Here is a 56,933-nt window from a genome sequence, read left to right as displayed (position 1 = left end):
GTACGGAGGTCAGAGCAATGAGCGAGGCGCGTTGGACAGATACCCACACTCCAACCTTGGTGACCTTGGACCCTCGCGGCCTTGCTGTGCGGACCGTTGCCTATTGTCGGCACCCGGATAGCGAGACTCGGGAGACGCGCATCACGCGCCAGACCTTTGATATCGCCGGGCGGTTGATAGCGGCGTGGGATCCGCGCTTGTGGGGCGTAGCGCCCCAACCCAACCTGGTCACGACCTACGGCTTGCAGGGAAAACCACTGCTGGTTGACAGCGTTGATGCCGGTTGGCAGCTGGGTTTGTTGGGGGAGGCCGCAGAGCCGCTGTCGAGTTGGGACAGTCGTGGCAGTCAGCGTCACACCCAATACGATGAGCTTCAGCGTCCGTGCGCTGTCACGGAACAGTTGGCGGGGGAGCCGCCACAGGTCGTCGAGCGGTTGTCTTATGGTGATGCAAGCGACGGCCTTGCCATCCACAACCAGTGTGGTCAGCGGGTGCGGCATGACCATCCGGCCGGGAGTCGGCGAATGGTTGAATACGGGGTGAGGGGTTTGGCGCTGACGGAGCACACGCGTTTTCTCCTCGGCCTGGATCTGCCGGATTGGCCACCCGATGTACCGGGGCGTGAAGTCTGGCTGGAAGACGAAGGTTTTGAAACCACTCAACAGTACGCGCCCTCTGGGGAAATGCTCAGCCAAACCGATGCCAGGGGCAACCTCAGGCTGTTCGCGTATACGCGAGCGGGTGAGTTAAAAGAGTCGCGCCTGAGACTGGCGGTTTCTATGCAAGAGCCGAAGCGGTTAATCAGCGAGATTCGCTACAACGCGATGGCTCAGGTTGAAAGTGAAACCGCTGGCAACGGCGTGAAAACCACTGCCGATTATGCGGCTGACGATGGCCGTTTAAGAGGTTTGCTGTCGCTGGCCCCCGACGGAAAACCCCTTCAAGACCTGAGCTATCTTTACGACCCGGTCGGCAACATTCGCAGTGTCGAAGACAAATCCCGACTCACTCGTCACTTCAACAATCAGCGGGTCGAACCGGTCAACCATTACCGCTATGACAGCCTGTACCAACTGGTCGAGGCAACGGGGCAAGAAGTCAGTCAGCCCAGTCATGGCCCGGCATTGCCGAGCTGGCAACAAACGCCGCTGGACCCCAATCAGTTACGTCACTACACCCAGGCGTTCGACTATGACGCGGCGGGCAACTTGCGGACCCGTCATCACAGCGGTGCCGAGACGTTCGAGATGTTTACCTCGGCCAGCAGCAACCGCAGCGTCGCCGACAAGGAAGGCCTTGCCGAGGGTTTTGATGCCAATGGCAATCAGCAGGCGCTGCAACGCGGGCAGCGGATGAGTTGGGATGTGCGTAATCAGTTGCGTGAAGTCACGTTGGTCAGCCGAGAGGACGGCCCTGACGATACCGAGCGCTACCTCTACGACAGCCCCGGCCATCGGTTGCGAAAAGTCCGCCTTACTCAGGCTGCCAGCCGCACGTTGCGCAGTGAAGTGCGCTACCTGCCGGGGCTTGAAGTGCATCGCGATACCGCCACCGGTGAAGAACGACATGTCATTAGCCTTGAAGCCGGACGTAGCCGTGTGCGGGTGTTGCATTGGGTCACGAAACCACCCAAAGGCGTTCTCAATGATCAACTTCGCTACAGCCTGAGCGATCACTTGGGGTCCGGTACGGTGGAACAGGATGAATTCGGTGGATTGTTGAGTCGGGAGGGTTATTACGCATTTGGCGGCACGGCGTGGTGGGTGGGACCGGGTGCTACTGAAGCCAAGTACAAGACGATTCGTTATTCGGGTAAGGAAAGGGATGCGACGGGACTTTATTACTATGGGTATCGGTATTACGCACCATGGTTGCAAAGGTGGGTGAGTCCGGATCCTGCGGGGATGGTTGATGGTACTAATGTGTTCATGATGCTGTTCAATAATCCAGTTAATTGGGTAGATGCGGCAGGGCAGAATGCAGTGCCTGCGATTGCACATTTTTTTTGGGGTGGGAAGGATATCAACCCCATGTATTTAAGCAATGTACTGACGTTTAAAATGCGTAACCCAGATTATTCAATGAATGTATGGACTGACAGGCCATCCCATATCCTGAGTACGTTGTCTGCAATGGAGAGCGGCGATGACCCGGCACATCGTGCGCTCGCACGCCGATATGGGCAGGAATTGCTGATAAGTAAGCCTGATGAGTTGTTTCAGGGGCTCGCGAAAATTTTCCCGGGCGCACATAAAATAGAGGCATTGTTTCACCGTGAACTTAATGGACCTTACCGAAATCTTGCGGCAGCGAGTGATATATTGAGAATGACCGCGATGTACGTACATGGTGGCTTATACATGGATGTTGATGTTGCTGTTTTCTCTGAGATCAAAGCTCTGCAGGCTCCAGAAGGCTTCTTGGCCTACGTTATGGGGGGGCGATATGTCGCAAACTCAATGATCGCTGCAATGCCTCAATCATCATTTGGAATCGAATTTCTAGAAAACATGATGGCTTACTACAAAAAGCACGATGAAGAAAGTTGGGCTAAAAAGAGAAGTCACCCGTTCTGGCGTAGTGAGGATACGCTTTATTGGACTGGACCAGGTTTGATACAAGATTCTGTTCGGAGTTTAAGGTTGTTTCTCCCTGAGCAGTTGTTTTCACACCGGGTGCCTTCAGAACGAGTGGGGGAGCTTATTGATGATAGAAGGGGGGAGGCTGGACTTTTTGATCGGGGTATTCGTTCTGGGGTTGCCGCGATGAGCGACTGGCCGAAAATTAGGCCGGGGCGCAGAGCCTCAGTTGCATAGTGAGTCCCAACCTGTCTTACCCGACAGGTTGGGACATGCGTACCGTCAGAAGTGGAACTTCACCAGCAAACTCGCGGTGTTCTGATCGGTGTCGAAGTACTGGCTGTCCTTGATCCCGTACTTGTTCTTCCAGTAGTCGTATTCGATACCCACGTACAACTGCTTCTCACCGAAACTCAGGGCTTTACCCAAGTCGTATTTGATCTGCGGGTTGATGTGCAGGTTGGCGTGGTACTCGCCTTTGGAGTTCTTGTCGTTGTCGACGACCCAGTCGATGAAACCATCGATGAGGATGTCCGATTTGCCCACCGGAATGGTGTAGGCCCAGGCCGGTGTGATCTGCCAGACGTTGTCGCCGGCACGCGAACCTTCGGTCTGACGGTTGTAGAAGTTCAACTGGAAGTAGTCGAAACCGGGAATCGCCAGGTCGAAGCCCGGGCCCGATCAGGTACGACTCGGTGTCGCCTTCACCGAACTCGTAGGTCATGGCCAGCAGGACGTCCTTGATCGGGCCGAACTCCAGTTTCTGATCGAAGATCTTGCCGAACGAAAGACGCGGACTGATTTCACCGTAGTAAGTGTTCGGGCCGACATTGCCGTCCTTCTTGCCGTTGTAGAAGATCTTGTCGACGAACAGAAAGTTGTCCCCGTACTTCCACGCGTCGGCATGTTCGAAGGTAACGGTCTGCTGGATTTGCGGGTTGACTTCGAAGTTCTGGCCGTACAGGTAAGTCAGGCTGTTGTTCTGCCACAGCAGCAGGTCGCCAGCTATCGCCTGGCCCCCGGCCAGCAAGGTTCCCGCCAGCATCAGGCTATTCACGGTGCGTTTCATTCGGTTGCTCCCAAAAGTCAGTAATTCCACGTTTTTTAAATCGGCGCTCTGGTGTGGCGCCTTAATTCGATGCTGCAAAAGTTATCCTTTCGGTCAGCTTTCTTGCTGTTGGCAAGTGCTGAGCCAAGGCTTTAAAAAGCCAAAAAACTCCCGATCGGCTGTCCGCAAACAGTCGATGGAGAGTGATGTCGGGTTGCCTTGGAACTGCCCAGCGCCGGGATAAGTTGGCTTGCTGGTCAGGAATTAAATCCGGGCTTTTTTTTAGACCCGTTTCAGGCGGCCGCGCAGAATACTGGCTACCGCCCCATGGCTCAAGCGCCCCGTAACAGAGCGCTGAAAACAATACCGGGGCACGGTTGCGGGCCATTTTAGAAGTGCACCTTGACCAGCAGGCTGGCGGTGTTCTGATGGGTGTCCAGGCTGGCGTTGCTCTGGATGCCGTACTTGTTCTTCCAGTAACTGTATTCGGCGCCGATGTAGACCTGTTTCTCACGGCCGCTCAACGCCTTGCCCAGGTCGTACTTGATTTGCGGATTGAAGTGCAGGTTGGCGTGGTAGGTACCGCGTGAGTTCTGGTCATTGTCGACGACCCAGTCGAGGTAGCCGTCGATCAGCAGGTTTGAGCGGCCAACGGGAATGCTGTAGGACCAGGACGGTGTGATCTGCCAGACACCGTCGCCGGGTCGCGGGCCTTCGGTCTGACGGCGGTAGACGTTCAAGGTGAAATAGTTGAAACCCGGAACCGCGAGGTCGAAGCCCGGCCCGATCAGGTAGGCCTCGCTTTCACCTTCGCCGTACTCGTAGGTCATCGCCAGCAGCACGTCCTTGATCGGGCCGTATTCGAATGTGCGATCCAGGATCTTGCCGAACGACAGTCGCGGGCTGAATTCGCCGTAAAAACTGTGGGGGCCTTTGTTGCGGTCTTCCTGGCCGTTGTAGAAGATCTTGTCGACGAACAGAAAGGTATCGCCGTACTTCCATTTGTCGGCGTGTTCGAAGGTCACTGTTTGCTGGATCGAGGGGTTGATCGCAAAGTTCTTGCCGTACAGGTAGCTCAGGCTGTTGGTTTGCCACAGCAGCAAGTCGCCCGCCAGTGCCTGGCTGGCCGCTAACATCCCGCCGCTGAACAGCAGGTTGGTTTGTGTCCGAATCATCTGTTGCTCCCTCTTGTTTTTATTGTGTGAGGCGCAGGCAGCCGCACCTGTGGGAGCGACGGTGCGGCGATCCCACAAGGTTTGTGCTGTTCTGAGTTAATGCGGGTGAGCGTGGCAGTCGTTGATGGCGGCGCGTTCGGTGCCGCCTAGGATGTTGAACAACAGGTTCAGCGAGAGCGCGCTGAGGGTCGCCATGGCGATGCCGCTGTGGGTGATCGGGCTCATCCACAACGGCAGGTGGGCGAAGAATTCCGGGCGAACCACCGGGATCAGGCCCATGCCGATACTCACCGCCACCAACAATTGGTTGCGACGGTCGGCGATGTCGGCTTCCTGAAGGATCTTGATCCCGGTGGCCGCGACCATGCCGAACATCGCAATCGCCGCGCCACCGAGGACCGCCGGTGGAATCGAGGCCACCAGAAACGCCGCTTTGGGCAGCAGGCTCAGCACCACCAGCAAGCCGCCGGCGACAATGGTCACCGAACGGCAGCGCACGCCGGTCATCTGTACCAGGCCGATGTTCTGGGCGAAGGAGGAGTGGGTGAAGGTGTTGAAGAACCCGGCGAAGAACGATGCGCCGGCATCGCACAGCAAGCCGCGACGCAGCATGCGTGGGCAGACGTCCTGGCCGGTGATCTTGCCCAGTGCGAGAAACATCCCGGTGGACTCGACAAAAATGATCACCACCACCAGACACATCGACAGGATCGGCGCCAGATGGAATTGCGGCATGCCGAAGTGCAGGGGCGTGACAATTTGCAGCCAGGGTGCCTGGGCCATGCCGCTGAGGTCGACCATGCCCAGCATGCCGCAAAGCGCGTAGCCCAGGCACATGCCGATCAGCACCGAAATGTTGACCCAGAACCCACGCATGAAACGATGAATCAGCAGGATGGTGCCCAGCACCAGCGCGGCGATGAGCAGGTAGATCGGCGAGCCGAACTGGGCGGCGCCGGCACCGCCACCGGCCCAGTTCACGGCGACAGGAAACAGCGATAAACCGATCGAGGTGATGACGGTGCCAGTCACCAGTGGCGGGAAGAAGCGCACCACTCTGGACATGAATGGCGCGATGATCATGCCGAAGAACCCGGCAGCGATGGTCGCGCCGAAGATCCCTTGCAGGCCGATACCGGGCATGCCGGCCATGGCCACCATGCTGCCGACGGCGGCGAAACTTGCGCCCATCATCACTGGCATGCGGATGCCCATGGGGCCGATGCCCAGTGACTGGACGATGGTGGCGATGCCGGCTACCAGCAGGTCGGCGTTGATCAGAAAGGCGATTTCTTCACGACTCAGGCCCGCGGCCTGCCCGATGATCAGCGGCACCGCGATGGCCCCGCCGTACATCAACAGCACATGTTGCAGACCGACCAGGATCAGTTGCAAAAGGGGCAGTCGTTGAATGGCGGGTGCGTCGGGGATGCGCGCTTCGGATGACTCGGACATGCAACACCTCGGATCTTTTTTATTCTTGTGATTGAACAGCTATCGGGTTGCTCACAGCTGTCCTTTGCATCATTCATATTTGTGGCGAGGGAGCTTGCTCCCGCTGGGTCGCGAAGCGGCCCCTCTTTTTGAAGAACAGAGGACTGCTGCGCAGTCCAGCGGGAGCAAGCTCCCTCGCCACAAAGGTCCGCTTGATACAGGCCTTTGTGTTGCTTTGCTTAATTGGTGCGGGCTCCCTGAACAATCCAGGCGCCGATGAGGTCACGTTCCTGCTGGGTCATCTGGGTAATGTTGCCCAGCGGCATGATCTGGCTGGCGACAGCCTGAGCCTGAATGCGCGGGGCGTTTTGGCGGATCTGTTCCGGGGTGTCGAACATCACGCCGGCCGGTGCTGCACTGAACAGCGGGCTCGTTGGCTTGGCCGAGTGGCAAACCGCGCAACGTTCCTGAATCACGCTGTGCACTTTGTCGAAGTCCGGGCCGGCATTCGACGCTTGGGCCGGTGCCGTTGCAGGGGCTGTCACTGGAGCCGTTTCGGCCGGTTTGGCGCCGCCGCCCAGAGCGGTTTCCGGCAACGGTTGGTACTCGATTTTTGCCGGTGCCTTGGCCACTTCCGGGCTGTTCATCGGCGCAGGGCCGGTGACGTAAGCCAGGCTGATCATGCCCACTGCGGCGACGGGCAAGGTCCAGGCGAACTTGTGGCTGTCGTGGCGGGTGTTGAAGTAGTGACGCACCAACACCGCCAGCACCGCGATCCCGGCCAGGATCAGCCAGTTGTATTGGCTGCCGTACGTGCTCGGGAAGTGGTTGCTGATCATGATGAACAGCACTGGCAAGGTGAAGTAGTTGTTGTGCCGTGAACGCAACAAGCCTTTGGCCGGCAACGCCGGATCGGGCGTGCGGTTCTCGGCAATCGCCGCCACCAGTGCCCGTTGGGCCGGCATGATGATGCGGAACACGTTACCCACCATGATGGTGCCGATGATCGCGCCGACATGCAGGTAAGCCCCGCGACCGCTGAACACTTTGCTGAAACCGTACGCGGCACCGATGATCAGCACGAACAGGATTGCGCCTAGCAGGGCAGGGCGTTTGCCCAGCGCCGAGTCGCAGAGGAAGGAGTAGATGAACCAGCCGATGAACAACGAACCCAGACCAATGGCCACGCCTTCCGGTCCGCTCAGGGTGCTGCCGGGTGCCAACAGGTACAGCGTCGGGTTGGAGTAGAACACCACGCACAGCAGCGCGACCCCCGACAGCCAGGTGAAGTACGCCTCCCATTTGAACCAGTGCAGGTTATCCGGCATGGTCGGTGGGGCCAGTTTGTACTTTTCCAGGTGGTAGATCCCGCCACCGTGAATCGCCCAGAGGTCGCCGGCCAGGCCGTTTTTCGGGTTGACCCGATTGAGGTTGTTTTCCAGCCAGACAAAGTAGAACGACGCGCCGATCCAGGCCACGCCAGTGATCATATGAACCCAGCGCACGCTCAGGTTCAGCCATTCCAACAGATGTGCTTCCACAGTCTTTACCTCTCGCCCGTCACGCGTGTTATCGCGTGATGGACCTTCTCTTATTGGTGGGGGGCGAGGATCAACCGCTCATCCTCTTTGAAAAAATGCTCATCGCAGTTATTGCCTGTGCCACTGCGATCAACCACCAGGAAGTCATCCCGCTTTTCGATCGTCAGCACCGGGTGGTGCCAAACGCCGCGATGGTAATTAATGCCCTGCCTGCCGTTAGTGACGAAGGCGCGGACCAAGCCTGATACCGGTGCATCGCCAAGTGGCGCGACCACGATCAGAAAGGGGTTGCCGAGCAGCGGAATGAAAGCCTGGCTGCCCAGCGGATGGCGCTCCAGCATGCAGACGGTCAGCGGCATGTCCTGCGCGTCGGCGCGGAAGATACTGATGATCGCTTTATCCTCTGGCGTGGCGGTTTCAACCGTCGCCAGTTTGTGAAAGCGCAGGGTCGAACCGTTGTTGATCATGAAGTGATCGCTGCCGTCGGTTTCAATCACGTCACCGAAAGGGGCGAAGGCTTCTTTGGTCAGCGGTTCAATCGTCAATGTGCGCATGCTGGTCTTCTTATCCAAATTCTGTGTTGTTGGTTCTGCAGTTGTGGCGAGGGAGCTTGCTCCCTCGCCACAGGATCACCTCTTACTTGGCTACTTTGCCCAATACGCGCAAACGGCTCACGCCACCGTCCGGGAACACGTTCAGGCGGATGTGGGTGATCGGACCCAGCGCCTTGATCTGCTCGGCGAAGGTGTGTTCGGCGTGCATTTCCAGCTTCTGGCTTGGCAGCAGTTCGCGCCAGAACAGCGACTGGGTTTCGATCTGGCTGTCGGTGCCGCCCTTGACGAACGCGCCCTGGATCGAGCAGGTGTCCGGGTAGTTGCCCTTGAAGTGCAGGGTGTCGACGATGATTTTTTCGATCTCGCCCGCATGGCCCAGCGCGACGATCACCCAGTCATTGCCTGGCGTGCGGCGCCGGGCGGTTTCCCAGCCATCGCCCATGTTGATGCCGCGGCCCGGGTTGAGGATGTTGCTCATGCGGCCGAAGTGTTCGTCGGAACAGGCCAGGGCGCGACCGCCGTTCAGGGCAGCGGCCAGGTCAACCTGTTCGTTGTCACCCACCGCCGACCAGTCGCGGAACGGAATGCCGTACACCCGCAGACGGGCCACGCCGCCGTCCGGGTAGATATTGAAACGCAGGTGGCTGAACGCCTGGTCGTTGTTGATTTCGTGGTAGTGATGGCTGTTGCCTTGCAGCTCGACGGCCGACAGCACTTCAACCCACTGGGTGGTTTCGGTCGGCTCGCCTTCAGCCAGGAAACAGGCTTCGAGGGAGGCCGATGGCGGGAAGTTGCCGGTGAAGAATGAAGTGTCGATGTCTACGCCTTTGATCGAACCTGGTACGCCCAGGCGGATCACGGCGCTGTCGTAGCCTTCGAAGCGCTTGCGGCGCGACTCCCAGCCGTCCATCCACTTGCCGTTGTCATCGAACACGCCCTCCTTCCACACGGCCGGGGTCGGTTGGAACAGACGGTTGGCGTCTGCGAACCAGTCATCGGTGATCGAGATGATTTTGGTGCCCAGGCGGGCATCGGCCAGGTTGACGAACTTCTCGAAAGGTACGGCGTAAGCTTTCATTCTTCTTGTCTGCCTTTAATTAAGTGGCTTGGGATGCTTGCAGTGCCCTGGGCGATTCCTGCGTTAAGTGGCGCCCGGGCTTTTTACAAGAGCTGCTCGCTATAGGGTCAGTAATCGGAACAACGCGATCTTGTTGATCTCTGCCAGCGCGCATTTGAATTCGGTGTCCACCGAGTTGTGAATGCGCGTTTCGAACGCCGCAAGGATCTGATGCCGGTTGCTGCCTTTTACCGCCATGATGAAGGGGAACTTGAACGTGGCTTTGTAGGCATCGTTCAGTTCCGTGAAGCGCACGAACTCATCGCTCGTGCATTGGTGAATACCGGCGCCAGCCTGTTCATGAGTGCTGGCTTCGGTCAGTTGGCCCTGGATGGCAGCACGGCCAGCCAGGTCCGGGTGAGCAACGATCAGTTCAAGCTGGCTGGCGTGATCGGCGCTGAGCAGGATGTCGCTCATGCGCTGGTGCAGGGTTTCGATCTCGTCGATCGCCGCGTCCTGGCCCAGGTCGAAAGCCTTCTCGGCGACCCATGGCGAATGTTCGTAGATGTCGGCGAAGGCCTCGACGAATTCGTCACGGCTCAGGGTCGACGGCTTCAGGGTTTGGAAGGCAGTCATTGTGCAGCCCCTTGGTACGGGTGGGTTTGGTGCCAGTGCCGGGCGATGTCGACCCGGCGGGTGAACCAGACGTGTTCGTGGCTTTTCGCGTATTCGATAAAACGCTTCAACGCGGCCAGTCGCGCGGGGCGACCGATCAGGCGGCAATGCAAACCGATGGAGAGCATTTTTGGCGCGTCGGCGCCTTCAGCGTAGAGCACGTCGAACGCGTCCTTGAGGTACTGATAGAAATCGTCGCCCTTGTTGAAACCCTGAACCTGGGTGAAGCGCATGTCGTTGGTGTCCAGGGTGTACGGGATTACCAGGTGCGGCTTGCCGGTCGGGTTGTTCGGTTCCCAGTAGGGCAGGTCATCGTCGTAGGTGTCGCAGTCATAGAGGAAACCGCCTTCTTCCATCACCAGCCGGCGAGTGTTCGGCCCGGTGCGGCCGGTGTACCAGCCCAGCGGGCGTTCGCCGGTGATTTCGGTGAGGATGCGGATGGCTTCGAGCATGTGCTCGCGCTCTTGCGCTTCGTCCATGTACTGGTAGTCGATCCAGCGGTAACCGTGGCTGCAAATCTCGTGGCCGGCATCGACCATGGCGCGGATCACGTCCGGGTGGCGCTGGGCGGCCATGGCCACGGCGAAGACGGTCAGCGGAATGTCGAATGCCTTGAACAGTTTGAGGACCCGCCAGACGCCGGCACGGCTGCCATACTCGTACAGCGACTCCATGCTCATGTTGCGCTCGCCTTGCAGCGGTTGCGCCGAGACCATTTCCGAGAGGAAGGCTTCGGATTCTTGATCGCCATGAAGGATGTTGCGCTCGCCGCCTTCCTCGTAATTGAGCACGAAAGACAAGGCGATGCGGGCGTTGCCCGGCCAGTGCGGGTGAGGAGGGTTGGAGCCGTAACCGATCAGGTCGCGTGGGTAGTCAGCGCTCACTGCAGTCTTCCTTCTTATTCGAGGTTGCTTATTCGCGATAAGGGGTGTGTGGCGGCCTGACGATGAGGTGGCAGGCTGGCGTCACAGCGATGGGCTGATTGTATACAACTTTATATTCATTTTGTAAGCCTGATTTTTTGTCTTTTTCATCGACTGTTACCGGCTCGTTGGTTCAACGTTAATGTGCAAGAAACCTGCCTGATCGGTCAGCTAATGGATGGAAGATCTTTATTACTTGGGGCTCTGCCGAAGATTTGCGTAATCACCCGGTCTAGCGGGGGGAGGAAAATAGGTTGTTTTTATTGTGTACAATTTTAATTGAAAGTGTCTTAATCATTCGCTCGCCGCTGCCTTTCGTGCTCCGAAAAGGCGCGGTCTCCTTTTAAACTGACTCCGGGAGGCGCGAGGCCTGGCTGCCGTGAAGGCAGGCAGGCACGCAGAATCAATGGGACGTTTGACTACACACGTTTTGGACGCTGCACACGGTTGCCCGGGCAGCTCGATCAAGGTCGAGCTGTACCGCGTTGAAGGTTCTCAGCTGGAACTGGTTGCCAGCGCATTGACCAACAGCGACGGCCGTTGCGATGCGCCGTTGCTGCAAGGCGATGACTACCGTTCCGGGGTTTATCAATTGCAGTTTCAGGCTGGCGATTACTACCGCGCTCGCGGTGTGCAACTGCCGCAGCCGGCCTTTCTCGATGTAGTGGTGTTGCGGTTCGGCATCTCGGCCGAGCAGGATCACTACCATGTGCCGTTACTGATTTCGCCCTACAGCTATTCGACCTACAGAGGAAGTTAGGACTCCCCCAAGCTATCTTTCTCAGAAGCGACTGCGCATATAGCTTCTTTGGTCTTTCGCCCGCTTACACTGCGGGCTTTTTTTCGTCTTGAGAAATGGGGTGTCTGTGCCGACGCCATCGCGAGCAGGCTTGCTCCCACAGGAGATTTGTGATCGACACAAAAACAATGTGGGAGCGAGCTTGCTCGCGATGCTTTTGGCTTTTAGCGGCTCAACAATGATACGGCACCCGCCCCCCCGAACAGCCCGGCGCTGATCCGGTTGAACCAGCTCTGACCCTTGCCGCTGCGCAGGTACCGTGCAGCGCCATGGGCACCGAGGCCGTAAGCCAATTTGCACAGCAGATCCAGCACCGTCCAGGTGGCGATCATGATCAGCAGCTGTGGCAGGAACGGCTGCTGCGCGCTCAAGAATTGCGGCAGGAACGCGGCGAAGAACAGGATGTCTTTCGGGTTGCTGGCGCCCAGTACAAACGCACGCCCGAACAGCGCCCGAAAGCGTGGAACCGGCGCCGCCTGCGGAACTTCAGTGGCGTGGGCCGGTTGCCGTGATTGTTGCCAGCTCTGCCAGGCGAGGTAGAACAGGTACAGGGCGCCGACAATTTTCAGTGCGCTGAAGAGTTGCTCCGACGCCAGCAGCAGCGCGCCCAAGCCCAGCGCCGAAGCGCTCAACAGGCAGATCGAGGCAATCACCCCACCCAGAAACGCCGGGTAAGAACGGCGCAAACCGTAGTTCAGGCTGTTGCTGATCATCAGCAACGACAAGGGGCCCGGTATCAGGATCACCACCAGGGCGGCGCCGCTGAACAGCAGCCAGGTTTCCAGACTCATCACGTTCCTCCATCTGCACAAAAGCCCCACCCGATGTGGGTGAGGCGATTCAAACGGCTTGCTGCAAACGATCAGCAGCAAGCTCTCTTCGCAACCTACAAGAAAATGAACTTGGCGATGAAGATCGCGCACAGTACCCACAAACTGATGGAGATTTCCTTGTGCTTGCCCGTACCGGCCTTCAGCACCACGTAGGTGATGAAGCCCAGCGCAATGCCATCGGCGACCGAGAAGGTCAGTGGCATCATGATCGCGGTAACGATGGCCGGAATGCTGTCAGTGGCATCGCTCCACTTGATGTGTTCCATGCCGCCCATCATCAGCATTGCGACATAAATCAGCGCGCCGGCGGTGGCGTAAGCCGGAATCATCCCCGCCAGTGGGGCGAAAAACATTGCCGCGATAAACAGAACACCTACGGTCACGGCGGTAAGACCAGTCCGACCTCCCGCGGCTACACCCGCGGCGCTTTCCACATAGCTTGTTACGGGAGGCACACCGACCAACGCGCCAAATACGCTGGAAGCACTGTCGGCTTTCATGGCGCGGGAGAGGTTTTCGATCCTGCCGTCTTCGCCGACCAGATTGGCGCGCTGGGCAACCCCCATCAGGGTGCCGGCGGTGTCGAACATGTGCACGAAGAGGAACGCCAGTACCACGCTGATCATGCTGACGTTAAACACGCCGGCAACGTTCATGGCCATCCACGTTGGAGCCAGGCTGGGTGGCGCCGACATGATCCCTTCGTAATGCACCAGGCCCAGGCCCCAACCGGCCAGGGTCACGGTGATGATGCTGATGAGAATTGCACCGAATACGCGGTGGTAGCTCAGCACGGCGATCATCAGGAAGCAGATGGCCGCGAGCAGCGGGCCGGGCTCGCGCAGGGAGCCGAGTTTGATCAAGGTCGCCGGGCTGTCGACAACGATGCCTGCGGTTTTCAAACCGATCAGCCCCAGGAACAGGCCCACACCGGCACCCATGGCGAAGCGCAGACTCACCGGGATGCTATTGAGCAGCCATTCACGGATGCGGGAAAAGGTCAGAATCATGAACAACACGCCGGAGACAAACACCGCACCGAGGGCGGTTTCCCAGTTGTAGCCCATGGTGCCGACCACGGTGTAGGTGAAAAACGCGTTCAGGCCCATGCCCGGCGCCAGGGCCTACGGGCCAGTTGGCGTACAGGCCCATCAACAGGCAACCGAGCGCGGCGGCGATGCAGGTGGCGACAAATGCCGCGCCGTGGTCGATACCGGCGTCCGCCATGATGTTGGGGTTGACGAAGATGATGTAGGCCATGGTGATAAAGGTTGTGAGACCTGCGATCAATTCGGTCTTCACCGTGGTGCCATGCACGCTGAGTTTGAAGATGCGCTCCAGCCAGCCATTGCGCAGCGGCGGCGAGAGTTCCAGCGTCGGGGATTCGGATTTGCGGCTTTCCACAGCGAGTACTCCTCAAGAGTTTTATTGTTATTTCCAGAGCCGGACACAGGAGGTGGGCAGCGGCTCTTTGAGGTACTTGCGAATTTGTTGACCGATTAGTCAGGAACTCGCACGTGGCGAATTATGCTTTTGTATACAAATAAAGCAAATAATGTTTTTTATTTTGTAGACGAAAAGACTGGCGATAGGGATATATCGCCGAATGATCGTTCCCGCGCGGGAGTGATCGACAGGTTGGCGGCGGTGGTGCGTCAGGCGTAGGCCGCCAAAGCGGCGTGAGGCAGGGGTGAAAACAAATAAACCGGCATTAGGCGAATGGGCCGGTTTATTGTTGTCTGGGATTTGCGGTGGCTGTGCCGGCGAAGGCGTCAGTCAGAGCACCGCAAAAATCATCAGATCGCAGCGAAACGCTTGTCCAGATAATCAATGATCACCTTGGACTCATACATCCAGGTGGTCTGGCCGTTTTCTTCGATGCGCAGGCACGGCACCTTGATCTTGCCACCTTGCTCCAGCAGGGCCTGGCGATCCTGTTCGTTGTTCTTCGCGTCACGCAGGGCCACCGGCACGTTCAGGCGGCGCAGGGTGCGGCGGGTTTTCACGCAGAACGGGCAGGCGTGGAACTGATACAGGGTCAGGCCCTTGGCGGCCGTTTCAACCTGAGCCTGAGCGACGGCAGGGCGCTGCTTTTTGCCCGGGCGGGTGATGAAATCGATAAAAATGATCAGTTGGCCGAGGCCGACACGTAGCCCTTTGATAAGTTGTGCTTTGACGGACACGAGAGCCTCACAGGCAATTGGAAGGGGCGCGCAGCTTACCTGATTTTTCACAGGCGAAAAAAAACCGGCGATGAATGCCGGTTTTCTTCGTGCAGCACATTACTTGATCAGGCTGAGAAACTCGCTGCGGGTTGCCGCATTTTCGCGGAACTCACCGAGCATCACCGAGGTGATCATCGACGAATTCTGTTTCTCCACACCGCGCATCATCATGCACATGTGCTTGGCTTCGATCACCACCGCAACGCCCAGGGCACCGGTCACTTGCTGGACCGCGTCGGCGATCTGCCGGCTGAGGTTTTCCTGGATCTGCAGGCGACGCGCATACATGTCGACGATGCGTGCGACTTTCGACAGGCCCAGTACCTTGCCGCTCGGGATGTAGGCCACGTGGGCCTTGCCGATGAACGGCAGCAAATGGTGTTCGCACAACGAGTAGAGCTCGATGTCCTTGACCAGCACCATTTCGCTGTTGTCGGAGCTGAACAAGGCACCGTTGGTGACTTCTTCGAGGGTCTGTTCATAACCGCGGCAAAGGTACTGCATGGCTTTGGCGGCACGCTTTGGCGTGTCGAGCAGGCCTTCACGGGAGACGTCTTCGCCCAGTTGGCCGAGGATCGCGGTGTAATTCTGTTCCAGGGACATGAAACTACCTGTGGGATTTTACGCAAAGGGCAAGGGTACGGCGGCGGGCACGACGCTGCAAGCGTGATGACAGCGCTTTACTCGTCGCGACCTTCCATCATGGTTCGTTTGAGCATCACATAAACCGCACCGGCGCCGCCGTGTTTGGCCTGGCACGACGTAAAGCCCAGCACCTGTGGATGCTGGCGCAACCAGGTGTTGACGTGGCTTTTGATCATCGGCCGCTTGCCGTCCAGGCGTACGGCTTTGCCGTGGGTGACGCGCACGCAGCGGATTTCGAATTTGGTTGCTTCGGCCAAGAATGCCCAAAGGGTTTCCCGAGCCTTTTCGACGTTCATGCCGTGCAGGTCGAGGCTGCCTTCGAACGGGATCTGGCCGATCTTGAGCTTGCGTATCTGGCTTTCCTGCACGCCGTCGCGGGCCCACATCAGCTCGTCTTCCGGGCCGACGTCGATCACGAACTGGTCGGACAGGCCGTCCACCGCCGCAATGTCGGTCCGCACGGTCGCCGCTTGACGCAGCTTGGCGATCTGCGCGCGGTCAGCCTTGGGTTTGCCGGTTTCGGCGCGATCGTGCTTGATCGGCTTGACGCCTTGGATCGCGCTTTTGAACAGGGAAAAATCGTCGTCTTGCATGTCAGCCTCCGCGAAGGGCGGCCAGTTTACCCAAGTCGGGCGATGCGGGCGCGGCAAAACTCCTTGGGTGTCGTTCAGTCGTGCTTTTTCATCAGGTGCGGGGCGATGTTCAGCGCTCGGGACTGGCGCGAGCGGCGACGGCAGCGGCGCCAAAGCCCGATACCGGCGTACAACAGCAACAAGCCGATGGCCAGAGTCACGGCCGAGCCCGTCGGGCTCGCGTTGAGTTCGCCCAGGGCCGGCGGGTGGCCAAGCAGGCTGGCGGCACCGGCCAGGGCCAGTAATACGCCGAGTGTGGCGAGCAGGGCAGAACAGGCTGCGCCGAATCGAAACCGCCAGTTGCTGGGGCCTTTGGGCCGCAAGCGGCGTGCGTCAAAACCATCGGATAGCTTCATTCCGACCTTCCTCAATGGGTATCGGCCCTTCGACCGGGAGATGACGGGGATGTTCCTGAGGCTAAGACAATTGCAGCAAATGAGAGTCTTTTACGGATGAGCGGCGCGGGCGGCCGCTCACCTGTTTTCGATCAGATCAGATCTTTGGTCAGGGCGAGGGTGGCGAAGTTATCGGCCATGATCGCCATTTCAGTCTGTTGCACGTGCTCGGCGCTGAGGATGCCACCTTTGTAGGGCAGGTCCCGCGTGGCGCAGGCGTCTTCGACCAGGGTGCAGCGAAAGCCCAGGTTTTTGGCTGCGCGCACAGTGGTGCTGACGCTGGAATGGCTCATGAAACCGCAGACGATCAGGTCCAGCGAGCCAAGGTTTTGCAAGCGCTCCAGCAATTCGGTGCCATGAAAAGCGCTCGGCAGCAGTTTGCCGATGATGGTTTCGTCGGCGTGCGGCTCCAGGCCTGGAATGAATTCACCGCGTTCGCCTTGCGGGTCGAACAGGCCACCGACGGTGCCGAGGTGGCGAACATGCACGACCGGCCGGCCGGCATGGCGGGCGGCGGCGACCAGTTGCTTGATGTTGTCGACGGCAGTATCCATGCCGTGCAGGGCCAGCGGGCCGCTGAGGTACTCTTTCTGGGCGTCGATGATCACGAGGGTCGCGTGGCTCAAACTGGCAGGTGCATAACCGCGGCCGCTGAGTTGAAACATCGTCTTTGGAACGGACATTCTGGGGCTCCTTCGAGTGGGGCTTTTGCGACATTGTCCTCTGGCTGAGCGCTTCTGTGAATCGCTACTAACGTAGGCACCGTCGTTGTTGGCCTGCAGACTGTCAAGAGCGGCGCCGATGTTCAATCAAAAGCTAAAAATCAGGATGACTCCTACATTTGCATGATCCTTTTTCATGCGTCGTCGGGGCGGGTTTTGGCTGTTAGAATCGCCAGTCGTTTTTTCTGGAGTTTTGCCCCGTGATCACTTCCCGCCTGCGTACTTTGCGCGACCATATCCGTTGGGCTGTCAGCCGTTTCCATGGGGAGGATCTGTTTTTCGGCCATGGGACCGACAACGCCTGGGACGAAGCCCGTCAGTTGGTACTCGGTGCGTTGCACCTGCCGTGGGAAATTGCCGACAGTTACCTCGACTGCGCCCTTGAAGAAGACGAGCTGGTGAACTTGCAACGCCTGCTCAAGCGCCGTATCGAAGAACGTATCCCAACCGCTTACCTGCTGGGCGAGGCGTGGTTTTGTGGCATGGCGTTCATCGTCGACGAGCGGGTGTTGATCCCGCGCTCACCGATTGGCGAGCTGATCGAAAAACGCTTCGAACCGTGGCTGGGTACCGAGCCTGCGCGGATTCTCGACCTGTGCACCGGTTCCGGTTGCATCGGCATCGCTTGCGCGTATGAGTTCCAGAACGCCGAAGTGGTGCTGGCCGACCTGTCGTATGAGGCGCTGGAAGTGGCGAACCAGAACATCGAGCGTCATGGCGTCGATGAGCGTGTGTTCACGGTTCAGGGTGATGGCTTCGACGGGTTGCCGGGTCAGCGGTTCGACCTGATCGTGTCCAACCCGCCGTATGTGGATGCGGAAGATTTCGCCGACATGCCGGACGAATACCAGCATGAACCGGAGCTGGGCCTGGCCTGCGGTGACGATGGTTTGAACCTGGTGCGGCGCATGCTGGCCGAAGCGGCGGATCACCTGACCGAGAAAGGTTTGCTGATCGTTGAAGTGGGCAACAGTCAGGTCCACGTCGAAGCGTTGTACCCGGAAGTCGATTTCGCCTGGCTGGACTTCGAGCGCGGTGGGCACGGTGTGTTCATGCTGACCGCCGAGCAGTGCCGTCAGCATCAGGCGGTGTTTGCTTCCCGCGTTTAACCCTGGTCAATGTGGCGAGGGAGCTTGCTCCCGCTGGGCTGCGTAGCAGCCCCTTGCTTCTCAATGAGGTGTCAGGATTGCGACCGCTTCGCGCTTGAACAGGAGCAAGCGCCCTCGCCACAAGCGCTTTAGCGGTGTGTCGCAATCCAGATCAGCAGCCCGGCCTGGAACACCGAGAACGCCACCAGGCAGGTGATGGTGAAGCGCAGGCCGCTGTCTTCGCGCTTGAATTTGGCGACTTTCTCGTCCTGCTTCTTGATCTTGACTTCCTGTTCCGCCAGGTTCTGCTCGGCTTGCTGGAGCATCTGCGCGGCTTCGAGGATTTCCACGAACTGCAGTTTTTCGGTGTTCCAGTCACCCAGCAGGTCGCCGACGGTCGTTTCCTTGACGCTGCCCTTCAAATGCTGGGCGTCGGCATAAACCACATCGAAACCGTGAACGCGCAAAAAGTGATCGCGGCGCAGGCGCGTGTCCTCGTTGAGGGCGTCCTTGTTGTTCAGGTCCATGCCGTCGACCTGATAGCTCGACCACTTTTTCTTCGCCCAGGTAATCCCTTGAGCGGCCAGAAAACGGCCGATACCACGGTTTGCCGGTTCAACCTGCAAGCCGCTGTCCGGGCCGAAGTGCACGCGCCGTTCGGCGTGATCGACCCACACGTCCAGATGATTCTGCTCTTTGCGCACGCGCTGGCCGGGCAGGGTGATGCTCATGCGCAGCAAGCTGTGCTGCTTGTTGTTGCGCTCGGCATAACCGAACTCGACAAAGCGCAACGGCCGTCCACCCGTGGCGCGGTCGGTTTGCAGCGGCGCCAGGCGGAGCATCTTGTGGTGCTCGACATGGACGTCCGACCACGGCAGCTCGACCGCTTCTTTGGCGGTTTTGTCGGCTACGGTTTCGGTTGAATTCTGGGTATCAGTCATAACGGCGAGATCCTGTCCAAGCCCGGCATGTCGGCAGCAAGTGAATTGTCGACAAAGGCTTATCGGCCGTTTTTTTCAGGACTGGAGAACAAAACCGCTTAACTGGCGCGAAGTCCGTCTATAAAACTCAAGATCCGCGTCCCAAGTTCGGCGGCCAGCGGCAATTGAGGGTCTTTGTACGATGCCATTTGCCGCTTGATATCGTTGGGCACGATGCGCAGCACGTGGTTCATACCCTCGATCAATGCCAGTTGGGCGTCGGGTTTGGCGGCCTTCAACAGTTGGGCGTCGCCGACGCCGACCTGAATGTCGTTGCTACCCTGGATAATCAGTGCCGGTATTTTCAGTTCGGCGAACGCGGCTGCCGGGTCCTGGCGAAACAGCGAGATCAGGTACGGCTGTACGCTGGGGCGGAAAATCACTTGCAACTGTGGCGGCACGTTTTCGTCGACCTGACCGGCCTTGAGGCTGTCGAGCAACTCGTTGGCGCGCTGCATCAGGGCAGGCGGCAAGCGATAGCCCAATTGTTGGCGCAACACCTGGTCCACCGGGCGGGCGCTGCCGGACACGGAAATCACTGCCGCAGCGCCAGCCTTCGGCGCGGCCAGGCTGGCGATCAGCGCGCCCTCGCTGTGGCCGAGCACAATCAATGGGCCCAGGCGCGGATCGGCCTTGAGCTTCTGCCCCCAGGCCACTGCGTCGGCGACGTAGGCCTCCACCGACAGGTTGCGTTCGTCCGGTGTTGCGGCGAGGCTGGCGGCCACGCCGCGTTTGTCGTAACGCACGCTGGCGATGTTGTGCTTGGCCAGCACCCAGGCCAGGCGCTTGAGGCTGTCGTTGCGCCCGCCGTCGGGGTTATTGCCGTCACGGTTGGTAGGGCCTGAGCCTGGAATGATCAGGACAACCGGCACCGGGCTGTCGGATTTTGGCAGCAGCATCGAGCCATACAGCTCGCCGTTGCCAGTGTCCAGGCTGATCGGGCGTTGCAGGACGGTGGCCTGGACCACATTGGAAAGCAGGCCGGTAAACAGGGTAAGGCTCAAGGCAATAACTCGCAGCATCATCACGCCATCATTCACAAGGTGTCGGTTGGACTTGCAGGCACCGATAAGGTTCGAGGATGAACTAGTTGGGTAGCCTGCGTATACTCGCCCGCAATACATATTCAGGTTGAGTTACTCAGCGATTTCACGGAGCGCCCTGCATGTCCGGCAATACCTACGGCAAGCTGTTCACTGTCACCACCGCGGGCGAAAGCCATGGCCCGGCGTTGGTCGCCATTGTCGACGGCTGCCCGCCAGGGCTGGAATTGTCCCTGGACGACCTGCAACGTGACCTTGACCGCCGCAAACCCGGCACCAGCCGCCACACCACCCAGCGTCAGGAAGCCGATGAAGTCGAAATCCTCTCGGGTGTGTTCGAAGGCCGCACCACCGGTTGCGCCATTGGCCTGCTGATTCGCAACACCGACCAGAAGTCCAAGGACTACTCGGCGATCAAGGACCTGTTCCGCCCGGCTCACGCCGACTACACCTACCACCACAAGTACGGCGAGCGCGATTACCGCGGCGGCGGTCGCAGCTCGGCGCGTGAAACCGCCATGCGCGTGGCGGCCGGGGCCATTGCGAAAAAGTACCTGGCCACCCAGGGCATCGTCATTCGCGGCTACATGAGCCAGCTCGGCCCTATCGAAATCCCGTTCAAGACCTGGGAATCGGTTGAGCAAAACGCATTCTTCAGCCCGGACCCGGACAAAGTGCCAGAGCTTGAGGCCTACATGGATCAACTGCGCCGCGACCAGGATTCGGTCGGCGCGAAGATCACCGTGGTGGCAGAAGGGGTGAAACCGGGCCTCGGCGAGCCAATCTTCGACCGCCTCGACGCGGAACTGGCCCATGCGCTGATGAGCATCAACGCAGTGAAAGGCGTGGAAATCGGCGCCGGTTTTGCCAGCGTGGCCCAACGGGGCACCGAGCACCGTGACGAGATGACCCCGCAAGGTTTCCTCAGCAACAACGCCGGCGGCATTCTGGGCGGGATCTCGTCGGGCCAGCCGATCGTCGCGCACCTGGCGCTCAAGCCCACGTCGAGCATCACCACGCCGGGCCGTTCGATCGATGTGCACGGCAATCCGGTGGACGTCATTACCAAGGGCCGCCACGACCCGTGTGTCGGGATCCGCGCCACACCGATTGCCGAAGCGATGATGGCCATCGTGTTGATGGACCACTTGCTGCGCAATCGCGGGCAGAACGCCGACGTGTGCGTCAGCACGCCGGTGCTGGGCCAGCTGTGATGCCATGCCCTGACGTCGCTGCGGTCTGACGGCCGTGGCGGCGCTGCCGTACTGGCGGTTATCCAGTTTCTATCTGTTCTATTTCGCCTTGCTCGGTTCGACGGCACCGTTCCTGGCGCTGTACTTCGATCACCTGGGGTTTTCCGCTGCGCGCATTGGCGAGTTGGTGGCGATCCCGATGCTGATGCGCTGCGTGGCGCCGAACATCTGGGGCTGGCTCGGTGATTACACCGGTCGACGCCTGGCCATCGTGCGCTTTGGCGCGGTCTGCACACTGCTGACCTTTTCCCTGATCTTCGTCAGCAAGAGCTACGCCTGGCTGGCGATGGTCATGGCGTTGCACGCGTTCTTCTGGCATGCGGTGTTGCCGCAGTTCGAGGTGATTACCCTGGCGCATCTACAGGGCCAGGCCTCGCGCTACAGCCAGATCCGCTTGTGGGGTTCGATCGGTTTCATCATCACGGTGGTCGCACTGGGGCGGCTGTTTGAAGGCTTGAGCCTGGACATCTACCCGGTGACGCTGGTAGTGATCATGGGCGGTATTGTCGTCAGCAGCCTGTGGGTGCCGAACGCCCAGCCGGCGCAAGGCAATCGTGTGTCGGGCGAGGGTTTTCTCACTCAGCTGCGCAGCCCCGGTGTGCTGGCGTTTTATGGTTGTGTGGCGCTGATGCAGATGAGCCACGGGCCGTATTACACCTTTTTGACCTTGCACCTGGAACGCCTGGGCTACAGCCGTGGCGTGATCGGCATGCTCTGGGCCCTGGGCGTGGTGGCCGAAGTCCTGATGTTTTTGTTCATGAGCAGGATTCTTGCGCGGTTTTCTGTGCGCCGGGTGCTGATGGCGAGTTTTCTGCTGGCGGCGTTGCGCTGGTTGCTGCTCGGCTCGTTGGCTGAATTCTTGTGGGTGCTGCTGTTTGCGCAGGTGCTGCATGCGGCCACCTTCGGCAGCTTTCACGCCGCTGCCATCCATTTCGTGCAACGTAGCTTCGGCGCTCGCCAGCAAGGTCAGGGCCAGGCGTTGTACGCCGCACTGGCCGGAACCGGCGGTGCGCTCGGCGCGTTGTATTCCGGTTACAGCTGGAACGCGTTGGGCGCTACATTGACCTTTAGTATTGCCAGCCTCGCAGCTTTGGCTGCAGCCGTTATCATTGCCACACGTATGCAAGAGGACAGGCCATGAGCCTTACCCGTGAAGAACTGGCCCGGCAAATTATGGATGCCGGGCGTTTTCTGTATGGCCGCGGCTGGTCGCCAGCCACCAGCAGCAACTATTCGACGAGACTGTCGGCCACCGAAGCCTTGCTCACCGTCTCCGGCAAGCACAAAGGCCAGTTGGGCATCGACGATGTACTTGCCACGGACCTGTCGGGCAACAGCCTGGAGCCGGGCAAGAAACCGTCCGCCGAAACCCTGCTGCACACGCAGTTGTATCAATGGCGTGCCGACATCGGTGCGGTGTTGCACACCCATTCGGTGAATGCCACGGTGCTGTCGCGTCTGCTCCAGAGTCACGTCATCACGTTTGAAGACTACGAGCTGCAAAAGGCCTTCAGCGGCATTGCGACGCACGAGTCCAAGGTCCGTGTGCCGATTTTCGACAACGATCAGGACATCGAGCGCCTGGCGTCCAAGGTTCAGCCGTGGCTCGACGCGCACCCCGATTGCGTCGGTTACCTGATTCGCGGCCATGGCCTGTACACCTGGGGCCCGAAGATGAGCGACGCACTGCGCCAGATCGAGGCCTTCGAATTTTTGTTCGAATGCGAGCTGAAAATGCGTTCGTTGACACACCGATAACGCGCACTTCACCAGAAGTCGCCAACCGTCTGATGAAACGCCTTGCCAGACCGGCCTGTAAAAGCCGGACGGCAGCGCCGCTAATGAGGAATCGCCAGTATGAGCAGCCTGTCCGTTTACCATGTTTCCAGTCCCGACCTGCCGAACAAGGTCCTGACCCATTTCGAGGACATTGCCTCGACCCTGGCCGAGCAGGGCGTGCGCTTCGACCGCTGGCAAGCCGCAGCAAAGATCCAGCCGGGCGCGAGCCAGGAAGAAGTGATTGGTGCTTATCAGGTGCAGATCGACAAGCTGATGACCGAGCGCGGTTACATCACGGTCGATGTCATCAGCCTCAACAGCGATCACCCGCAAAAAGCCGAGTTGCGCGCCAAGTTCCTTGACGAGCACCGCCATGGTGAAGACGAGGTCCGGTTTTTCGTCGCTGGCCGTGGGCTGTTTACCCTGCACATCGGTGATTATGTGTACGCCGTGCTCTGCGAAAAAAACGACCTGATCTCCGTTCCGGCCGGTACCCCGCACTGGTTCGACATGGGCGAGCACCCGCACTTCGTGGCCATCCGCCTGTTCAACAACCCGGAAGGCTGGGTGGCCAATTTCACCGGCGAAGACATCGCCAGCCGTTTCCCTCGCCTGGAGGACTGAAACGATGACGATCAAAGCCATTCTGACCGACATCGAAGGCACCACCAGCGCCGTGAGTTTTGTGTTTGAGGTGTTGTTTCCGTATGCCGAGCGACATCTGGCGCTGTTTGTTCAGCAGCAGGGAGGCCGTCCGGATGTTCAGGCGCAACTGGAGGCGGTGCGTGTCGAGAGCAATGAGCCCCAGGCGAATCTTCAACGCGTGATAGAGATTTTGCAGGGCTGGATTGCGCAAGACCGCAAGGCCACCCCGCTCAAGGCCCTTCAAGGAATGATTTGGGAGCAAGGTTATCGAGACGGAGAACTCAAGGGCCATGTATACCCGGACGCCGTTGCGGCGCTGAAACAATGGCACCAGGCCGGTTATCAACTGTTTGTTTACTCGTCCGGTTCGATCCAGGCGCAAAAGCTGATTTTCGGCTGCTCCCAGGCGGGTGATCTGTCGCCGTTGTTCAGCGGCTACTTCGACACCACCTCCGGGCCCAAGCGTGAAGCAAGCTCCTATGAGCGCATCACCCAGGCCATCGGCTGTGCGCCGCAGCAGATCCTGTTTCTCTCCGACATCGTTGAAGAACTCGACGCTGCACGTCTTGCCGGCATGGCCACTTGCGGGCTGGTGCGCGAGGGCGGCACGCTGGCTGGGCATGCCAATGTCACGACGTTCACCCAGATTGACCCCACCACGTTCTGACGCACAGCGACTGACAGATGACGGCCTACCGTCGTGTGTCAGTCGCAGCCTACACGGTCTGTAAACGTCCACCTGTTCACAATGGATTTGCCGTCTGTAGGACATGTAGGACGTTGCCTGTTGGTAAGTCGTCCATCCCTGTTTGTCACTTTCCCGACTTGTTTAATCTTTCGCCTGTGTAACTCTTTGGTCTCGAAGTATTTGCCGGTCTGCACCGCACTGGGCACAGGGCAGTGCCGCGGTTTCATGAGGGAGAGGGAGCAGGATGAAAACAGTACCCCCCGTGGCGGGGCCTGTGTCGAAACCGCCGAAACGGCTGCGCCCGGACGCTACGGGCAAACCCCTGAGTGAGAAGGAACTGGAAATCCTGCGCTGGGCCAAGGCCGGGAAAACCGTATGGGAAATCAGCGTGATCAAGGCCATTTCAGAGGCGACGGTGAAGTTCCACCTGAGCAACATCTACACCAAGCTGCAGGTGAGCAATCGGGCACAGGCAGTGGGTGAAGCGGTCAACCGGGGATTGTTGGGCTGAAACGCCTCAGGCCGTGCAGCGCGATGGCGTGCACGGCCTGAAGGTGCGGGCAGCTGGGCTCAGGCCGAGTGGTAGGTCGGCAGGGCAAAGCGTTGTTGGCTTTGCAGCATGGAGATCTGCGGCAACTCGCTGGCTTGTTCCGCCAGGTCACGGCGGATGGCGCTGATCACCCACGACAACTGGTCGCCGGCATGCAACTGCGCGTAGGAGATCGAGCGTTTGAACACCTTGCCTTCGGTGCTGCGCAGCGTCAGCAAAATACCGCCGTCAGGCCGTGCCTGAGTGGTGACGTCGAAGTGGGAGAACAGGGACGAAAACTTTTCCTGGATCAGATTCATGTCTATCAACTCCGTGAGTGCTTATGTGCAGCATGGGGTGATAGGTGCAGTGATTGTGCCAGTATCCTGTTTTTAAAATATCCTTGTTTATCAGTACGTTATAAGTTTAGTGAATATTCGCTTTCGTGCATTTTGCATGAATGGCCATCGTGCATCCTGCATTTTGCGGGAATGGATGCCGCTGTTTCAGCCGTTGCCCTGGCGTGCCTGGACGCCCTGCGGCGCAGAAACAGGGGCAAGCGGCGGATAAAAACCGGCCCGCTCCCCGGATACAAATCATTTCAAAAACCGCATGTACAGCGTCAGAGCCCCTGACGTACTTTTCGACCTGTCCCAATGCTCGTTTTTCCAATTTGCGCATCTCTAACGAGAGGAACACGGTCGTCCCTCATACATGGATGAAGTTGCACAGAACACCGAGCACAGCATGTTCGCCCGACAATAAAAACCAGGCCCCAAGGTTGGGCCGAACGGGAGCAACCATGAGTCGCACACCGCACGACATGATTACCTGGGGCATGATGCTCCGTAAGTTGCCGTCCATGGCCAAGGCCCTGCCACGGGTGGTCAGGGGCCTGAAAAGCGCCAACGTCAAGAAGCCCGACCAGCCTTGCGGGCTGGGGTGGTATTTCGAGCAATCCACGTTGCGCAACCCCGATGGGCCTGCCCTGTTGCAGGGCGATGTGGTGCTCAGTTACACCCAGGTCAATCAGTGGGCCAATCGCATTGCTCATCACCTGATGGCTCAAGGCATCGGCAAGGGCGACGTGGTCGGGATCTTCATCGAGAACCGCCCTGAGCTGCTGGTCACGGTGCTGGCGGTGGCCAAGGTCGGTGCGGTCAGCGCCATGCTCAATACCTCGCAAACCCAGCAGGCGCTCGTGCATAGCCTCAACCTGGTGACGCCGGTGGCGATTGTCGTGGGGGCGGAACTGGTGGACGCGTACACGGCGATTCGCGAGCAGGTCGCCATCGAGCCGACGCGAACATGGTTCGTCGCCGATCAGGACACAACCCGCGACCCTGGCACCGCGCCGACCGGGTTCATCAACCTGATGGCCGCCAGTAGCGACGCGTCTGCCGACAATCCCGCGAGTACCCAGCGGGTCTACCTCGATGACCCTTGCTTCTATATCTACACCTCGGGCACCACCGGGTTGCCCAAGGCCGGGGTGTTCAAGCATGGGCGCTGGATGCGGACCTCGAGCATTTTCGGCTTGATCGCCCTGGATATGCGCCCCGAGGATGTCGTGTATTGCACCTTGCCGCTGTACCACGCCACGGGGCTGTGCGTGTGCTGGGGCTCGGCGATTGTCGGGGCTTCGGGGTTCGCCATACGGCGCAAGTTCAGCGCCAGCCAATTCTGGAACGATGCCCGTAGATACCGCGCCACGACCATCGGCTACGTGGGCGAATTGTGCCGCTACCTGATCGATCAGCCACCCAGTGCAGACGATGCGGATAACAGCGTGGTGAAGATGATCGGCAACGGTTTGCGTCCCGGTGTATGGAGCACCTTCAAGCAGCGTTTTGCGGTCAACCACATCTGTGAGCTGTACGCCGCCAGCGACGGCAATATCGGGTTTACCAACATGCTCAATTTCGACCACACCATCGGTTTTTCGCTGATGTCCTGGGAACTGGTGGAATACGCTCACGACAGCTGCGCGCCCGTGCGCAACAGCCAGGGTTTCATGCAGAAAGTCGGCAAGGGCCAGCAGGGTTTGTTACTGGCGAAAATCGACGACAAGGCGCCGCTGGACGGCTACACCGACCCGCAGAAGACCGAAAAAGTGGTGCTCCACGATGTTTTCGAAAAGGGTGACCGCTACTTCAATACCGGCGACTTGCTGCGAAACATCGGTTTCGGGCACGCCCAATTCGTTGATCGCCTGGGCGATACCTACCGCTGGAAGGGTGAGAACGTCTCGACCACCGAAGTTGAAAACATCCTCTTGCAGCACCCGCACATCGCCGAAGTCGTGGCCTATGGCGTGGAAATCAGCAACACCAATGGCCGCGCCGGGATGGCGGCCATTACGCCGGCGGAGTCGCTGGCAACACTGGATTTCAGCGAGCTGCTGAGTTTTGCACGCCAGCAGATGCCGGCTTATGCGGTGCCGTTGTTTCTGCGAGTGAAGGTCAAGATGGAGACCACCGGGACCTTCAAATACCAGAAAACCAGGCTTAAGGACGAAGCGTTCGACCCCGGCAAAACCGGCGATGACCCTATCTACGCCTGGCTGCCCGGTTCGCACACCTACGTCCAGGTCACCGAGCAGGTGCTGGCAGATATCCATGACGGCAAGTTCCGTTATTGATTTTGGCTATCGCCGCCCCAGAGAAAAAAGGAGTGACACACCCAAAGCCGCTCGGGAAACTAGCGGCTTTGCGATTGACCGAAAGTGGAGCCCCCAATGACAGACAACAACCGCCAGATGACCCCGGAAGAAGCTGCGGAGTTTGCCGAGCAGGTATTCAACAAGGCCCGCGACGGCGATGCCGCCATGCTGGCCGCGCTGCTCAGCAAAGGCTTGCCGCCGAACCTGCGCAATCACAAGGGCGACACCTTGTTGATGCTGGCGGCCTACCATGGCCATGTCGATGCGGTGAAGGTGCTGCTGGAGCACAAGGCCGACCCGGAAATCCGTAACGACAACGGCCAGAGCCCGATTGCCGGCGCGGCATTCAAGGGTGATCTTGAAGTGGTCAAGACGCTGGTCGAGGGTGGTGCCGAAGTTGAGGGTTCATCCTTTGATGGTCGTACCGCACTGATGATGGCGGCAATGTTCAACCGCACCGCCATTGTCGACTACCTGGTCAGCAAGGGCGCCAACCCCAAGGCCCTGGACGCCAACGGTGTATCTGCCCTGGATGCCGCAAAAACCATGGGAGCCGTCGACACCACGGCACAGTTGCAGAAGCTGCTCGGCTGATCACGAACCCTGTGGCGAGGGAGCTTGCTCCCGCTGGGGCGCGAAGCGGCCCTGAATCCTGAAACCCATTTGTATCTGATACTCCGAGTACTCTGGATCACGACTGCTTCGCAGCCGAGCGGGAGCAAGCTCCCTCGCCACAGGGTTGCGCTTGACCTCGGGCTCGGTATCCCTTCGCGAATGCGCTATCCTTCGCGCCCTCAAAATTCCCTCGCTACAGGATCCGCCCCCATGAAAGCCGCACTCGTCGAACTCATCAGCAAAATCAGCTCCGGCTGCATGGACGAGGCGCAAATCGTGCAGGTCGCCGACGAAGCGGCGCAGGCTTATGCCGACCCTGTGGCTTTTTTGGCCGCTAACCCGGACATCAACTACGACGACACTTTTCCGATTCCGTTGGGTGAGTGGGTCGTCGTCGGCAGCCTGCCGGAAACCGTGCTGTTCCAGGCCGACACCTACATGGACCTGTTCGCCCAGATCGTTGCATCGTTCGGGCCGGGCGTGGCGTTCAACATCAAACCCAAGCAACTGGCCAAGACCGAAGCCCTGACGGCGCTCAACCGCATCCAGATCCAGTTGGGCAGCATGAACCCGGAGAACGGTGGTTATGTGCTGATGAACTTCAGCCAGTTGCTCGATGACGAAATCCAGGCCGTGCTGGTCTACGGCAACGACGTGCCGCGCGTGCTGGCGCTGTGCGCCGAGGTCGGTATTGCCGCCGCACCGTCTCTGGAAGCGCTGAAAGTGGCGATCCACGTTTAAGACCGCAAAAAAACGGAACCCCGATCAGGCCCGACTATCCTAAGACTGCACACCATCATTGGGGAGCGACATCATGGGCACTACGTTCAACGGCCTGATCGGTCTGATTATTCTCGTGCTGGATATCTGGGCCATCATCAATGTACTGAAAAGTGGCGCAGACACCGGGATGAAGATCATCTGGGTGCTGTTGATCGCCTTGCTGCCGGTGCTGGGGCTGATTATCTGGGCCATCGCCGGGCCACGGGGCAACGTGCGGCTGTAACGTCGCTCAAATCAGCCATACCCCTTCAAGCTCCAGCAGCGCTTGTTTGCGCGCCAGGCCACCGGCGTAACCGGTGAGGGTGCCATTGCTGCCGATCACGCGGTGGCAGGGGATGATGATCGAAATCGGATTGGCGCCATTGGCGGTCCCGACTGCGCGGATCGCCTTGGGGTTGTCGATGTGCAGCGCAAGTTCCGCGTAGCTCCAGGTGCGGCCGTAGGGAATGCGTTGCAACGCCTGCCACACCTGTTGCTGGAACGCCGTGCCTTGAGGCGCCAGGCGCAGGTCGAAGACTTCGCGGTTACCTTCGAAATATTCATCCAGTTGCCGACAGACGGTATCGAGCTCCCGTCCGCCCTCAACCCACTGATCATCGGGCGTCCAGCGCGGGTGGCTGTCCATGTACAGCAGGCGCAGGCCCTGTTCATCCCCGGCCAGCAGCAGTGGCCCGATGGGGCTTGGGTGGTAGCGGTAAAACATCGTGAGGCTCCGGCGGTGGTCTGGCGTAAAGATAGAGCCAGAAGGTTCGACCTGTCATGTCCGGCGACGTAGAATGCGCGCCTTTCCTTGGTCAATCGCCTGCCTTGTGCCTGCGAATGACCATCATGGGCGGGTAACCGTCCGTTGCCACCCGCACTCACCGGAGCACTTCCCATGAGCACCACCAAGACCAGCGAGTACCTGGAAACCCTCTACGAAGGCTACGGCCAGCGTTTTCGCATGGAAAAACTGCTGCACGAAGTGCGCACCGAGCACCAGCACCTGGTGATCTTCGAAAACCCGCGCATGGGCCGGGTCATGGCACTGGACGGCGTGATCCAGACCACCGAAGCCGACGAATTCATCTACCACGAGATGCTCACCCATGTGCCGATCCTGGCCCATGGCACCGCCAAGCGCGTGTTGATCATCGGCGGTGGCGACGGCGGCATGCTGCGCGAAGTGGCCAAGCACCGCAGCATCGAACACATCACCATGGTCGAAATCGACGGCACCGTGGTCGACATGTGCAAGGAATTCCTGCCGAACCACTCCAAGGGAGCGTTCGATGACCCCCGCCTGAACCTGGTGATCGACGACGGCATGCGTTTCGTCGCCACCACTCAGGAAAAATTCGACGTGATCATCTCCGACTCCACCGACCCGATCGGGCCGGGTGAAGTGCTGTTCTCGGAGAACTTCTACCAGGCGTGCCACCGCTGCCTGAACGAAGGCGGCATCCTGGTGACCCAGAACGGCACGCCGTTCATGCAGATCGAAGAAGTTAAAACCACCGCCGGGCGCCTGCGCAGCCTGTTCCCGGACTGGCACTTCTACCAGGCTGCGGTGCCAACCTACATCGGCGGCGCGATGACCTTTGCCTGGGGCGCGACCAACACGGCGTACCGCAAACTGTCCCGCGAAACCCTGAGCCAGCGGTTTGCCGGCAGCGGCATCATCACGCGCTACTACAACCCGGAAATCCACATAGGCGCCTTCGCCTTGCCACAATACGTATTGCAAGCCGTGAACAAACCAAGCAACGACTGATCACCTGCAATGAGAAAGGGCCGCAAGGCCCTTTTTTGTGTTTCCAGATATTCGTTGCACAAAATTTTCACAAACCCTCCAAGACAATTCGCCAGCGCCGATTTTTGGGCTACACCTGATGCAGTTCCGCGTTCCAGAGGGCTGGAAGATACCGTTGCCAGTCCCGGCCAGTTATAAATGGCAATGCCGTGAACGATCGTGCAACATTTGCGCACCGCGCAAACCCCGGGCCAGGTTGTGGTCATCAGAGGGTAGGGCGCAGCAATTTCTTTGAAACTTAAACTTCCAATGGGTCCTAAAACGACATGGCAAACCCGGACGCCCTGAATCAGCAGCGAGCTTCAAATCGCTTGCTGCAACCGACCGTCAAATCGCACCTGGCCTATACGCTGCTGTGCGCCCTGATCATCATGGTGATGCTCTCGGTATTGCGCGTGGCGCTGCTGGTCTACAACCGGGAGATGATCCTCAATACCCCGGCCTCGACCTTTGTTGAAGCGTTCGCCAACGGCCTGCGCTTCGACTTGCGCCTGGTGGTGTACCTGAGCATTCCGTTGCTGTTGGCGCTGTTCAGCGTGCGGGCAATGGCGGCGCGCGGTTTCTTCCGCTTCTGGTTGACCGTCGTCTCGAGCATTGCGCTGTTCCTTGGCCTGATGGAGATGGATTTCTACCGCGAGTTCCATCAGCGCCTCAACGGCCTGGTCTTCCAGTACGTCAAGGAAGACCCGAAAACCGTGATGAGCATGCTCTGGTACGGTTTCCCGGTGGTGCGTTACCTGCTGGCCTGGGCCGTGGGCACCTGGCTGCTGAGCCTGGCGTTCAAGGGCGCCGACCGCGCGACCCGGCCACGTGGCCCGTTCAGCGGTGGCAGCATCAGCACCCGTCAGGTAGCGCCGTGGTATGCGCGTATCGGCGTGTTCGTGGTGTGCCTGTTGATTTGCGTGGTGGCCGCTCGCGGCACCTTGCGTCAGGGCCCGCCACTTCGTTGGGGTGACGTTTACACCACCGACTCGAACTTCGCCAACCAGTTGGGCCTCAATGGCTCGTTGTCGCTGATCGCGGCGGCCAAGAGCCGCATGTCCGAAGAGCGCGACAACATCTGGAAGCCGACGATCCCGCAGGAGCAGGCGCAGCAGACCGTGCGCGACATGCTGGTGATGCCGGACGAGAAACTGGTAGACGCCGACATCGCTGCCGTCCGTCGTGACTACACGCCGCCGGCCGACAAGACCCTGCCGATCAAGAACGTTGTCGTGATCCTCATGGAAAGCATGGCCGGTCACTCGGTGGGCGCCCTGGGTGGCCCTGGCAACATCACGCCGTACCTCGACAAACTGTCGAAAGAAGGCCTGCTGTTCGACCGCTTCTTCTCCAACGGCACCCATACCCACCAGGGCATGTTTGCCACCATGGCGTGCTTCCCGAACCTGCCGGGTTTCGAATACCTGATGCAGACCCCGGAAGGCAGCCATAAGCTGTCCGGCCTGCCGCAGTTGCTCAGTGCGCGCAAGTTCGACGACGTGTATGTCTACAACGGCGACTTCGCCTGGGACAACCAGTCGGGTTTCTTCAGCAACCAGGGCATGACCAACTTCATCGGGCGTAACGACTACGTCAACCCGGTGTTCTCCGACCCGACGTGGGGCGTGTCCGACCAGGACATGTTCGACCGTGGTTTGCAGGAGCTGAAGGCTCGCGAAGGCAAGAAGCCGTTCTATGCGTTGCTGCAAACCCTGTCCAACCACACGCCGTACGCCTTGCCGACACCGTTGCCGGTCGAGAAAGTCACCGATCGCGGTAGCTTGAACGAGCATTTGACGGCCATGCGCTACGCCGACTGGGCGTTGGGTCAATTCTTCGAAAAGGCCCGTAAGGAGCCGTACTTCAAGGAAACCCTGTTTGTGATCGTGGGTGACCATGGTTTTGGCAACGAGCGCCAGATCACCGAAATGGACTTGGGCCGCTTCAACGTACCGATGTTGATGATTGCACCGGGCATCCAGGAAAAATTCGGTCAGCTCGACCACACCGTGGGCACACAGATCGACATCGTGCCGACCATCATGGGCCGGTTGGGTGGTGAAGTGCGCCATCAGTGCTGGGGCCGTGACCTGTTGAACCTGCCGCAAGGTGATACCGGTTTTGGCGTGATCAAGCCATCGGGCAGCGAGCAGACCACCGCGATCATCACCGCGGACCGGATCCTGGTGCTGCCTAAAGAAAAAGAAATGCCACCGAAGATGTATGCCTACGAATTGGGGGCCAACCCTCATTCCGAAATCATCCCGGATGCACCGCAAACGGCCGAGATGAAGAAAAAACTTGAGTCGTTCCTGCAAACCGCAACCAAAAGCCTGATCGATAACACCGCCGGTGTTGTCAATGGCAAGCCTGACTAACGTTTGGCGCACAAGAAAAGAGGCCCGCGAGGGCCTCTTTTTTTGCCTGTTGAGTCGGTTGACGGTCAAATCCTGCCAAGTAGCAACAAAACCACTAATACGACCACCACCACGCCGATTACACCGGACGGGCCGTAGCCCCAACTGCGTGAATGCGGGAAGACTGGCAGGCCACCGATCAGCAGGAGGATCAGAATCACGAGAAGAATGGTGCCCATATCGGTTTCCTTAATTGAGTGTTATGGAAAGTCGCAAGGGTTGGACAACTGACTCGGCTGCAATAAAACCTAGCGCCTTAAAATGTCCGAGTCCGGTACATAAAAGAAAATTCACTATTTCTTTACTGCTTTTTGGACACCGGTTTATTTCGTTTTTAGTTGGGGGCAGACAAGGCCGCATCACGCCTGCTATCGCGAGGGTGGCAGCACGTTTGCGAGCCTCTCAAGCGCTTCGGTTTGCCTGAGGCATTCAGCGCCCTGATGGTGCGTGGGTGTCGCAATGTCCTTCGCTACACTGGCCACCTCTTCCCCGGAACAACTAAGGCAACGGCTATGCAAAATCGCATGATGATCACGGGCGCCGGCTCCGGCCTGGGACGGGAAATCGCACTGCGCTGGGCCCGTGAAGGCTGGCAGTTGGCGTTGTCGGATGTCAGTGAACCCGGTTTGCAGGAAACCCTCATGTTGGTGCGCGAGGCGGGTGGCGAAGGGTTCGTCCAGCGTTGCGATGTGCGCGACTACAGCCAGTTGACGGCGTTCGCCCAGGCCTGCGAACAGAAGCTCGGCGGCATCGATGTGATCGTCAACAACGCCGGCGTGGCCTCGGGCGGATTCTTCAGTGAGCTGTCGCTTGAAGACTGGGACTGGCAGATTGCGATCAACCTGATGGGCGTGGTCAAGGGGTGCAAGGCCTTCCTGCCGCTGCTGGAAAAGAGCAAAGGCAAGATCATCAACATCGCCTCCATGGCCGCGTTGATGCAGGGCCCGGCCATGAGCAACTACAACGTGGCCAAGGCCGGTGTGGTGGCGCTGTCCGAGAGCCTGTTGATTGAACTGGCGCAGCAGGAAGTCAGTGTGCATGTGGTGTGCCCGTCATTCTTCCAGACCAACTTGCTGGACTCTTTCCGGGGCCCGACCCCGGCCATGAAAGCCCAGGTCGGCAAGTTGCTGGAAAGTTCGCCGATTACCGCCACGGATATCGCGGACTACATTTACCAACAGGTTGCCGCTGGCGAGTTCATGATCCTGCCCCATGAACAGGGACGCATGGCCTGGGCGATCAAGCAAAAGAACCCGCAACTGCTCTACAACGAAATGACCGTGATGGCCGACAAGATGCGCGCCAAGGCCAGGCAATGCGCCAGCTGAACTTGCCCGCATAAGGCTGTGTCGTTAGGGTTGCCGCATCTGGCAACTCTGACGAGACATTTGCATGCTCAATTACCTCTGGTTTTTCCTCGCCGCGTTGTTTGAAATCGCCGGTTGTTACGCCTTCTGGATGTGGCTGCGCCAGGGTAAAAGCGCCTGGTGGATCGCCCCGGCACTGATCAGCCTGACGTTGTTCGCGCTGTTGTTGACCCGCGTCGAGGCGAGCTACGCCGGCCGGGGGCCTATGCCGCTTACGGCGGTATCTACATCATCGCGTCCATTGGCTGGCTGGCCGTGGTCGAGCGTGTGCGGCCGCTGGGTTCGGACTGGCTGGGCGTTGCACTGTGTGTGCTGGGCGCGAGCGTCATTCTGTTCGGCCCACGCTTCTCGGCTCCGTAACGTTCATTGACGGGGTTTGCAGGAAAAGTCTGTAAGGAGCATCTGGTGGCATTGTAGGGCGAGACTGTTTTGCCCCGCGTGCATTGAAGCGCTGCCCGGTGGCGGGCATCTTCAAGGTCCGGTTACCTCAAGGACTAGAGCCATGCTTGTACTCAGCCGCGTTGTGGGCGAATTGATTTCCATCGGCGACAACATTTCCCTGCGCATCCTCGCGATCAACGGCAACAACATCCGCTTTGGCATCGAGGCCCCCCCGAACGTGAATGTGCACCGCGCTGAGGTCTACGAGCGCATTCAGTCGCGCCGCGCCCAGTCCAAGGGGCGCTGAGATTTTCAGTCGAACAGATGCTTGGGGACGTCGTGCTTGAGCATCAGTTGGCATTGTTCGCTTTCCGGGTCGAAGACAATCAGTGCCTGGCCCTTGCTCAATGCACTTCGAACCCGGAGTACGCGGGTCTCAAGTGGCGTTTCATCACCATTGTCGGTGCCGTCACGGGTGACGAAGTCTTCGATCAGGCGGGTGAGGGTGTCGACTTCAAGTTGGTCGTGGGGGATCAGCATAGGCACCTCGGTTAAACAATTGCGTGATGCTACGGCGAATGAGCCATGGGGGCCAGCCTGCCGGGTTCTGCCCGATCAGGTTATCCGTTGCCCCGGATCAAGCGGCGCAAGGCAAAGCGATTCGGGTGACAGGCTTCGGCGACAGCGCGGGGCAGGGGCAGCGGTTCGTTGTCCAGCCAGGCAGCGAGCAGTTCGCCGGACAGCGGCGCGGTGATCAACCCGCGTGAGCCATGGCCGCTGTTCACGTACAAGCCGTCGAGCCAGGGGCACGCGACGTCCGGTACCTGCCGGGCGTCCTTGCTCAATGCCGCGTAAGCCTGGGCAAAGGCTTGGTTGTCGGCCAAAGGTCCGACGATGGGCAGGTAATCGGGGCTGGTGCAACGGAACGCCGCGCGGCCCTGAAGTTGCTCCGGGTCCAACTGTTCGGCGTGCAGGCGGCTGACCAGATCGGTAGAAATCTCCTTGAGCAACTCAAGGTTGCCCAGGTGTTCGGCGGTGGTCGGGGTCAGGTCGTCGCTCTTGAAGTCGAAACTCGCGCCCAGGGTGTGTTCACCCAGGCGTGCAGGGGCGACGTAACCTTCGGCGCACACCACGGTGGCCAGGCTCTGGCTTTGCGCGGTTTGAGGGAGGCGGGTGATTTGCCCGCGAATGCGTTTGAGCGGCAGTTCGGCACTCTGCGCAAAGCGTTTGATCTCGGCGGCGCCGGCCAGGATCACCACCGGTGCACTGGCCAGCAACGTCTCGCCGTCCCAGGCTTGCCACTGGTCATCGACCTTGCGCAGTTCCAGCGCTTCACGGTGCAGCAACCGCTGAACATGGGTGTGTGTCGCTTGCCATTGGCACAGTGCGGGCGGGTGAACCCAGCCACCTTGCGGGTAGAACAGTCCGCCGTGGGTCAGCTCTATTCCGGCCTTGGCCTGCGCTTGCGGTTGATCCAGCAGATGCACCAGATCGGCCGGAAACGCGGCGGCCAACTGCGCCTGACGCTCCGCTTCCTTGGCATTGAACGCCAGTTGCAGCACCCCGCAACCGTCCCAGTCGACACCGCGTTGCAGGTGCTCAAGCAGTCGGCGGGTATAGCCGAAACCGCTGATGATCATTTGTGACAATGCGGTGCTGTGGGCCGAGAGCTTGAGGTACAGCACGCCTTGCGGGTTGCCCGAGGCTTCCTGCGCCAATTCGCCGTGACGCTCCATGACGCTGACTTGCCAGCCGCGCGCAGCGAGGCTGGCCGCACTCGCACAACCGGCCAGCCCGGCGCCGATCACCAGGGCGCGACGCTCGCCGACCAGGGGCGTGGGCCGGGCAAACCATGGCTTGATCGCTGCCGGGGCTGGCGTCTCCTCGGGCCAGCCGAGAAACGCGCCGCGCAGGATTTCCCACTTGTGACCGATGCCCGGTGTGCGGCGCATTTTGAAGCCTGCCGCGTTCAGCAAACGGCGCACCCAACCGGTGCTGGTGAACGTACTGATTGTCGAGTCGGGGGCGGCCAGCCGGGCCAGTTCGGCAAAGAGTTCGGCGGTCCACATGTCCGGGTTTTTCGCCGGGGCGAAACCGTCGAGAAACCAGGCATCGATGTGCGCGTCCAGTTGCGGCAGTTGTTCCAGTGCATCGCCGATCAACAGGGTCAGGGTTACGCGACCGTTGTCCAGCATCAACCGCTGAAAGCCTTGATGGATCGCCACGTACTGGGCCAGCAATGGGTCGGCAAAGACTTTGAGTTCTGGCCAGAGGGCCAGGGCCCGTTGCAGGTCGCTTGGGCTCAGCGGGTACTTTTCGACGCTGACAAAATGCAGCCGTGCGCCGGCCACCGCTTGCTGCTCGAACAACTGCCAGGCGCAGAGAAAATTCAGCCCGGTGCCGAAACCGGTTTCGCCAATCACGAAACGACCGTCGGCCGGCAGCGCGGCGAAGCGTTCGCTCAAGCGATTCTGCTCGATGAACACGTAGCGGGTTTCTTCCAGGCCCGACTGGTCGGAGAAGTACACATCGTCGAACACCCGCGAGTGCGGGCGTCCCTGGTCGTCCCAGTCGAGTTGGGCGTGGTGCATTACAGGATTCATGGCGGGCTCGGCAACGGCTGGGTGGCCATTCTAGCCGATCGCCAGAGCAGCGATTGATCCATGACAACCGTCATGAGCTTTGCCCAGACAAACGCTGGGGCAATCCGTTAGTCTTGCTCAATCTTGGAAGGGAGCCGCCCATGTTCGAATCTGCCGAAATCGGTCACGCCATCGACAAAGAAACCTACGACGCCGAGGTCCCGGCCCTGCGCGAGGCCTTGCTGGAAGCGCAGTTTGAACTTCAGCAGCAGGCGCGCTTTCCCGTGATCGTGCTGATCAATGGCATCGAAGGCGCGGGCAAGGGCGAGACGGTCAAGTTGCTCAACGAGTGGATGGACCCGCGACTGATCGAGGTGCGCACCTTCGATCAGCAAACCGACGAAGAACTGGCGCGGCCACCGGCCTGGCGTTACTGGCGGATGCTGCCGGCCAAGGGCCGCATGGGTGTGTTCTTCGGCAACTGGTACAGCCAGATGTTGCAGGGCCGGGTGCACGGCGAGTTCAAGGACGCCCGGCTCGATCAGGGCATCGCCGGTGCCGAGCGCCTGGAAAAAATGCTCTGCGATGAAGGCGCGCTGATTTTCAAGTTCTGGTTTCACCTGTCCAAGAAGCAAATGAAGGCGCGGCTCAAGGCCTTGCAGGATGACCCACTGCACAGTTGGCGCATCAGCCCGCTGGACTGGCAGCAATCGAAGACCTACGACAAATTCGTGCATTTTGGCGAGCGGGTGCTGCGTCGCACCAGCCGTGACTATGCGCCCTGGCATGTGATCGAAGGGGTCGATGCTCACTACCGCAGTTTGACTGTCGGCAAGATTCTGCTCGAAGGTCTGCAAAGTGCGTTGAAGACGCCCAAGGTCAAAAGCAGCGGCATGAACCCGGCGCCGCTGCCATCGTCCGTCGACCAGTTCAGCTTGCTCGACAGCCTGGACATGAGCCAGCACCTGGAGAAGGACGATTACGAAGAACAACTGATTACCGAGCAGGCGCGCCTTTCCGGGTTGATGCGTGACAAGCGCATGCGCAAACACGCCTTGGTGGCGGTTTTCGAGGGCAACGATGCGGCCGGCAAGGGTGGCGCGATTCGCCGCGTTGCCGCCGCCCTCGACCCGCGCCAGTACCGCATCGTGCCCATCGCCGCCCCCACCGAAGATGAACGTGCCCAACCGTACTTGTGGCGGTTCTGGCGGCATATCCCCGCCCGTGGCACGTTTACCGTGTTTGACCGTTCCTGGTATGGCCGGGTGCTGGTCGAACGCATTGAAGGGTTTTGCAGCCCTAACGACTGGATGCGCGCATACGGCGAAATCAACGATTTCGAAGAGCAGCTCAGTGACGCCAGGGTCATTGTGGTGAAGTTCTGGCTGGCCATCGACAAGCAGACGCAACTGGAGCGTTTCCAGCAGCGCGAGGAAATCCCGTTCAAGCGTTTCAAGATCACCGAGGACGACTGGCGCAACCGCGACAAGTGGGACGATTACCGCGCTGCCGTCGGCGACATGGTCGATCGCACCAGCACCGAGGTGTCGACCTGGACCCTGGTCGAGGCCAACGACAAGCGCTGGGCGCGGGTCAAGGTCTTGCGCACCATTAACCGGGCGCTGGAAGAAGCGTTTGAAAAGTCCGACAAGCACGACAAGAAATTGAAGAAGGCCACGAGTTAAGGCAATGGTTACGCCGGCGCGAGGTGAATGATTGTCGCGGTTGGCGCGAAGTTGCTCAGGACTAAAGGCCTGAACGTGGCGAGCATCGAGTTCCGGGAACTCAATGACGTGTTCGCCGAGCAGGTATCAGCTGATGCGCTCGCGGCTCAATAGTCGTACTCGTTCGATATAGGCGCGGACCTCCCGTTCGGCTTCCTCATGGTTGCTGAACGGGCCTTCCAGGGTGTTTTCCCGGGTGCTGAAATACAAGTCGCCATTCACGCGGGTTAGTCGGTCACTGCGAAAGTGAGTGGCCGGGGCGATGTCTTGGGCGCGCATGCCGTACATGGTGAGCTCCTGTCGTGTGGGCGGTCCCGGAACAAAATCAGCTTAAGTCTGAACACCTTGATGCGCCCAACCTTCGGATCAGCGGCATACCGTCAATTTATCGCTGCGACCGATACCGTCTTGTTCACGGCGTATTACTGACGGTGCCGGCGTGATGTATCGTCGTCAGCCTAGAATGGGGTTTTGATTATCTGGCAGTGGGGGTTGCATGCACATTTCGTCTGGTCGCTGGGTTTATGGTCTGTTTCTCGCCTTGCTGACCGCACTGCTGTGGGGAATCCTGCCGATCAAACTCAAACAAGTGTTGCTGGTGATGGACCCGGTCACGGTGACCTGGTTTCGCTTGCTGGTGTCCGGTGGCTGTTTGTTCGTGTACCTGACGGCAACCCGGCGTTTGCCGAGCCGCAAGGCGCTCGGCCCAAGGGGCGGCTGGTTGGTGGCGATGGCCGTGCTGGGGCTGGTGGGCAATTACGTGCTGTACCTGATGGGCCTTAACCTGCTGAGCCCCGGCACGGCGCAACTGGTGGTGCAGATGGGGCCGATCATGCTGCTGATCGCCAGCCTGTTCGTGTTCAAGGAGCGTTTCAGCCTGGGGCAGGGAATTGGCCTGCTGGTGCTGTTGATTGGCTTCGGGCTGTTTTTCAATCAGCGCCTGAGTGAACTGCTGACCTCATTGAGTGACTACACCGCCGGTGTCCTGCTGATTCTCGCGGCGTCGACCGTGTGGACCTTTTATGCCCTGGGCCAGAAACAGCTGCTGACGGTGTGGAATTCGTTGCAGGTGATGATGGTGATCTACCTGTTTTGCGCGTTGCTGCTCACGCCTTGGGTGCATCCGTTGGAAGCGTTGCAACTGAGCCCGCTGCAAGGCTGGTTGCTGCTGGCGTGTTGCCTGAACACGCTGATTGCCTATGGCGCCTTTGCCGAAGCGCTGGCTCATTGGGAAGCCTCGCGGGTCAGCGCCACGCTGGCCATCACGCCGCTGGTCACCTTCGCCGCCGTGGCATTGGCCGCCTGGTGGTGGCCGGATTACGTGCACGCCGAGCAAATCAACGGTCTGGGGTATGGCGGTGCGGTGCTGGTGGTGGTGGGCTCGGCGCTGGTCGCGCTGGCGCCGTCGCTGATCGCCGGGCTCAAGGCCCGGCGGATGCGGGCCGCGATCAGTCGATAGACCGCGTTATCGCTCATCGTCGGATCGCCGCCCGGAGCAAGCACCGCGATGCCTGTCACGGCAAATATCAGCCCTTGCTGCCTGCCTCCAGCATATTTTCCGGCCTGACCCAGGCATCGAACTGTTCATCGGTCAGGTAACCCAGCTGCAACGCTGCCTCACGCAACGTCAGCCCTTCGCCGTAGGCTTTCTTGGCGATTTCTGCCGATTTGTCGTAACCGATGTGGGGGTTCAGCGCCGTCACCAACATCAAGCCACGTTCCAGGTGCGCGGCCATTTGCGCGGCGTCCGGCTCAAGGCCTGCGACGCAATGCTGCTGGAAGTTGCTGCAACCGTCGGCCAGCAGGCGAATCGATTGCAGCAGGTTGTGAATGATCACCGGTTTGAACACGTTTAATTGCAGGTGACCCTGGCTGGCCGCGAAGCCGATCGCCACGTCGTTGCCCATGACCTGGCAGGCGAGCATCGAGAGTGCTTCGCACTGGGTCGGGTTGACCTTGCCGGGCATGATCGAGCTGCCGGGTTCGTTGGCCGGCAGCTTCACTTCGGCAAACCCGGCCCGAGGCCCGGAGCCTAGCAGGCGCAGGTCGTTGGCGATTTTCATCAGGGTCACGGCCAGGGTTTTCAGCGCCCCGGACAATGTAGTCAGTGGCTCATGGCCCGCCAGTGCGGCGAACTTGTTCGGCGCGGTGATAAACGGCAGACCGCTGAGGGCAGCCAGTTCGGCCGCGATCGCTTCGCCAAAACCGTGGGGTGAATTGAGCCCGGTGCCGACGGCTGTGCCGCCCTGGGCCAGTTCGCACACGGCCGGCAAGGCACTGCGAATGGCCCGCTCGGCGTAATCGAGTTGGGCAATGAACGCGGAAAGCTCCTGGCCGAAGGTGATCGGCGTGGCATCCATCAGGTGGGTGCGACCGGTTTTCACCAGGTTCATGTGCCGGGCGGCCTGTTCTGCCAAACCGCCGGAGAGTTCATTGATCGCCGGCAGCAGATGTTGCTGCACGGCTTGCACTGCCGCGATGTGCATGGCGGTGGGGAAGCTGTCGTTGGAACTTTGCGAACGGTTGACGTGATCGTTGGGGTGCACCGGCACCTTGCCGCCGCGCGGGTTGCCGGCCAGTTCGTTGGCGCGGCCGGCGATCACTTCGTTGACGTTCATGTTGCTTTGGGTGCCGCTGCCGGTCTGCCAGACCACCAGCGGAAACTGATCGTCGTGCTGCCCGTCGAGGACTTCGTCGGCGGCCTGTTCGATGAGGCGGGCAATGTCGGCGGGCAAGTCACCGTTGCGATCATTGACCCGGGCCGCGGCTTTCTTGATCAGCGCCAGGGCATGCAGCACCGCCAGCGGCATGCGTTCGTTGCCGATGGCGAAGTTGATCAGAGAACGCTGCGTCTGCGCGCCCCAATAGGCATCATCCGGGACTTGCACCTGGCCAAGGCTATCGGTTTCGATACGACTCATCGGTCACACTCCTGTAGGTCTGATTGCGCAGTTTAGGCCGTGATCGCGCGCTGTGGTTCCATCAGTCGGTTTTTCTGCTCTCAGGCCCCGCCCATCAGGTGCAGCAAGGCTTGGGGGTTGAGCGTCGGCGTTTTTTAGGCGCAGAATGGCGCCCCTTGGGGTTTTACCTCGCCTGCTTAAAAGGAAACTCGATGACTCGTCTTCGTGCCATCTGTACCGCGGTTGCTCTGGTTTGCGCCAGCGGCCAGGTTTTTGCCGATACCGCCAGCCACAACGCCAGTGCCGAAGCTTTCCTGACCCTGGCGCACGCTGACAAACTGGGCACCCCGGTGTACATGCAAGTGCAGCAAATGTTCGCTCAGCGTTTTGAGCAAGCCCAGGCACCGGACTCGAAAAAAGCCCTGCTGGAAACCTACCAGGCCAAGGCCAACGCTGCCCTGGACCAGGCCATTGGCTGGAACAAGCTGAAGCCGGACATGGTCAAGCTCTACACCAGCAACTTCAGCGAGTCCGAACTCAAGGACCTGGTTGCGTTCTACCAGTCGCCACTGGGCAAGAAAGTCCTGGAAAAAATGCCGCAGCTGACTCAGCAATCGGCCCAGATGACCCAGGCCAAACTGGAAAGCGCAGTGCCTGTCGTCAACAAGCTGTTGGCTGACATGACCGCTGAAATCACCCCGAAAACGGCACCAGCCAAGAAGAAGTAAGCGGAGTCAGGAATGACCATGCAACAACGTATCGAATCGGCACTCGGCGCATTGAGCCCGACGCATCTGCACGTACTGGATGAAAGCCACATGCACAGCCGCGGGTTGCAGACCCACTTCAAGGCGGTGGTGGTCAGCGAGCAGTTTGCCGGACTCAACAGCGTCAAGCGCCACCAGAAGGTCTACGCCACCCTGGGTGACCTGATGAGCGAGTTCCATGCGTTGGCGCTGCATACCTACACCCCTGAAGAATGGGTGAAAGTGGGCGCAGCCCCGGCCTCGCCGACCTGCGCCGGCGGCAGCAAGCATTAACCACAGGTTTTTTGCTAGAATCCGCAACGCGCCGCTCACCCGGCGCGTTTTTTTTTCGCATCCGGTTCACCCTTTACGAGGGTAGCCACCTGGAGATTACCCATGACTCAATCCATCGTCGTGGCGGCACTGTATAAGTTCGTCACCCTGGAAGATTACGTTGCCCTGCGCGAGCCCCTGTTGCAGGCAATGGTCGACAACGGCATCAAAGGCACCTTGCTGATTGCCGAAGAAGGCATCAACGGCACCGTTTCGGGCAGCCGCGAAGGCATCGACGGGCTGATGGCCTGGCTCAAGAACGACCCGCGCATGGACGACATCGACCACAAAGAGTCGTACTGCGATGACCAGCCGTTCTACCGCACCAAGGTCAAGCTCAAGAAAGAAATCGTCACCCTAGGCGTTGAAGGCGTCGACCCGAACAAAAAAGTCGGCACCTACGTTGACCCGCAGAACTGGAATGCGCTGATCAGCGACCCTGAAGTGCTGCTGATCGATACCCGCAACGACTACGAAGTGTCGATTGGCACCTTCGAAGGCGCCATCGACCCGAAGACCACCAGTTTTCGCGAATTCCCGGACTACATCAAAGCCAATTTCGACCCGGCCAAACACAAGAAAGTCGCGATGTTCTGCACCGGTGGCATTCGCTGCGAAAAGGCTTCGAGCTACATGCTCAGCCAAGGCTTCGATGAGGTTTTCCACCTCAAGGGCGGGATCCTCAAGTACCTCGAAGAAGTGCCGCAGGAAGAAACCAAGTGGCAGGGCGACTGCTTTGTGTTCGATAACCGCGTCACCGTGCGCCACGACCTGAGCGAAGGCGACTACGATCAATGTCATGCCTGCCGCACACCCGTGAGTGTTGAAGACCGTGCATCCGAGCACTACGTGGCCGGCATCAGTTGCCCGCATTGCTGGGATAAGCTGAGCGAGAAGACCCGCCGCAGTGCCATCGACCGGCAAAAGCAGATCGAACTGGCCAAGGCTCGCAATCAACCGCACCCGATTGGTTACAACTACAAGCAAACGTCTACCGAGGCCTGAACCATGTCCGCGCGCCTGCTCTATGTAATGGATCCCATGTGTTCCTGGTGCTGGGGGTTCGCTCCGGTGGCCGAAGCACTGGTCGAGCAGGCGCAAGCGGCGGGTGTTGAATTGCACCTGGTGGTGGGTGGTTTACGCACCGGCAGCGGCGCGGCTCTGGAACCGACGACCCGGCGCTACATTCTTGAGCACTGGCAGGCTGTCACCGAAGCCACCGGCCAGCCCTTCAAGTTCGAAGGCGCGTTGCCCGATGGTTTTGTCTACGACACCGAGCCTGCGTGCCGGGCGCTGGTGACGGCGCGCAGCCTGGCGCCGGACTGCGCCTGGAAACTGCTCAAGCTGATCCAGCAGGCGTTTTATGCCGAAGGTCGCGATGTCACCCACGCCAGCGTGCTGGTGGAGTTGGCTGAGCAGGCGGGGTTGCCGCGCATTGAATTCGCCGCAGCCTTCGACCGTGCCGATCAGCATGCGGCGACAGCCGCGGATTTCACCTGGGTTCAGGACCTGGGCATTGCCGGGTTCCCGACCCTGCTGGCCGAACGTAACGGCCAACTGGCGCTGCTGACCAATGGCTACCAGCCGCTCAGCGAGCTCTCGCCGTTGTTGGGTCGCTGGCTGGAGCGCGCTGCCTGTGCCTGACCTGCCTGATGCTGCACCTTCTGCGCATGTCGACCGGCTGAGCTGGGCGGAAATCCGCCGCCTGGCACTTCACCATAAAAAATCCCTGTGGATCGCCAACGGCGTCGCCGTGCTGGCGACCTTGTGCAGCGTGCCGATCCCGTTGCTGTTGCCGTTGCTGGTAGACGAAGTGCTGCTGGGGCATGGCGACGCCGCACTCAAGGTCATGAACCACGCACTGCCGACGGGCTGGCAAGTTGCTGCGGGCTACATCGGTTTGATGTTGCTGGCTACCTTGGCCCTGCGTTGCGGCGCGTTATTGTTCAACGTCCTGCAAGCGCGGTTGTTTGCCCGGCTGGCCAAGGACATCGTCTATCGCATTCGCGTACGGCTGATCGAACGGCTCAAGCGTATCTCGCTGGGTGAGTACGAAAGCCTGGGCAGCGGCACCGTGACCACCCACCTGGTCACCGACCTGGACACGGTCGACAAATTCGTCGGCGAAACCCTCAGCCGTTTTCTGGTGGCGATGCTCACGCTGGTGGGCACGGCGGGCATTCTCATGTGGATGCACTGGCAACTGGCGCTGCTGATTCTGCTGTTCAACCCGTTGGTGATCTACGCCACCGTGCAGTTGGGCAAGCGGGTCAAGCACCTGAAAAAGCTCGAGAACGACAGCACCTCGCGCTTCACCCAGGCGTTGACCGAAACCCTGGAGTCGATCCAGGAAGTGCGCGCCGGTAACCGTCAGGGCTTTTTCCTCGGGCGTTTGGGGCTGCGGGCGCAAGAAGTACGCAACTACGCCGTGAACTCCCAGTGGAAAAGCGATGCGTCCAGCCGCGCGAGCGGCTTGTTGTTCCAGTTCGGCATCGATATTTTCCGTGCGGCGGCGATGCTCACGGTGCTGTTTTCAGACCTGTCCATCGGCCAGATGCTCGCGGTGTTCAGCTACTTGTGGTTCATGATTGGCCCGGTCGAACAACTGCTCAACCTGCAATATGCCTATTACGCGGCCGGTGGGGCGCTGAGCCGGATCAACGAGTTGCTCGCACGCGCCGATGAGCCGCAATACCCCGGTGGTGTGGACCCGTTTCAGGGCCGTGAAACCGTGGGGATCGAGGTGCAGGGACTGAGCTTCGGTTACGGCGACGAGCTGGTGCTCGATCAACTGAACCTGTCCATTGCTCCTGGCGAAAAGGTCGCGATTGTCGGCGCCAGCGGCGGCGGTAAAAGCACCCTGGTGCAATTGCTGCTGGGGCTGTACACGCCGCAATCGGGCAGCATTCGTTTCGGCGGTTCGACCCAGCAGGAAATCGGCCTGGAAACCGTGCGCGAGAACGTTTCGGTGGTGCTGCAGCATCCGGCGTTGTTCAACGACACGGTACGGGCGAACCTGACCATGGGCCGTGAGCGCAGCGACGAAGCCTGTTGGCAGGCACTGGAAATCGCTCAGCTCGACGCTACGATCCGCGCCTTGGCGCAGGGCCTGGACAGCATCGTCGGGCGCTCCGGCGTGCGGCTTTCCGGCGGGCAGCGCCAGCGCCTGGCCATCGCGCGCATGGTCCTCGCCGACCCTCGGGTGGTGATTCTCGACGAAGCCACCTCCGCGCTGGATGCCGCCACCGAATACAACCTGCATCAGGCACTTGCCCGCTTCCTGCGCGGGCGCACCACGCTGATCATTGCTCACCGCCTCTCGGCGGTGAAACAGGCTGACCGTGTGCTGGTCTTCGATGGCGGCCGGATCGCCGAAGATGGCGACCATCAGCAATTGATTGCCGATGGTGGGCTGTACGCCAAGCTTTATGGGCATTTGCAGCAATTGTAGAGGCGCGCGGATCAGTCCCAGATTACCTTTAGCGCGTCTGCGCCGCCGGTGTGAGCAAACTGTTGCATGACGACCGAGCAGGAATCGCACGGTGCCATGGTGGTGGCAACTGTGACGGGGCCGCGGGTGGCGTCATCCGGATACTTGTCACGAATCACTTTGATCAGCTTGCTTTCGCTGTCCAGCGAGGTGGGCCTGAGGGTCAGCTCGGGGGTGTACGTCGACATGTTGTCGATCGTGCGAGGCAGTGATTCGAATCTGCCTTGGGCTGTCACACTCAGAGAGGTTCTGTCGAAGTTGTTGTGGAAGTCGACATTAATGTAGGTGCTGGTGCCTACCGTGACTTCCTGAGTGCGATGTTTGGCAAACAGCGGTAAAAACCGCGTATCGCCGCCAGCACCCGATACGCTGACATACACTTCGGTGTGGCCGTCGGTGCGGGTTATCTGCGCATAACCGATGTTTCTGGGGCGATTCATAGCCTTGGTGTTTTTGACAATGCTCTGAAGCTCTCTCATCGTCTTGGCAATGTGCAGATCGCTCAACTCACCGGGTTTGAACAGCTGCTTTTCAAACAGGTCATTGAAAATCCTTGCGGTTTGTTGGCGCAGTACTTCTGGTGCAGCCTTGGTGCGTGTCCAGGTTTTCGTAGTGACGGGATACTCGCAAACAATCATGCGCGTTCTGTGGTCGAACAAAACGGCTTCACCTGGCGTTGTTGCGACCTTTACATGCTTGAGGTTTTCAGGTGGATTTGCTGGTCCGCCGAGAGGTATCGCTATCTCATCCATGGCGCGGGCTGCCCGCTTCACGGTATCGAGCCCGTAGATTCGAGCGGTATTGTTGGCCTGTATCGAGCCGATGAAGACCGTATGGAGTTCCTTGTAGAGCGGATCTGTTTGAAGACTGGCGTCGGGTATGCGTTGCAACCTATGTGGGCCAGCGAGGCTCTGTCCTTTCACTATCTCGGCAAAGTAGTAGTCGGTCGCGTTGAGCTGGGTGAACAGGTACTCCGATTTAGCATTGGTCTTTGACTGGATGATCAATGTGCCGACTTGGCGGAGATCATCATCAAGGCCATCGTACACACCCGAGACCTTGATTCGACCGTACATCCCTTCTTGAAACTCGATGGTTCCCTCAAGCCGAGCCTTGGGCTTGAGTCTTTTCGGAAGACCCAGGCCCCTCCAGGCACCCTCGTATCGGGTCCACGCGCCCCCCGACTCTGTATAAAGTTGACCGTCCAGCACCAGAACAGGTCTGTCACGGCCAGGTTTTACCGGTGCGGGCGTGTAGATCTTGTCGCCAAACCACGGGCTATAGCCTTCAGCCGCGTTGTAGCTAGCCGCTGCGGGTGTGGGCGCGAGTTCACGGTGGACATAGGTATTGAGACAAACAGTGTTTCCCGGGGCGCGTCGAACCCGGCAGGGCCTGGAGCTTGAGGGTTTCACTGGCATCAATGGTATCGACACGGCGCAGGGCCCCTCGGTCAAGTCGATAAGGCACATCATCGATCAGTAACGTGCTGCGCCCGTCCACTTCAGGGATGTGCTGTACCCGTGTCGTTTTTGGCAGATCAAAGACCGCCCTGTTGTCGACTTTGGCAACTCTGGTGTATTCGGACCGACCAAAAGAGATCTCATTTGCCTTGATGCCCAGTTTGGGGCCGTAAGGCTTGCCCGATAACGGGTCAATCAGGTGATAGTCCGGTTTACTGGCCAGGCCAGTATTGCGTAAGGGGACGTCTTCAATGCCGCGCACTGTCGCCAAGTGGTCGCCTGCGCCCCTGGGCTTCCAGGTACCGGGAGTGGTCGATATGTAAACAGCCCCGACAACGTCGTATCGTCCGGCATGACCGGCCAGTGACTTCACCTTGAACAAGCCTTTCTGGCCGTACCGCAAAACTAATCTGGAGCCTGATTTCAATAGTGACGGGATGCCGTCCAGAGGGAGCAGGTTTTGCACCGTTGCAATGAGCAGTGTTGTTGTCAGGTTGCCAAAACCCAGCAGAGTCGCACGTGTGCCAAGTTTTCCGGCAGTCAATACCAGCTTTACTACGCCCGATACGTACTTGCCGATAGGGTATACAAAGGCAGCCACATCTATGATTAAACCAAACACACCTCGAATGATCCGATTTCTGTCACCTGAGGCGATATCTTCGATAGCACTCCAGAAGGGCACGAACATTTTTATGACGTTGAGGACTTTATCTTTCTGGGATTGTATACGGTCAAATTCGGTTTCCCCTCGGGCATAAGCAAGAAGAAGTGTTTCGTCGACAAAGAATAGATTGCTGATGATCAACCCCGTAATTTGCTGGGAGCGCAAAGAGGACAGTGTGTGTGGCACGAAGTCCGGATCTTGGTCGGGTTGAGCGCTGCTGAGGGTGTTTCCCAACTGCTCTATGATCGCCTCGCAACTTGCACCTGGCAGGGGCGTGGTCCCGGTTGTGTGTGCATTCCAATCGAATGGAAGGATCTTGGTGCGAATGACATTCACTGAGACGGCAGGTCCTGTTGAAACTTTCCACTTTTCGGTTGTTCGTTCCCCGCCAATGAGGTTTTGATTGAACGATTTGAGGGGGCGAATTACCCCAGCGCTCGGTACGCATTCGTAATATGACGTTTGGTTGTTGTGGGTGGCTTCCACTATAAAACCTTTGCGGGCTCTGAGCGGCTTTATAACTGTCTCGGTCTCGTTTTGTGCCTCCTCACCTGAAGTGGCCGCCCTTAAGGTATAGATTTTTATCGTGCCATACTCTATTGCCTGGCGATCGAGTAAGGGTAATTGTGCAAGCAGGCTCCTGATTAATTGTTCATAGGCCGTTTTTTGTAAAGTGAGGTAAGTGTTGAATCTTTCCTGGAAAACGCTGTGTATGTCAGGTAAGTATTTACCGCCAGGGGAGTAGAAGGAGAACCTGTTGGATGCTTCGGTGAACATGAGGTTTTTGTAAATTTGTATTTTTCGATCCCCATCAAGGTAGATCCAGGCTTGGCTTCTTTGCTTTCCATCATCTGTTGTCCTGTACCATTTTTTACCATCATCAAACATTCCTGATGCATAAACGTCAAGAAAGCTGAAGGACTCTTTTTGGGCGCTGTTTAATGTGGGTACATCAAAGAAACTACTTGCCCATGGAGAGGGCTCGGGTATCAACCTGTAACCATCCGTCATGAATGCATCGCGACCCAAGAGCTTGGTCATCTCTTGTTTGGCTAACTCCAATCGTTTGGGAGGTTCCTTGTCAAGTTCAGTGATGGCATGGCTCAATGTTTGTGTGTGTGCGTCGAGCGCGGACACTGAGCGCTCGATTTCTTCCTGTGTATAGTTGAAGTCGCTGGCCTCACGAATAACGCCATTTGTGACAGCCCACTCCAAAGTAGGGCGAAGTCGTGCGAGCGTTATGATATTCAGGGCCTGCGTAGAGGTTGTTTCCGTTTGATCAATCGGGAAGTTGACCAGATCCTGGAACTTCAGCAGTTGCAGCAAGGCTGGGTCAATGGCATGGGCGACGTTGGCGCCGTGCACGAAATTTACCCATACCAGCGAGCTTCTAAAGGGGAGGTCTGTCGGGATGTCTTGAACTTGGAACTCTACCGGGAACTTCGACAGGAAAAGACGCCCAAGTAGAATCGCTTCATTCATGGACAAGGCGCGTCCCGACTCAAGCAAGTGCTGCTCAAACTCTGTTTGCAGGGTTTGGTAGTTCTTTCCCCAGTTTGCGCGTTGATTCAGGTTATAACCGACGATGGTGTCGGGCTGGTCTGACGCTCTGTTGCACCAGAGGCGGAGTGCCTTGGCCACCAGTTTGATTCGAATGTCGGGCGAGGTTTCTTCGTCAGGTTTGCTTGCGTACCAGCCCAGCGCTTTGATCAGCGCATTTGCGAGTGCCTGAGCCTTGTCGGTATTCAGTATCTTGTCCAGATAAACCGAAGGCGATTCTCGAAGGGTCTGGGGTGTCAGGTTTTTAAGTATATCGCCGGCGAGGTAGTCAATCGGATGGACCTTGGCGTCTGGCAAGTGCTGCTTGATAACTTTGATAAAGGCGCTGTCAGTCAGTTGGTGAACGATACTTTCCGCTGTTATCTCCCTTGCTCTATCGGGGGGGAATGCATTGCGAATGGTTTTTAACGTGTTCCTGTCACTCAAGGTCGGGCGCCGGTAGAGGCTGTCGATATCAATGCCGTTCTCAAGCAGGGGAGAGTGTCTGGCGCGTTGCTCTTCCAGGGCGCGGATCGTTGCCAGGTGTTCGGTCGTATTTTTCGGGTCCCAGGGCATGAGGCCGTAATACTTTGCCATTCTGGACACGCTGACGAGGCTATCGAAACGAATCTGACCTCCTAGTGTCTGGGCTGCCTGGTCAATAGTGGCCATCCAGGCGCTCCATTTTGGTTGGCCGGTCAGCACTAGAGGGAGGATCGTTGCTCTGTCGGGGAGGAGTGTTTCATAGACTCCGCGCCCCTCTACAATAGTGACTTTCAAATAACTGTAAGACGCGTTCAGCTGTTTGCAGAGTGCACGGTAGTCTGCGTCTTTGATCAGCGCCTGAAGGGCGATTTGGCCCCGTTCGTTGTCTTGTGCCATGGGCGAGAGGGGGCGAGGTTTTATGAGGGTGTCAGCTAAATACTCGGGTGGTATTTTGCTGTCACGCAGGAGTGACAACAGGAGGTCATAGTCTTCCTGCCGGGCTTGATACAACTGTGCATAGCTCGGCGTTGTGTCGAGTAGGTTGTCTGGTGGTGTAACGGGGGCGGAAGTCGTTGTTTGCATAGCAATGATTTCTTCTGGGAGTTAATCAGGTTGAGCTTTGCGCGACGTCTGAAAGTGACTGGCAAAGAGAGTCTGTAGTTAACCGGGCATCAGAAATCAGCGGTGGTACATATGTCTTGAGGCTTGAGTTCGGGGCAGTCGGTGTTCCGGTGCCTCGCAGATACAGAATGTCCTCGTGCTTGCGGGGAGAGGGAACGCCTCCTAGTCTTGCGGGAGTGGTCGGATCTGGACGATGATCAGGCAGTGCCTATTCAAGGGACCTCATGAAGCCAAAACGGACGCTGGGAACGCCGCGATTGCTGGGCATCGTCTGGCCTTTCATCGCCGTGGTGATTTTTCAGGCACTGCTGGGGAGCGTCAGCATGTACATGCTGTCGGCCGTGCGCAGCTACGTGGGCGGCGAAAGCCTGTGGTCCAAGGGGCAGAAAGACGCGATCTACTACCTCAACCTCTATGCCGACAACCGCGACGAATCGCTTTTCCTGAAATATCAGACAGCCATCAGCGGGCCCCAGGGCAGTCACGACCTGCGCATAGCGCTGGACCGCGACCCGCCGGACCTGGACGCCGCCCGGGCGGGGGTCCACAAGGCGGGTAATCACCCCGATGACATGCAAAGCGTCATCTGGATGTACCTGAACTTTCGCCATGTCGGTTACATGGAGCAGGCTATCGACCTCTGGGCGGTGGGCGACGCCTACCTGGTAAAGCTGGATGAACTTGCCCAGGAAATGCACCGGGGCATTGCCAGCGGTCAGGCCAGCAGTAACGACATCCAGCGCTGGAAAACACAGATCCTGGCTATCAATGACGCGGTGACACCGGCCGCAAAAGCATTCAGTGATGCCTTGGGCGAAGGTTCCCGGTTCATCCTGAGGGTCTTGCTGGCCGTTAACTTCGCCACGGCCCTTGGGCTGATCGTGCTGGCGCTGTGGCGCACTCAGAAGCTGTTGCAGCAGCGCCACCAGTTCGCCAATGCCCTGGAGCTTGAGAAGGAGCGGGCGCAGATCACGCTGCAATCGATTGGCGACGGGGTCATTACCACCGATGTCGATGGCTCGATTGCCTATATGAACCCGGCAGCCGAGGCGTTGACCCACTGGAAAGCCGAGCAGGGCCGGTGGGCTGCCGCTGTCTGCATTGTTCAATTTGCTGGATGAAAATGCCCAGAACGATGGTTTCAACCTGATCGAGCACATTTTGAGTGGCGAACTGCGGGGTGGCAGCGAGCATTCAAAACTGATCCAGCGCCTGGATGGCAGTACCGTGTCGGTGACCCTGGTCGGGGCGCCGATCCACAACAGTGGCAAGGTCAGCGGTACGGTGCTGGTGTTGCATGACATGACCCAGGAGCGGCAATACATTGCCAATCTTTCCTGGCAGGCGACCCACGATGCGCTGACCGGGTTGGCCAATCGCCGCGAGTTCGAGTATCGGCTGGAGCAGGCCTTGCACGCTCTGGCGCGTCAGCCCGCCCGCCATGCCTTGATGTTTCTGGACCTGGACCAGTTCAAACTGGTCAACGATACGTGTGGGCATGCGGCCGGCGACGAATTGCTGCGCCACATCTGCGCGCTGCTGCAATCGGGCTTGCGCGAAAGTGACACCCTGGCGCGGTTGGGGGGCGATGAATTTGGCATTCTGTTGGAGAACTGCTCGCCGGAAGCTGCGGAGAAAATAGCCGAAGTCTTGCGCCAGACCGTGCAAAACCTGCACTTCGTCTGGAAGGGCCGGCCGTTTGTCACCACCATCAGCATCGGGTTGGTGCATATCACCCAGAGCCCGACCACCCTGGAGTCGTCACTGCGAGCCGCCGACATGGCGTGCTACATGGCCAAGGAGAAGGGCCGCAACCGGGTGCAGGTCTACCACGCCGACGACTCTGAGCTGTCCCTGCGTTTTGGCGAAATGGCTTGGGTGCAGCGCCTGCACATGGCGCTGGAGGAGAACCGCTTCTGTCTGTATGCCCAGGAAATTGCGCCGCTGGGGGCGACGGACCGCGAGTCGGGGCATATCGAGATTCTGCTGCGCCTGCACGACGAGGCCGGGCGGATGATTCTGCCCGACAGCTTTATACCGGCAGCTGAACGCTATGGGCTGATGACGTCGCTGGACCGTTGGGTGGTGGAGAACGTCTTCAAGATCATTGGCCAGTGCATGGCGCAAGAGCGTGAAGGCCCGATGGCCATGTGTGCGATCAATCTCTCGGGTATCACCATTGGCGATGACGAGTTTCTGGACTTCCTGCGTGAGGAGTTCGTCAAATACTCCGTGCCGCCGTCATTGATCTGTTTCGAAATCACCGAGACCAGTGCGATTGCCAATTTGGGCAGCGCTATACGGTTTATCAATGAGTTGAAAGGCTTGGGCTGCCACTTTTCCCTGGACGACTTTTGCGCCGGGATGTCGTCTTTCGCGTACTTGAAACATTTGCCTGTGGACTTTCTGAAGATCGACGGCAGCTTCGTCAAGGACATGCTTGACGACCCGATCAATCGGGCGATGGTCGAGGTGATCAACCATATCGGTCATGTGATGGGCAAACGCACCATCGCCGAGTTTGTGGAAACACCGCAGATCGAGCAGGCGCTGCTGGAGATCGGGGTGGATTACGCTCAGGGGTATGTGGTCGAGCGTCCGCAGTTGTTTACCTGTGACACCTTGCTGTGCCGCCCCTCCAGGCCGCAGGCGGTGTTGTTCAAGGCGCCGGGTACGTTCCGTTGAGGGCGTTGCCGCCTGACGGAAGCCGTCAGGCCGTTGCACGTCGGGGTCAGCCGGCCATTGCCAGGCGGTTGCGGCCTTCACGTTTGGCCACATACAGCGCGCTGTCGGCGCGGCGTAGCAGGCTTTCGGCGGATTCGCCCGGCAGCAGGGTCGAGCAGCCAAGGCTGACGGTCAGCGCGATGGGTGTCTCGTCGGCCATATAGTCCTGGGTTTGTGCGGCGTTGCGCAGCCGCTCACCGACCATCGCTGCTGCTTCGCGGGGGGTGTTGGACAGCAGGATCAGAAACTCTTCACCGCCAAACCGAAACACCATGTCCACGTTGCGCAACTGGCCTTTGATCGACGCTGCAACGGCTTTGAGTACCTGGTCACCGGCACTGTGACCGTAGTTGTCATTGATGCGTTTGAAATGGTCGATGTCGAGCATCAGCAATGACAGTGGCTGCATATGCCGGCGAGCCATTTCGATTTCGCGTTGCAGGGTCTGGTCCATGGCAATGCGGTTACCCGTGTCCGTCAGCGGATCACGCAGGGCACTTTGGGTGGCGACGCGGTACAGCAGCGCATTGCGCATCGGGTAAAGCAGGGTGGACAGCAGAGACTCGAGGTTGCCTTGGTCCAGCTCGCTGAACCGCTGATTGCGGCGGAATACCAGTTCGCCCAGAAACTCGCCTTCATGGCTCAGGCTGTAGCTCACCGAGTGGTGGCCGCGCTGGCCGAACTCCAGGCGCAGATCGCTGCCCTTGTGTTGATAGGTCAAGGCGTCCAGCGGCACGAGGCGCTGAACCTGTCGAAAAAACAGCCCCAGGATGCGTTGCGGCTCAAGGCTGGTCTGCAACTGCAGGCCCATTTGCTGGCGCAGTTGGGCGAGGCCGACGGGGCGTTCCAGCAGAGGTGGCTGCTGACCAAAGCCCAGGCGTTGCAATTTGGCGCTATCAAAGTCAATTGCGTTGGTCTGGGTAGGCGATTTCATATGGCGTGAGCCCCTAAGCAGTAAGGCTGTCTTACAGGCTGGGTGAGAGCGGCTTTGGGCTGCGCGTCATACTGGTCCATCAGTCCCGTAGGACATTTGGTGGGAGTTTAGTCCGCTTTGCCGTTCAAAAGTAACCCGGCTTCAGGAGCTGCCCGCTCGCTACCACACTGCGTGTGTGAGCAAACTTAGAGCGAAAGTCGTGCCATTCAGTTCATTTTGACAAAAATCGTTACATATCAATGAGTTGAGTTGTGGTGTGCGGTGCACAGTCAGGCGGGTCGGCATTTATTTGACTTGCGCGGGGGGAGTTTTCATCGGGCTGCGAGCGCCGCGACAGGAAGTCGTCGCGGCGTCAGCGTTACAGCGAGGGGTTACTGAGCGTCGAAAGCCTGGCCGTTGATGCCGGTGCTGTCCGGGCCCATCAGGTACAGGTACACCGGCATGATTTCTTCCGGTGTCGGGTTGTTGGCCGGGTTTTCCCCAGGGTATGCCTGCGCGCGCATGCTGGTGCGCGTGGCGCCCGGGTTGATGCTGTTGGCGCGTACCGGGGCAACGGTGTCGACTTCGTCGGCCAGGGTTTGCATCAGGCCTTCGGTGGCGAACTTCGACACACCGTAGGCGCCCCAGTAAGCACGGCCTTTGCGGCCGACGCTGCTGGAGGTGAAGATCACCGAGGCATCCTGGGACAGCTTGAGCAGCGGCAGCAGGGTGCTGGTCAGCATGAACATGGCGTTCACGTTGACGTGCATCACGCGCATGAAGTTTTCGCCGGAGAGTTGCTCCAGCGGCGTGCGCGGACCAATGATCGAGGCATTGTGGAGCAGGCCGTCGAGGTGGCCGAATTCGGTTTCGATCATCGCCGCCAGTTCGTCGTACTGGTGCGGCAGGGCGGTTTCCAGGTTGAACGGAATGACCACCGGCTGAGGATGGCCGGCCGCCTCGATGTCGTCATAAACCTGGGTCAGGTTGGCTTCGGTCTTGCCCAGCAGCAGCACGGTTGCACCGTGAGCGGCGTAGGTCTTCGCGGCGGCGGCGCCGATACCGCGGCCAGCGCCGGTGACCAGGATGACCCGGTCCTTGAGCATTTCAGGGCGGGCGGAATAATCAAACATAAAAAAACCTCACAACAATTCAACAGTAGGCAGGCATCGCATCTGTGGCGAGGGAGCTTGCTCCCGCTCGGCTGCGAAAGCAGTCGTGAAACCTGCAAATGCGGTGTGCCTGACAGAGTGTGGTCATAGACGGCGGGGCCGCTTTGCGACCCAGCGGGAGCAAGCTCCCTCGCCACAAAAGCGGTTCGGCTCAGCAGCTGCACAAAGCGCTATCGAGCACCTTGCGCAGCTCCAGAGGGTGATCGACCACAACGTCCGCGCCCCAGTGCCGCGGGTTGTCGTCCGGATGAATGTAGCCATAGGTCACGGCGGCGGTTTTGGTACCGGCATCGCGGCCCGACTCGATATCGCGCAAGTCATCACCGACAAACAGG

At 59.2% G+C, this 56,933-nt stretch carries 52 protein-coding genes and 4 pseudogenes (1 of these 56 only partly in view); 26 read left to right on the top strand and 30 right to left on the bottom strand.

The annotated features are described in order from the left end of the window. Positions 1–17: 17 nt before the first annotated feature. Complete coding sequence (locus AABM54_RS18305; RefSeq protein ID WP_347901422.1) at positions 18–2,816, top strand: RHS repeat-associated core domain-containing protein; 2,799 nt, start codon at positions 18–20, stop codon at positions 2,814–2,816. Between the two features lie 45 nt (positions 2,817–2,861). Here the strand turns inward: AABM54_RS18305 and AABM54_RS18300 are convergent. The 9 genes and pseudogenes from AABM54_RS18300 to puuE form a co-directional block, all read right to left on the bottom strand. Beyond that, positions 2,862–3,648, bottom strand: a pseudogene (locus AABM54_RS18300) (outer membrane protein OmpK). A gap of 61 nt (positions 3,649–3,709) precedes the next feature. Further along, positions 3,710–4,015 carry a hypothetical protein gene (locus AABM54_RS18295; protein WP_347901421.1) on the bottom strand — a complete coding sequence of 102 codons (306 nt, stop codon included), beginning with the start codon at positions 4,013–4,015 and terminating at the stop codon, positions 3,710–3,712. Between the two features lies 1 nt (position 4,016). Next, positions 4,017–4,802 carry an outer membrane protein OmpK gene (locus tag AABM54_RS18290; RefSeq protein ID WP_347901420.1) on the bottom strand — a complete coding sequence of 262 codons (786 nt, stop codon included), beginning with the start codon at positions 4,800–4,802 and terminating at the stop codon, positions 4,017–4,019. 96 nt (positions 4,803–4,898) lie between these two features. Further along, the gene (locus tag AABM54_RS18285) at positions 4,899–6,257 is read right to left on the bottom strand and encodes a nucleobase:cation symporter-2 family protein (RefSeq protein ID WP_347901419.1); all 1,359 of its coding nucleotides are present in this window, start codon (positions 6,255–6,257) and stop codon (positions 4,899–4,901) included. A gap of 218 nt (positions 6,258–6,475) precedes the next feature. Beyond that, entirely contained in the window at positions 6,476–7,777 is a 1,302-nt protein-coding gene (locus tag AABM54_RS18280) for a urate hydroxylase PuuD (protein ID WP_347901418.1), read from the bottom strand. Between the two features lie 50 nt (positions 7,778–7,827). Then, entirely contained in the window at positions 7,828–8,331 is a 504-nt protein-coding gene (locus tag AABM54_RS18275) for an ureidoglycolate lyase (protein WP_347901417.1), read from the bottom strand. Positions 8,332–8,413: 82 nt separating this feature from the next. Continuing rightward, positions 8,414–9,409 carry an allantoicase gene (gene alc / locus AABM54_RS18270; protein WP_347901416.1) on the bottom strand — a complete coding sequence of 332 codons (996 nt, stop codon included), beginning with the start codon at positions 9,407–9,409 and terminating at the stop codon, positions 8,414–8,416. 99 nt (positions 9,410–9,508) lie between these two features. After that, a complete protein-coding gene (gene uraD / locus AABM54_RS18265) occupies positions 9,509–10,024 on the bottom strand; it encodes a 2-oxo-4-hydroxy-4-carboxy-5-ureidoimidazoline decarboxylase (protein ID WP_347901415.1) in 516 nt (171 codons plus the stop codon). After that, positions 10,021–10,947 (bottom strand): allantoinase PuuE, encoded by a 927-nt coding sequence (puuE, locus tag AABM54_RS18260; RefSeq protein WP_347901414.1) that lies wholly within the window; start codon positions 10,945–10,947, stop codon positions 10,021–10,023. The genes uraD and puuE overlap by 4 nt, the downstream gene beginning before the upstream one ends. Before the next feature lie 445 nt (positions 10,948–11,392). Here puuE and uraH point away from each other — a divergent pair, with 445 nt between their 5' ends. Beyond that, positions 11,393–11,746: a hydroxyisourate hydrolase gene (gene uraH / locus AABM54_RS18255; protein ID WP_347901413.1), complete on the top strand. Its 354-nt coding sequence runs from the start codon at positions 11,393–11,395 to the stop codon at positions 11,744–11,746. 203 nt (positions 11,747–11,949) lie between these two features. Here uraH and AABM54_RS18250 read toward each other — a convergent pair whose 3' ends face one another. The 7 genes and pseudogenes from AABM54_RS18250 to AABM54_RS18220 all read right to left on the bottom strand — a co-directional run bounded on the left by AABM54_RS18250 (position 11,950) and on the right by AABM54_RS18220 (position 17,198). Continuing rightward, on the bottom strand, positions 11,950–12,576 hold the full coding sequence (locus AABM54_RS18250) for a LysE family translocator (protein WP_347901412.1): 627 nt from the start codon (positions 12,574–12,576) through the stop codon (positions 11,950–11,952). 95 nt (positions 12,577–12,671) lie between these two features. Continuing rightward, positions 12,672–13,908: pseudogene (locus tag AABM54_RS18245) on the bottom strand (NCS2 family permease). 506 nt (positions 13,909–14,414) lie between these two features. Continuing rightward, positions 14,415–14,801: a glutathione S-transferase N-terminal domain-containing protein gene (locus AABM54_RS18240; protein WP_347901411.1), complete on the bottom strand. Its 387-nt coding sequence runs from the start codon at positions 14,799–14,801 to the stop codon at positions 14,415–14,417. A 99-nt stretch (positions 14,802–14,900) separates the two neighbouring features. Beyond that, entirely contained in the window at positions 14,901–15,446 is a 546-nt protein-coding gene (gene folE, locus AABM54_RS18235) for a GTP cyclohydrolase I FolE (protein ID WP_003204506.1), read from the bottom strand. Positions 15,447–15,523: 77 nt separating this feature from the next. Then, positions 15,524–16,081, bottom strand: coding sequence for a Smr/MutS family protein (locus tag AABM54_RS18230; protein WP_347901410.1), 558 nt, complete (start codon positions 16,079–16,081; stop codon positions 15,524–15,526). Between the two features lie 74 nt (positions 16,082–16,155). After that, complete coding sequence (locus tag AABM54_RS18225; RefSeq protein ID WP_347901409.1) at positions 16,156–16,476, bottom strand: hypothetical protein; 321 nt, start codon at positions 16,474–16,476, stop codon at positions 16,156–16,158. 131 nt (positions 16,477–16,607) lie between these two features. After that, the gene (locus AABM54_RS18220; protein ID WP_347901408.1) at positions 16,608–17,198 is read right to left on the bottom strand and encodes a cysteine hydrolase family protein; all 591 of its coding nucleotides are present in this window, start codon (positions 17,196–17,198) and stop codon (positions 16,608–16,610) included. 239 nt (positions 17,199–17,437) lie between these two features. Between AABM54_RS18220 and prmB the strand changes: the two genes are divergently transcribed. Continuing rightward, positions 17,438–18,346 carry a 50S ribosomal protein L3 N(5)-glutamine methyltransferase gene (gene prmB / locus AABM54_RS18215; RefSeq protein WP_347901407.1) on the top strand — a complete coding sequence of 303 codons (909 nt, stop codon included), beginning with the start codon at positions 17,438–17,440 and terminating at the stop codon, positions 18,344–18,346. 128 nt (positions 18,347–18,474) lie between these two features. On the opposite strand, the gene AABM54_RS18210 is transcribed toward prmB, so the two are convergent. Next, on the bottom strand, positions 18,475–19,266 hold the full coding sequence (locus AABM54_RS18210) for a hypothetical protein (protein ID WP_347901406.1): 792 nt from the start codon (positions 19,264–19,266) through the stop codon (positions 18,475–18,477). A gap of 98 nt (positions 19,267–19,364) precedes the next feature. Continuing rightward, a complete protein-coding gene (locus AABM54_RS18205; RefSeq protein WP_347906248.1) occupies positions 19,365–20,375 on the bottom strand; it encodes an alpha/beta fold hydrolase in 1,011 nt (336 codons plus the stop codon). Between the two features lie 95 nt (positions 20,376–20,470). On the opposite strand from AABM54_RS18205, the gene aroC reads away from it, so the two are divergent. From aroC to AABM54_RS18175, 6 genes are all read left to right on the top strand, one after another. Then, positions 20,471–21,562 carry a chorismate synthase gene (gene aroC, locus AABM54_RS18200; protein WP_347901405.1) on the top strand — a complete coding sequence of 364 codons (1,092 nt, stop codon included), beginning with the start codon at positions 20,471–20,473 and terminating at the stop codon, positions 21,560–21,562. A gap of 34 nt (positions 21,563–21,596) precedes the next feature. Next, positions 21,597–22,742, top strand: coding sequence for an MFS transporter (locus tag AABM54_RS18195; RefSeq protein ID WP_347901404.1), 1,146 nt, complete (start codon positions 21,597–21,599; stop codon positions 22,740–22,742). Further along, a complete protein-coding gene (locus AABM54_RS18190; protein WP_347901403.1) occupies positions 22,739–23,359 on the top strand; it encodes a methylthioribulose 1-phosphate dehydratase in 621 nt (206 codons plus the stop codon). Before AABM54_RS18195 ends, AABM54_RS18190 begins: the two co-directional genes overlap by 4 nt. 99 nt (positions 23,360–23,458) lie before the next feature. Next, entirely contained in the window at positions 23,459–24,004 is a 546-nt protein-coding gene (locus tag AABM54_RS18185) for an acireductone dioxygenase (RefSeq protein ID WP_347901402.1), read from the top strand. A gap of 4 nt (positions 24,005–24,008) precedes the next feature. Beyond that, the gene (gene mtnC, locus AABM54_RS18180) at positions 24,009–24,692 is read left to right on the top strand and encodes an acireductone synthase (RefSeq protein WP_347901401.1); all 684 of its coding nucleotides are present in this window, start codon (positions 24,009–24,011) and stop codon (positions 24,690–24,692) included. Positions 24,693–24,957: 265 nt separating this feature from the next. Continuing rightward, positions 24,958–25,224, top strand: coding sequence for a helix-turn-helix transcriptional regulator (locus tag AABM54_RS18175; RefSeq protein ID WP_347901400.1), 267 nt, complete (start codon positions 24,958–24,960; stop codon positions 25,222–25,224). 59 nt (positions 25,225–25,283) lie between these two features. Here the strand turns inward: AABM54_RS18175 and AABM54_RS18170 are convergent, their stop codons facing one another. Continuing rightward, entirely contained in the window at positions 25,284–25,562 is a 279-nt protein-coding gene (locus AABM54_RS18170; RefSeq protein ID WP_347901399.1) for a DUF3509 domain-containing protein, read from the bottom strand. A gap of 482 nt (positions 25,563–26,044) precedes the next feature. Between AABM54_RS18170 and AABM54_RS18165 the strand changes: the two genes are divergently transcribed. From AABM54_RS18165 to AABM54_RS18150, 4 genes are all read left to right on the top strand, one after another. Next, entirely contained in the window at positions 26,045–27,883 is a 1,839-nt protein-coding gene (locus AABM54_RS18165) for a long-chain-acyl-CoA synthetase (protein WP_347901398.1), read from the top strand. A gap of 96 nt (positions 27,884–27,979) precedes the next feature. Further along, positions 27,980–28,498 carry an ankyrin repeat domain-containing protein gene (locus AABM54_RS18160; protein ID WP_347901397.1) on the top strand — a complete coding sequence of 173 codons (519 nt, stop codon included), beginning with the start codon at positions 27,980–27,982 and terminating at the stop codon, positions 28,496–28,498. A gap of 231 nt (positions 28,499–28,729) precedes the next feature. Next, the gene (locus tag AABM54_RS18155; RefSeq protein ID WP_347901396.1) at positions 28,730–29,260 is read left to right on the top strand and encodes a hypothetical protein; all 531 of its coding nucleotides are present in this window, start codon (positions 28,730–28,732) and stop codon (positions 29,258–29,260) included. A 73-nt stretch (positions 29,261–29,333) separates the two neighbouring features. After that, the gene (locus AABM54_RS18150) at positions 29,334–29,525 is read left to right on the top strand and encodes a PLD nuclease N-terminal domain-containing protein (RefSeq protein ID WP_347901395.1); all 192 of its coding nucleotides are present in this window, start codon (positions 29,334–29,336) and stop codon (positions 29,523–29,525) included. A gap of 6 nt (positions 29,526–29,531) precedes the next feature. Here the strand turns inward: AABM54_RS18150 and AABM54_RS18145 are convergent, their stop codons facing one another. Beyond that, on the bottom strand, positions 29,532–30,005 hold the full coding sequence (locus AABM54_RS18145; protein ID WP_347901394.1) for a methylated-DNA--[protein]-cysteine S-methyltransferase: 474 nt from the start codon (positions 30,003–30,005) through the stop codon (positions 29,532–29,534). A gap of 174 nt (positions 30,006–30,179) precedes the next feature. Here AABM54_RS18145 and speE point away from each other — a divergent pair, with 174 nt between their 5' ends. Then, complete coding sequence (speE, locus tag AABM54_RS18140; protein WP_347901393.1) at positions 30,180–31,055, top strand: polyamine aminopropyltransferase; 876 nt, start codon at positions 30,180–30,182, stop codon at positions 31,053–31,055. A gap of 305 nt (positions 31,056–31,360) precedes the next feature. Next, the gene (locus AABM54_RS18135; protein ID WP_347901392.1) at positions 31,361–33,454 is read left to right on the top strand and encodes an LTA synthase family protein; all 2,094 of its coding nucleotides are present in this window, start codon (positions 31,361–31,363) and stop codon (positions 33,452–33,454) included. Between the two features lie 65 nt (positions 33,455–33,519). Here AABM54_RS18135 and AABM54_RS18130 read toward each other — a convergent pair whose 3' ends face one another. Beyond that, the gene (locus tag AABM54_RS18130) at positions 33,520–33,672 is read right to left on the bottom strand and encodes a DUF3309 family protein (protein WP_347901391.1); all 153 of its coding nucleotides are present in this window, start codon (positions 33,670–33,672) and stop codon (positions 33,520–33,522) included. 333 nt (positions 33,673–34,005) lie between these two features. Here AABM54_RS18130 and AABM54_RS18125 point away from each other — a divergent pair, with 333 nt between their 5' ends. From AABM54_RS18125 to csrA, 3 genes and pseudogenes are all read left to right on the top strand, one after another. Continuing rightward, positions 34,006–34,821: an SDR family oxidoreductase gene (locus AABM54_RS18125; protein WP_347901390.1), complete on the top strand. Its 816-nt coding sequence runs from the start codon at positions 34,006–34,008 to the stop codon at positions 34,819–34,821. Between the two features lie 64 nt (positions 34,822–34,885). Beyond that, a pseudogene (locus AABM54_RS18120) lies at positions 34,886–35,220 on the top strand (YnfA family protein). A gap of 142 nt (positions 35,221–35,362) precedes the next feature. Further along, positions 35,363–35,548: a carbon storage regulator CsrA gene (csrA, locus tag AABM54_RS18115; RefSeq protein ID WP_347901389.1), complete on the top strand. Its 186-nt coding sequence runs from the start codon at positions 35,363–35,365 to the stop codon at positions 35,546–35,548. Between the two features lie 5 nt (positions 35,549–35,553). Here the strand turns inward: csrA and AABM54_RS18110 are convergent, their stop codons facing one another. Next, positions 35,554–35,781 (bottom strand): YheU family protein, encoded by a 228-nt coding sequence (locus tag AABM54_RS18110; RefSeq protein WP_347901388.1) that lies wholly within the window; start codon positions 35,779–35,781, stop codon positions 35,554–35,556. An 80-nt stretch (positions 35,782–35,861) separates the two neighbouring features. Beyond that, positions 35,862–37,844 (bottom strand): bifunctional tRNA (5-methylaminomethyl-2-thiouridine)(34)-methyltransferase MnmD/FAD-dependent 5-carboxymethylaminomethyl-2-thiouridine(34) oxidoreductase MnmC, encoded by a 1,983-nt coding sequence (mnmC, locus tag AABM54_RS18105; RefSeq protein ID WP_347901387.1) that lies wholly within the window; start codon positions 37,842–37,844, stop codon positions 35,862–35,864. A gap of 140 nt (positions 37,845–37,984) precedes the next feature. Here mnmC and pap point away from each other — a divergent pair, with 140 nt between their 5' ends. Beyond that, entirely contained in the window at positions 37,985–39,508 is a 1,524-nt protein-coding gene (gene pap / locus AABM54_RS18100; RefSeq protein ID WP_347901386.1) for a polyphosphate:AMP phosphotransferase, read from the top strand. 126 nt (positions 39,509–39,634) lie between these two features. Here the strand turns inward: pap and AABM54_RS18095 are convergent, their stop codons facing one another. After that, entirely contained in the window at positions 39,635–39,835 is a 201-nt protein-coding gene (locus tag AABM54_RS18095; protein WP_347901385.1) for a DUF6316 family protein, read from the bottom strand. Positions 39,836–40,043: 208 nt separating this feature from the next. On the opposite strand from AABM54_RS18095, the gene AABM54_RS18090 reads away from it, so the two are divergent. Continuing rightward, positions 40,044–41,006 carry a DMT family transporter gene (locus AABM54_RS18090; RefSeq protein ID WP_347901384.1) on the top strand — a complete coding sequence of 321 codons (963 nt, stop codon included), beginning with the start codon at positions 40,044–40,046 and terminating at the stop codon, positions 41,004–41,006. 67 nt (positions 41,007–41,073) lie between these two features. Here AABM54_RS18090 and AABM54_RS18085 read toward each other — a convergent pair whose 3' ends face one another. Then, positions 41,074–42,468 carry a class II fumarate hydratase gene (locus AABM54_RS18085; RefSeq protein ID WP_347901383.1) on the bottom strand — a complete coding sequence of 465 codons (1,395 nt, stop codon included), beginning with the start codon at positions 42,466–42,468 and terminating at the stop codon, positions 41,074–41,076. A gap of 191 nt (positions 42,469–42,659) precedes the next feature. On the opposite strand from AABM54_RS18085, the gene AABM54_RS18080 reads away from it, so the two are divergent. The 5 genes from AABM54_RS18080 to AABM54_RS18060 all read left to right on the top strand — a co-directional run bounded on the left by AABM54_RS18080 (position 42,660) and on the right by AABM54_RS18060 (position 46,977). After that, entirely contained in the window at positions 42,660–43,175 is a 516-nt protein-coding gene (locus tag AABM54_RS18080; RefSeq protein ID WP_347901382.1) for a DUF2059 domain-containing protein, read from the top strand. Positions 43,176–43,187: 12 nt separating this feature from the next. Next, positions 43,188–43,487, top strand: a complete 300-nt coding sequence (locus AABM54_RS18075; protein WP_347901381.1) for a BolA family protein — start codon at positions 43,188–43,190, stop codon at positions 43,485–43,487. Positions 43,488–43,589: 102 nt separating this feature from the next. Next, complete coding sequence (locus AABM54_RS18070; protein WP_347901380.1) at positions 43,590–44,531, top strand: rhodanese-related sulfurtransferase; 942 nt, start codon at positions 43,590–43,592, stop codon at positions 44,529–44,531. A gap of 36 nt (positions 44,532–44,567) precedes the next feature. After that, positions 44,568–45,170, top strand: coding sequence for a DsbA family protein (locus AABM54_RS18065; RefSeq protein WP_347906247.1), 603 nt, complete (start codon positions 44,568–44,570; stop codon positions 45,168–45,170). After that, positions 45,163–46,977 (top strand): ABC transporter ATP-binding protein, encoded by a 1,815-nt coding sequence (locus AABM54_RS18060; protein WP_347901379.1) that lies wholly within the window; start codon positions 45,163–45,165, stop codon positions 46,975–46,977. Before AABM54_RS18065 ends, AABM54_RS18060 begins: the two co-directional genes overlap by 8 nt. An 11-nt stretch (positions 46,978–46,988) precedes the next feature. Here the strand turns inward: AABM54_RS18060 and AABM54_RS18055 are convergent, their stop codons facing one another. Both AABM54_RS18055 and AABM54_RS18050 read right to left on the bottom strand, forming a co-directional pair. Continuing rightward, a complete protein-coding gene (locus tag AABM54_RS18055) occupies positions 46,989–48,065 on the bottom strand; it encodes a deaminase domain-containing protein (RefSeq protein ID WP_347901378.1) in 1,077 nt (358 codons plus the stop codon). A gap of 280 nt (positions 48,066–48,345) precedes the next feature. Further along, positions 48,346–51,750 carry a hypothetical protein gene (locus AABM54_RS18050; RefSeq protein WP_347901377.1) on the bottom strand — a complete coding sequence of 1,135 codons (3,405 nt, stop codon included), beginning with the start codon at positions 51,748–51,750 and terminating at the stop codon, positions 48,346–48,348. A 263-nt stretch (positions 51,751–52,013) separates the two neighbouring features. Here AABM54_RS18050 and AABM54_RS18045 point away from each other — a divergent pair. After that, positions 52,014–54,474: pseudogene (locus tag AABM54_RS18045) on the top strand (EAL domain-containing protein). A 46-nt stretch (positions 54,475–54,520) separates the two neighbouring features. On the opposite strand, the gene AABM54_RS18040 reads toward AABM54_RS18045, so the two are convergent. From AABM54_RS18040 to mupP, 3 genes are all read right to left on the bottom strand, one after another. Further along, on the bottom strand, positions 54,521–55,447 hold the full coding sequence (locus tag AABM54_RS18040) for a GGDEF domain-containing protein (RefSeq protein ID WP_347901376.1): 927 nt from the start codon (positions 55,445–55,447) through the stop codon (positions 54,521–54,523). Positions 55,448–55,818: 371 nt separating this feature from the next. Continuing rightward, positions 55,819–56,559, bottom strand: coding sequence for a YciK family oxidoreductase (locus AABM54_RS18035; RefSeq protein WP_347901375.1), 741 nt, complete (start codon positions 56,557–56,559; stop codon positions 55,819–55,821). Between the two features lie 190 nt (positions 56,560–56,749). Then, a protein-coding gene (mupP, locus tag AABM54_RS18030; protein ID WP_347901374.1) for an N-acetylmuramic acid 6-phosphate phosphatase MupP crosses the window boundary here: on the bottom strand, positions 56,750–56,933 show its final stretch. Its footprint extends 488 nt past the window's final position; only the last 184 of its 672 coding nucleotides appear in the window; its start codon lies beyond the right edge, outside the window — the gene reads right to left on this strand; it ends in the stop codon at positions 56,750–56,752.

Source organism: Pseudomonas purpurea (genome assembly GCF_039908635.1).
Classification (GTDB): domain Bacteria; phylum Pseudomonadota; class Gammaproteobacteria; order Pseudomonadales; family Pseudomonadaceae; genus Aquipseudomonas; species Aquipseudomonas purpurea.
Note: the sequence above shows the minus strand (reverse complement) of the source record. Positions and strands in the feature narration are given on the sequence as shown.

Coding starts and splice junctions, on each gene's coding strand:
- AABM54_RS18305 (WP_347901422.1), top strand. CDS start 18: ATGAGCGAGGCGCGTTGGACAGATACCCACACTCCAACCTTGGTGACC.
- AABM54_RS18295 (WP_347901421.1), bottom strand. CDS start 4,015: ATGGCCCGCAACCGTGCCCCGGTATTGTTTTCAGCGCTCTGTTACGGG.
- AABM54_RS18290 (WP_347901420.1), bottom strand. CDS start 4,802: ATGATTCGGACACAAACCAACCTGCTGTTCAGCGGCGGGATGTTAGCG.
- AABM54_RS18285 (WP_347901419.1), bottom strand. CDS start 6,257: ATGTCCGAGTCATCCGAAGCGCGCATCCCCGACGCACCCGCCATTCAA.
- AABM54_RS18275 (WP_347901417.1), bottom strand. CDS start 8,331: ATGCGCACATTGACGATTGAACCGCTGACCAAAGAAGCCTTCGCCCCT.
- alc (WP_347901416.1), bottom strand. CDS start 9,409: ATGAAAGCTTACGCCGTACCTTTCGAGAAGTTCGTCAACCTGGCCGAT.
- uraD (WP_347901415.1), bottom strand. CDS start 10,024: ATGACTGCCTTCCAAACCCTGAAGCCGTCGACCCTGAGCCGTGACGAA.
- uraH (WP_347901413.1), top strand. CDS start 11,393: ATGGGACGTTTGACTACACACGTTTTGGACGCTGCACACGGTTGCCCG.
- AABM54_RS18250 (WP_347901412.1), bottom strand. CDS start 12,576: ATGAGTCTGGAAACCTGGCTGCTGTTCAGCGGCGCCGCCCTGGTGGTG.
- folE (WP_003204506.1), bottom strand. CDS start 15,446: ATGTCCCTGGAACAGAATTACACCGCGATCCTCGGCCAACTGGGCGAA.
- AABM54_RS18230 (WP_347901410.1), bottom strand. CDS start 16,081: ATGCAAGACGACGATTTTTCCCTGTTCAAAAGCGCGATCCAAGGCGTC.
- AABM54_RS18225 (WP_347901409.1), bottom strand. CDS start 16,476: ATGAAGCTATCCGATGGTTTTGACGCACGCCGCTTGCGGCCCAAAGGC.
- AABM54_RS18220 (WP_347901408.1), bottom strand. CDS start 17,198: ATGTCCGTTCCAAAGACGATGTTTCAACTCAGCGGCCGCGGTTATGCA.
- AABM54_RS18210 (WP_347901406.1), bottom strand. CDS start 19,266: ATGACTGATACCCAGAATTCAACCGAAACCGTAGCCGACAAAACCGCC.
- aroC (WP_347901405.1), top strand. CDS start 20,471: ATGTCCGGCAATACCTACGGCAAGCTGTTCACTGTCACCACCGCGGGC.
- AABM54_RS18190 (WP_347901403.1), top strand. CDS start 22,739: ATGAGCCTTACCCGTGAAGAACTGGCCCGGCAAATTATGGATGCCGGG.
- AABM54_RS18185 (WP_347901402.1), top strand. CDS start 23,459: ATGAGCAGCCTGTCCGTTTACCATGTTTCCAGTCCCGACCTGCCGAAC.
- mtnC (WP_347901401.1), top strand. CDS start 24,009: ATGACGATCAAAGCCATTCTGACCGACATCGAAGGCACCACCAGCGCC.
- AABM54_RS18175 (WP_347901400.1), top strand. CDS start 24,958: ATGAAAACAGTACCCCCCGTGGCGGGGCCTGTGTCGAAACCGCCGAAA.
- AABM54_RS18170 (WP_347901399.1), bottom strand. CDS start 25,562: ATGAATCTGATCCAGGAAAAGTTTTCGTCCCTGTTCTCCCACTTCGAC.
- AABM54_RS18165 (WP_347901398.1), top strand. CDS start 26,045: ATGAGTCGCACACCGCACGACATGATTACCTGGGGCATGATGCTCCGT.
- AABM54_RS18160 (WP_347901397.1), top strand. CDS start 27,980: ATGACAGACAACAACCGCCAGATGACCCCGGAAGAAGCTGCGGAGTTT.
- AABM54_RS18155 (WP_347901396.1), top strand. CDS start 28,730: ATGAAAGCCGCACTCGTCGAACTCATCAGCAAAATCAGCTCCGGCTGC.
- AABM54_RS18150 (WP_347901395.1), top strand. CDS start 29,334: ATGGGCACTACGTTCAACGGCCTGATCGGTCTGATTATTCTCGTGCTG.
- AABM54_RS18145 (WP_347901394.1), bottom strand. CDS start 30,005: ATGTTTTACCGCTACCACCCAAGCCCCATCGGGCCACTGCTGCTGGCC.
- speE (WP_347901393.1), top strand. CDS start 30,180: ATGAGCACCACCAAGACCAGCGAGTACCTGGAAACCCTCTACGAAGGC.
- AABM54_RS18135 (WP_347901392.1), top strand. CDS start 31,361: ATGGCAAACCCGGACGCCCTGAATCAGCAGCGAGCTTCAAATCGCTTG.
- AABM54_RS18130 (WP_347901391.1), bottom strand. CDS start 33,672: ATGGGCACCATTCTTCTCGTGATTCTGATCCTCCTGCTGATCGGTGGC.
- AABM54_RS18125 (WP_347901390.1), top strand. CDS start 34,006: ATGCAAAATCGCATGATGATCACGGGCGCCGGCTCCGGCCTGGGACGG.
- csrA (WP_347901389.1), top strand. CDS start 35,363: ATGCTTGTACTCAGCCGCGTTGTGGGCGAATTGATTTCCATCGGCGAC.
- AABM54_RS18110 (WP_347901388.1), bottom strand. CDS start 35,781: ATGCTGATCCCCCACGACCAACTTGAAGTCGACACCCTCACCCGCCTG.
- mnmC (WP_347901387.1), bottom strand. CDS start 37,844: ATGAATCCTGTAATGCACCACGCCCAACTCGACTGGGACGACCAGGGA.
- pap (WP_347901386.1), top strand. CDS start 37,985: ATGTTCGAATCTGCCGAAATCGGTCACGCCATCGACAAAGAAACCTAC.
- AABM54_RS18095 (WP_347901385.1), bottom strand. CDS start 39,835: ATGTACGGCATGCGCGCCCAAGACATCGCCCCGGCCACTCACTTTCGC.
- AABM54_RS18090 (WP_347901384.1), top strand. CDS start 40,044: ATGCACATTTCGTCTGGTCGCTGGGTTTATGGTCTGTTTCTCGCCTTG.
- AABM54_RS18085 (WP_347901383.1), bottom strand. CDS start 42,468: ATGAGTCGTATCGAAACCGATAGCCTTGGCCAGGTGCAAGTCCCGGAT.
- AABM54_RS18080 (WP_347901382.1), top strand. CDS start 42,660: ATGACTCGTCTTCGTGCCATCTGTACCGCGGTTGCTCTGGTTTGCGCC.
- AABM54_RS18075 (WP_347901381.1), top strand. CDS start 43,188: ATGACCATGCAACAACGTATCGAATCGGCACTCGGCGCATTGAGCCCG.
- AABM54_RS18070 (WP_347901380.1), top strand. CDS start 43,590: ATGACTCAATCCATCGTCGTGGCGGCACTGTATAAGTTCGTCACCCTG.
- AABM54_RS18065 (WP_347906247.1), top strand. CDS start 44,568: ATGTGTTCCTGGTGCTGGGGGTTCGCTCCGGTGGCCGAAGCACTGGTC.
- AABM54_RS18050 (WP_347901377.1), bottom strand. CDS start 51,750: ATGCAAACAACGACTTCCGCCCCCGTTACACCACCAGACAACCTACTC.
- AABM54_RS18040 (WP_347901376.1), bottom strand. CDS start 55,447: ATGAAATCGCCTACCCAGACCAACGCAATTGACTTTGATAGCGCCAAA.
- AABM54_RS18035 (WP_347901375.1), bottom strand. CDS start 56,559: ATGTTTGATTATTCCGCCCGCCCTGAAATGCTCAAGGACCGGGTCATC.